The sequence below is a fragment of the Butyrivibrio fibrisolvens genome (assembly GCF_037113525.1).
GTDB classification, from domain to species: Bacteria; Bacillota; Clostridia; order Lachnospirales; family Lachnospiraceae; genus Butyrivibrio; species Butyrivibrio fibrisolvens.
This window is the reverse complement of the sequence record NZ_CP146963.1, coordinates 634,385-692,055: the sequence shown is the minus strand read 5'-3', so window position 1 is coordinate 692,055 and position 57,671 is coordinate 634,385. Positions and strand designations below refer to the sequence as shown.

Here is a 57,671-nt window from a genome sequence, read left to right as displayed (position 1 = left end):
TACAACGCCATATTCTCTTGGATCTCTTACATAGTATCCAAAGATCGTTGCTCCTGAACCAGGAGTATTATGTCTTTCAAATACGTTACGCAGTACCTTTGAAAAGCTCTGACCATAGAAGATATTGTCTCCAAGTACCAGTGCTGCTGAATCATTACCGATAAAGTCAGCGCCGATGATAAATGCATCAGCAAGACCTCTTGGCTGCTCCTGAACTGCATAGTTCATATTGAGACCAAGCTGTGATCCATCGCCAAAGAGTTCCTTAAATGCGGGAAGATCTCTTGGTGTAGAAATGATAAGTATATCTCTGATGCCTGCAAGCATAAGAGTTGATAACGGATAATAGATCATTGGCTTGTCATAAACAGGCATGATCTGCTTTGATACAGCCTTAGTTAAAGGATAAAGACGTGTGCCGGAACCTCCGGCAAGAATAATACCTTTCATTTTCGGTCCTCTCTATTTACAATGATCAGTCAGCAAGCTTCTTGCTGTACATGCCATCATAATATTTCTCATAATCACCTGAAGTGATGTGCTCCATCCACTCCTGATGCTCGAAGTACCACTTGATTGTCTTGCGGATACCTTCTTTGAACATTGTCTCAGGCTCCCAGCCAATCTCAGCCTTGATCTTATCAGGTGCGATAGCATATCTTCTGTCATGACCCTTACGATCTTCAACATATGTGATGAGATCATATGTAAGGTGAGCCTTTCTTGGATCATCCTCTGCAAGCTCTTCTTTTAAGATATCGATGATAGTCTTAACGATCTCGATGTTCTGCTTCTCATTGTGTCCACCGATGTTGTATGTCTCGAAAAGACGGCCCTGTTCCTGAACCATATCGATAGCCTTAGCATGATCTTCAACATAAAGCCAGTCACGAACATTCTTACCATCGCCATAAACAGGAAGTTTCTTTCCTTCAAGCGCATTGTGAATGATAAGTGGAATAAGCTTTTCAGGGAACTGGTAAGGTCCGTAGTTGTTAGAGCAGTTTGTGATATTAGCCGGGAAATGATATGTATCCATATAAGCTTTTACCAGCATATCAGAACTTGCCTTTGATGCTGAATATGGGCTATGAGGAGCATAAGGAGTTGTCTCATAGAAATATCCGCCATCTTCAGGAAGTGAACCATATACTTCGTCTGTTGATACGTGAAGGAACTTCTTTCCTTCCTTGAAAGTTCCATCTTCGTTCTCCCATGCCTTCTTGGCAGCATTAAGCATTGTAGCTGTACCAAGAACGTTAGTCTCAACGAAGATCTCAGGATTTACGATCGAACGGTCAACGTGACTTTCTGCTGCAAAATGTACAACACGGTCGATATCGTTCTCTTCAAAGATCTTAGTAATAGCTTCTCTATCGCAGATGTTAGCCTTTACGAATGTGTAGTTATCGTTGGATTCAAGGTCGCTTAAGTTCTCAAGGTTTCCTGCATATGTAAGTGCATCAACGTTAATGATACGGATAGTATCACCATACTTCTTGAACATATAGTGAATATAGTTTGATCCTATGAATCCGGCTCCGCCTGTTACAAGATAAGTTCTCATTTTAATTAGTTCCTTTCGATTTAGCATCTTTTATTTTAGTTTTATGGGGTCCTAGTAGAATTGCCCCTTATGTCCTTAAAATCCCATATAAGAGATATTCATATCGACTCTTCCTGATATACCGGAAATAGAGCCCTTTGAAGAATACTGCCACATATCATAACGAGTCCTTGAATATGTGGGAGCTGCTGCATACTGAGCAAGCCATATCTTATAGCCTGTAAGAGATGGCGCATCTATATAGCTATTCAGCCAGGTTTTATTTGCATATATACCTGCTGTATATCCTGCACCCTTTATTGTAGCACAAAATGCCTTACAAACGGCAGTCCTAGTTGAAACACTGATTCCGTCTGCTCTTCCGTGAGCTGCTTCTACGTCAAGAAAAACAGGGCAACTTATCTTATATCCCTTAATAAGAGATATTACCATCGAAGCTTCCTCGACAGCTTCTACATCGGATACAGCCTGGGTAAAGAAATATACTCCAACCTTAAGTCCGGCTGCTGTTGCTCCCTGAATATTAGTCCTGAATTTCGGATCTTCAATAAGAGCTCCGGTGGATGATCCTCTATAACCGCATCTGATTATAACATAAGATACTCCAGAATTCTTTACCTGTGACCAATCTATACTACCATTCCATTTCGAAACGTCAATACCCAATACTCCGGCCCCAGTAGATAAGCGGCCATCAGCTCCAAATGAATACTTGGCTCCCTGGATTACCTGATCACCTGTTACATAATTTCCGTTCTTATCATAATAATAGGTATATCCATCGATTGTCTGCCAGCCAGTGTAGCTGTAGAGCTTTCCTTCCTTTTGGATAAAGAATTTTGTAGCCTTATCATAATCAGCTACAGTAGCTTTTCTAAAGCTTCCATTTTCTGATACATATACTACATTTCCGTTCTTATCCTTAAGTTCGCCTGCTCCGTCCTTGACTGTCACTTCACAAGTTGCAGTCACTGAAGCATCTGATTTACTTGTTGCAGTGATCTTTACTAATCCGGCTTTCTTACCTGTAACCTTACCACCATCTACTGTAGCAATGCTTTCATCTGAAGACTTCCAGATAACTGTAGTATCTGTGATTCCTGTAACCTTGGCTGTAAGTGTAAGAACAGATCCTCCTGCAATAATAGTTGCTTTGGTAGAACTAAGTTCGATCTTACCATCGCCCTTTGTTACTGTAACGGTACAGGTTTTCTTGGTTCCATCTTTAAATGTCGCTGTGACAGTCGCCGTTCCCGCTGCTACTGCTGTTACAGTTCCATCAGCCGCAACCTTTGCTATCTTTTCATCTGAGCTCGCCCATGTAACAGTCTTATCTTCAAGGCTTGTTTCTGTAGTAAGCTTTTCAGTAGCACCTGTTTTTAATGAAAGTGTCTCTTTTGATATAGAATATGTATATTCTTTTTTCTCTACTGTTATCTGAGCTGTTAATGACTTTTCACCATTATTAAAATTAGCTGTGATTGTCGCTGTACCAGCACTTACACCGGTTACTGTACCGTTTGAAACTGTTGCAACTGCTGTATTTGAGCTCGTCCAAGCCACAGATATTCCGTCATGACTTGTCTTTGCAGTAAGGGTAGCCGTATCTCCAACCTTTATAGTAGCTGATGTAGGCGTAAGTTCATAAGTATAGGTCTTAGGCTGCTCTGTGGTTCCTCCTGTATTTGAGCCGTTACCACCCGAGTTGTCATTATTTGAACCGCCTTGTCCGGAGGTGTTATCACCGGATGCATTGTTATTCTGTGTGCTTGCATTTCCGCTTCCACTATTTGTAGAAGCTGTTGTTGAAGCTGCCGGGCTTGATGTACTTGCTTCTGAAGGAGAATTGTTATCACCTGATTCTGAATCCGTACCTGTTATGAGCTGAAGTCCATCATCAGTAATTCCCTTTGCAGAATATGGATTAACGATCGTATCTTTTTTTATCTCTTCATATGAGTATTCTCCACTTGACCCAATCTCTGTCTTAGTAGATTCAACCCATTCAACTGTATCTGTATTCTCAGATTCAACTACTGTTTCTTCAACGACAGTATCTTCTGCCGCAACATTAACCTGTGACTCATCCTTGACTTCGTCACTTACATCAACAGGCTTATATTCAATAGTTTCCTTAACTTCTATAGTCTGACTTGTTGTGTTAAAAACATAATCCGAGTACTGATCACCTGAAAGCTCTATGATCGTTACTGTATATTTACCGGCAGGAATATCATAGTGATAGATTATTCCGTCCTTGTCGTCATCTTTCCAGGTAGTTGTAGTTCCGTCAGGCTTTTTGATCGATACTTCAAAAGGAACTCCTGAAATAAGTCTTGCAGTCTCACTGTTCAAAAACTTGATCTTAAGATCCTGCTTAATGGAAGCCATTGAAAGATTGACTTTAACGCCTTTTTCTTCTTCCTCAGAAGTTGCCGCTGTTGCTGCCTCAGATACTGCTTCTGCTGCAGCAAGTCTTGCTGCCTGAGCATCTGCAACGGCTACAAGTCCCGAACTTCCGGGAACTTCCATCTCATTTATCTCACATCCAATGTTACTAAAAGATGATAACTCGTCAGCTTTTGCTTTTGTACGAATGATAAGGCTTCCAAGCGCAACGCTTGTAATGACCACTATAAGTCCGATAACAAGTGATATCTTTTCTAGTGTGCTTGAATTCTTTAAGAAAAGAATTACATTATTATTCTTTTTCTTTCTGCGCCTTGCATTTCTTCTTTGCGTCGGAATAGGCCTTGTACTACGCCCATTTCGTCTGCTCGAACTGCGATGAGACGAATTATTTCCTCTACCAGAGCGCTGCCTTCCAGACGCTTCACTCGTTCTTGCAGAAGATGCCTTTCTTACGCCTTCCTTTTCAGCCTCTTCTCTAAGGTCACTGGCTAAATCTTCATAATCTCCACCATATACAGCCCCATGCTCTGCCTGGCTTCCTACAAAAGATTCTTCTTCAGGTATATCAAGGCCATCTCCATAATATCCTTGTTCACCTGATTCCCAGTTTGAAAGAGGATCTTCTTCCTGAGCTTCTAAATACTCTTCATATTCATCAGCCTCATATTCTTCATAAGGATCCTGCTCGTAATCCTCTTCATATTCGTCACTATAATCTTCGTTACTAGCCTGATCATCCTCTTCAAACTCGTTATCAAAGTCTCTTGAATCATCAGCAATCTCATCATCAAGAAAATCAATAGGAAAATCCGTATTTGAAGCCTTTTCATTTTCTAATGCTACAGCTGCCTTGATAAGGACTGTATCATCAATATTCTGATATGATCCTGATGTTTCTTCTGTGGTATTACATATTTCATTTTCAAGATCGCTGTCGCCATCAGGCAACGTACCATTATACTCCTCAGATTCCGTAAACGCTCCATCTTCGAAGCTTTCTAAATCACCTGTAACAGGCTCATAGTCCTGGTCTTCATAGCCCTGATCTTCGTAGTTCTGATCGTCGTAACCCTGATCTTCATAGGTACGTTCTACATCGCTACGACCTTCATAATTTTCATCCGAAGTATCAGTAACCATGCGACGGTCATTGCGACTACCTCGATTCCTGAATTGTTGTTTTCTATAATTCGGTATACTCTTGGTTCCAAAAATGCTATGATGCTTCTTCATAAGTTAACTCCTTCGCTGCCTTGCACTAAACACTCACTCTTTCCGGTCTCTTCCCCCGGAAAGTCCTAAACCTCTAACACCTAAAATTCAATCATTCTATTTTGCTTATCATCTCATATAAAATACTAAGATTCCCGAAAGCAGGATCACCATACCAAGTATTTTCCTTGCAGTTATCTTTTCACCAAAGAAAAATCTTGAAAGGAACATTACGATAACATACCCGATCGGCTCAAGTATTACAACCTGCATATATTCAAGTCCCGAATAGCATACAACGGATATGAGCATCGAAATTCCAAGCATTCCGTAGCCGCATATTACAAGGACATTTAAATACTGTCTGATAAAAGAGGAATACTCTTTTCCTGAACTCTTTTTTAATAAAACCTGTGAAAATGATGCAATTATCTGTCCGACAACTGCAAGAAGAAGGTAAAAGCTCATCTTTCTTCCTCCTTCTTGTCTTCTTTTTTTACTTCACCAGAAACAGTAGGATCGGTATTAAGTATGATAGTTCCTGCCATTACCATAATAACGCCTATTATTTTATAAACAGTTACGTCTTCATGGAAAAGAACTATACTCCACATAAGTGACCACAAAAGGGTCATTGCCTTATTAGCATAGGCAATTGAAAGCTGGAACTTACCAATAAGCTGCTGCCACAATATTGCATATACTCCAAGTACAACAACTTCAAAGAACAAAAGACCTATGGTCTTTACAGACATAACTCCGTTTTCGTTAAGCGAATTACCTACAAAGCCGCCTATTACTGTATTTATACTGTATATACCAACTGCGAGCTGCAGCAAAAGTATATCTTTTAACGCTACTTTCTTTTTCAAGATCAATCTCCATTCACTGACTGAGGATATATAAGAAGGGCAAAATGGTATGCCACATACTGTCTAGCGCTGACATTAAGATGAATATTATCGTTTAAATACTCATCTGAATCAGCCTCTGTAATAAATCCCATATAATCATCTATAAACGATACATTAAGTGCTTCAGATGCCTGGAAAAGACGTCCATAATAGTCTGTAAGAGTTCCGTTACCGTAGTTAAGGACATCACCAGGCTGCATTGTGCCCGACTCATCAGGCGCAAGGCAATATGTAAAAGTATTGATAACTATTCTTATATGTGGATATGCTTCATGAATCGCCTTAACTCCTGCAGCAAATCCTCCCATATAAGTATATTCATCAAACTCATATCCTTTGGTCATGAGATTGTCTACGTCAGTAGGATTATAAAGAACTCTCTTCTGAACATAGTCATTGCCATCATACATGATGCACAGAGTATCTATGCTATTAAAATCAATACTCTGCAAAGTCTCAACACTCTTCACGTAATCAGTTCCCATGTCAGCTGCCTTATTAGAAAGCTCAGAATAGTCTCCATTCCTAATAGCTTTGGCAACACCTACAAAACTGAAAGTATCTATTTCTGTGCCTGCTCCCATTGGAGCATATGCAACTGTCGTTCCGGGAAAAGACACATTGTACACAGTAGCACCTGTCTGATCAGCGATCATATTTGCAAGACCTGTTTCTTCATCTCTGTCATAGGAAAAGACATCATTACCAAGGCACAGAATTGCATCTGTTCCATCATCTTCGTGTCCTTCAAGGTCTGCATCCAAAGGATAAAGGACATTGTCCTCTGCATTCAGACTGATCTCCGGAACATAATCAGGATCATATTCAACTGTTATTCCGCCAAACTGAAATTTCCATATAACTCCCAGAAACAGTACTACAAAACCAAGAATTACTATAAGCAGGATAACAGGAAGGCTTATCTTCCCTCCATTTGCTTTTACATTACTTCCACGTCTACGTCTTTTTCTGTCCATGTAAAACCTCTTTATTATGCCTGACCACGCCAGGCCTTTTGAAATATCGTCAGTTATCTTTTTCTACCATAGGATCCAGATATATACTGTATCCATCCATCTGGGCCAGAAGCTCAAGTCCAAACTCCTGCGGATCCACATCTGTAGGAATACTCATGTTAAGCACAACATACATGCACTTGGCCTGTCTTGTTGTTTCAAGAAGAGCTTCAACATTATAACTTCCGCCGGGAGCTATATTCATCTGCTCATAAACAGCGTTCCAATAATCCCACTGAGCCTCTACATAATCACGGCCATACGGAAGCATTATATCAGTATTGTACTGTCTTATAAAATATACAAGTTCCGGTGGGCAGGCTGCTCTTACTCTTGCCTCTCCCTCTTCAGGAGCAATCAGATTACAGATATCTATAGCTGCTGTAGGAATATGAAATCTGTTTTCTGCTTTTGTAATATATTGACTTCTATATACAAGGCTAAAACCGCTGCATACAATAACAACAGCTATTGCAACTGCGAGCCCGATCTTTCTTTTCCTGTCAAAGATCCTGCAGAAAGCATAAGCAACATCTACTCCCATAGGAACAAGCCACAGTACGCGATAATAGGTATTGTCTTCCATACCAACCTTCTCATACAAAGCTTCTGTAAAAGGCATAAAAAACATAACAGTAATAAAGAGAGGTGCTACACCCAGAATCATCTTTTTCCAGGTGATCTTCTCTGTGACTGTAATATATATCGCACTGGCTATGAATAGTAGCGGCAGGATACCAGTTCCACAGTATGAGACAAAAGTATCAACCGCTTTTAAAAAATATTGAAGCATATAAAACCTTCCTGATCACAAATACTTTTAAAATAATCTGTCAAAAATCTTTGCTGAAATCCATCACAAAACATCTCATCAAAGACTAAGATACATAAGCAGATAAATAACATTAGGTATGAATGTGAGTGCGGCCATTCCTATAAGTGAAAACTTCCTGTATCTGATCAAAAGAACCAGAGTACATGCACCGATCAGAATTCCGCCAAGCATTACTCCCAAAGATGAAAAGACTCCGGAAGCCATATTTACCAGTATCATAAGAATCCATGGAGCAATCTTATTAATGTTTGAAAGATTCTGCTTGTCCTCTCTTTCCAGATCCTCTCCTATCCACAGGAAAAGCCACAAAAGAAGGGGAATCGCCACATTAGCAAGCATGGACTTGCCCTGCCATGTTCTTGTAAGAAAGAACGTCTCCGCTGTTGAGATCGATGTATGGCCAAACATCTGGAATACTGCAATTATGATCATGAACATAGGAAGCTTATTAGGGTTTCTTCTAAAGAGCATGCGTCCTATCTCAATATAGATAATGTAAGTAAGCGGTATGAGGAATAAAGGAAGAAGTGTATGTGCAAGGATTGTCGCATGCACTCCTGATATCTTCGCTACAAAAGCGATCCACATAGTAATAACCGCAAGACCATGTCTTTTATCAAATGTTGTTGAACCACCTGTATAAGGAAGAATTGTATTCATGGTATCCGTCTGAACTGCAAGAACAGATTCAACTACATAATAGGCATCATCTCCGTCAAAAGAAGCAAAAGTAAATGCCATGATTAGCTGGACAAGAACTAATAGTCCAAATAAAACCCACAATATCTTGCCTTCAAGAGAATAACGTACTCTTCTTCCATATACGTCACCCCTTGGATCCATATAGTCCTCAGCAAGGACATGCTGTTCTCCCGGAAATACCGCTTCAAGTCTGTGCTTTATACCTCTATAGGTAATGGAATTGAGCTCACCTGAAGCAAGGTCTTCCTGCTTCTTCTTACGAATAAGGACAACTCCTATAAAAAGTCCGATCGATGCAAGAAGTATTTCTACTCCAAGGTAAATCCTGCAGCAGATAGCAAAAGCGCTGTACGTAATAAGAAGCATACAGGGTATTGCTACAAGCTCAAATACGGCAAGCGATAAAAGGTATCCTGCAATAAAAGTCACCGCCCATGACCTTCTTCTGTCAGGCAGTATACTTGCAGGTATTATTCCAATTAAAGTCGGCACAAGAAGTAGCCATAATATCAGTATTACAAGTGTATAAATTGTTCCCATTTAATATCCATCACTTTCAAAATATCTTAAATATACGGTATAAACTGCGCTTAAAGAGCTTATAAACATCTGCTAATTCAGATAATCTTCAATCTGCCTGTTCATGCATGAAGGAATATCGCCTTTACCATTCCATACATCAACCCACTCTATGATTCTGTCTATGGCATCACTTATAGTGGTCTTATTCTTCCATAAAAGCCTTGTTCTAATCTTAGATGTATCAAGTTTTAAAAAGCCTGCTTCATGAGGGCCCATATCAGATTCGCTCTTCCACGAAGCACCTTCATGATCCTTGTTCCATTTATTACAGAACATATCCGTGATCTCACCCGTTGTAAGAATATCTCCTTCATCAGGTCCTACATTATAAGATCCTTCAAAAGATATATCATCATACTGCATGGCAGCAAGGAGAAGATACGCATATACAGGTTCCATGACAAACTGATATGGCCTTATGGAATCTTTATTTCTAACTATTATTTCATTTCCTGATAAAACGGCTCTTATACAGTCAGGAATGATCCTGTCTCTGGCAAAGTCGCCTCCGCCTATAACGTTACCGGCTCTCATAGTAGAGATAGTGCACTTCCTTTGACCAGTTCCAAAAAATGAATTCTTGTAAGAATATGTGACCAGTTCGCTACAGGACTTGGAGTTTGAATATGGATCAAAGCCGCAAAGTTCGTCCGTCTCTCTATATCCCCACTCCCATTCGTTGTTCTTATAAACCTTATCTGTTGTAACATTCAAAACAGATCTTACGCTGTCTGTCAGTCTTACACATTCAAGAACATTGACTGTTCCCATAACATTAGTCTCATAGGTCATCACAGGTTGTTCATAAGAAGTCCTTACTATAGGCTGTGCTGCCATATGAATTACGATCTCCGGACAGGCTTTATCAAACGCCTTCTTAAGAGATTCAAAGTCTCTGATATCGCCTGTTATTGAATCGATATGGTCTTTAATATCTGCTATATCAAAAAGAGCAGGATCTGTCGGGGGCTCTAGAGAATACCCTGTAACCTCAGCTCCCATCTGTATAAGCGTCCTGCACATCCAGCTTCCTTTAAAACCGGTGTGCCCAGTGACGAAAACTTTTTTACCTTTATAGAAATCTTTTAATGAAAGTGTGTTTTCTTTCACAAAATTCCTCCATACAGAATAAAGTCTGAAAATCAGATTCCATTATCAGTATCCTTGGGATCAGCTGCTGTATCAAACTGTATTTCCAGTATTCTCAGGATCACCTTTATCTACATCAAAGCCAATCCTCTTTTCTTCGACTACAACAGGTCTGTGAATAACTCTGGTATTGATGTTGAGAATATATTCTCCCATCAGTCCTATGAAAAAAAGCTCTATCGACATGAAAAAGAACAGTCCGACGATAAGCGGGGCCTGACCTGCATCAAATCCGTACCAGTTGGTAAGCTTAAGCACAAGATATACAAGTGCAACTACAAACGACATTAAAGAACAGATAAATCCAACTATTGTAGCAACGCGAAGTCCGACTTTTGTATAGGATGTAATGCTTAGCATCGCTGCATCGTACAAGGTATAGAAGTTATTGTGAGTCTTACCCGCACGTCTTTTAGGCTGCTCATATTCTATAAGCTTAAGGTTAAAGCCTGCTCCGTACTCGGCAACTATTCCCCTTATAAAAGGAACAGGATCATTAAGCTTTCTAAGAAGCTGTATGAAAGTCCTGTCATAAAGTCCAAAACCTGTAAAATGCTCTATCATATGAACCTGTGACATTCCCTTTATAAGCTTGTAGTAGATACTTCTAAGAAAATATATAAATCCGCTCTCTTTGCTTGATGACTTAACACCCGATACTATCCTGTGCCCCTTTTCCCATTCATGAACAAAAACAGGTATAAGCTCTACAGGATCCTGAAAGTCTGCACAAACAGGTATAACGCAGTCGCCATCAAGACTGCACATTCCATGGAATGGTGAATTAAACTGTCCGAAGTTTGTTACGTTAAATATAGCTTTGATCTTTTTATTTCCTGCGCAAAGCTCTTCTATCTTATCCCTTGTTCCGTCAGTTGAAGCATTGTCTATAAAAACGATTTCATAATCATAAGAAGAAAGATCCTTTTTTAAGACATTCTCAATGGCACTGCTTATGGGGCCTACATTTTCATATTCATTAAAACATGGAATAAGTATACTTATCTTTTTCATAGATTCCTTTTGTTTTCAATCGAAAACTACAGTATTAGCAAGTTTTTCTTCCCTTGAAAGAAATGGCGCAAGGTCATCCAGTGAAGGAGATACAAGACTTCCATCCGGAAGCTTTTTGGTTGCAGACTTAGGTTCAAAGAACTGCTCAGATGAACAGAACACTTCACATATGGAAAAAGAATCTTCTCCCAGAGTTTTGGTAATGCTCTCTTCAAGCTCTTCGTTACTGTGACATGAATAATAAGGATAGCCATAAGCAGCTGCGAGCTTTGAAAGATCAGGGAACGATAAGCCCCCGCTCTCAGGCCCTATTCCTACGAAATGCTTATCAAAAAGATTAGTCTGTGTCTGCCTTATAGAATGATAACCATCGTTATTTATAACAAAAATATGTATAGGAAGTTTATTCGTAACTATAGTCTGAAGTTCCTGAAGATTCATCTGAATACTTCCATCACCCGTCACAAGACCAACTTCTTTCCCGCCCAGTGCAATGCTTGCTCCAATTGCAGCAGGAAGGCAATATCCCATAGATGCTATTGCAGAGTTTATGATAAAGCGCTGATCTTTTTTGATATAAAAAGAATGACTTCCTACAACGCAGGCTGAGCCGTTACCAACAACTATAGTGCTTCCTTCAGTAAGCTTTTCTGAAAGCTTTCCAAAAAAGGCATATGCATTAGTCTTTCTTGTATCAGTGAGCTTATCATCTGTAATGACCGGATAGGCTTTTTTCCAGAAACCGCAAAGGCTGTTCCAGTCAGAAGGCCTTGTGCTTTTTCTTATCTCTCCTGCACTTTCTTCAATATCTTCTGAAGATCCTTTGAGCTTAACACTGCAAGACTTATATAAAGGCTTATCTATATGAAGAAGAACCCTCTTCTTATCAGAATCTGAATTAGAATCTGATTTTGAATCTGAATCAGAAATCGCCTTATCTATTTTATAAAGAAAATCCGCTGCATCCGCCCATATAGGCATATCTACATGGATCGTAGGTTTCAAAAGCTCAAAACGGTCAACGTCAACATCTATAACATAAGCATTAGGAGCCCAGGCTTTATAGTTATACCCAACCTGTCTTATAGAAAGTCTGTTGCCAACAGCCAGCACCAGATCAGCATTTTGAACAGCAAAGTTGCCGGCACGGTCACCCATGATTCCGCCTCGGCCTACATATAACGGATTACTATCTTCTATTAGATCAATGGAATTCCATCCGGTCACAACCGGGATTCCAAGCTTTGGAACAAGCCCTTTAAATATCTCATAAGCTCCTGATGTTCTTATGCCGCTTCCTGCATATAAAACAGGTCTTTTTGAACTTTGTATCTTAGAAAGGACGCTTGAAATAGTATCATCAGATACATCTCTTGGAATGTCCTTATCGTCAACGCGCGGATCATAAGCTTCAAGTTTATCAGGATCTATCATCTTAGCCTGAATATCAACAGGAATATCAACCCATACAGGTCCCGGTCTTCCCGTCACAGCAAGATGATATGCTTTTTCCATTATTCTTCTTATATCAGAAGCTCTTGATACCATCTCCGCATATTTTGTCATGTTCTTTGCAGATAATGTTATATCAAACTCCTGATCTCCAAGCGCACGAAGAGGAAGCCCGGTACTTCTGGAAAAAGTATCATATCGGACCTGTCCGCTTATAACAAACATAGGGATCGAATCAAGATACGCTCCGGCTACTCCAGTCATTGCATTGATACCGCCTGGGCCTGTCGTAACGCACACGCAGGCAGGACCTTCATGTATCCTTGCATAACTTTCTGCAGCCATACTGCACGCCTGCTCATGATGATTAAACGTAAGTTTTAGTTCATCATATTTCCCAAGGCTGTCATCCAGGTGCATAGCGCCTCCTCCGACAACCATGAACACCTGATTAATACCATGCTGCACAAGAAACTTTGCAACATAGTCTGAAAGTTTGATAAGTGCCAAAGCCAAATCCTCCCATAGTCCCTCTTATTTTATCAAAAAGAAACCACAATGTCACGAATGGCCGGATAACTCTAGGCAATAAGAAAAAGACCTATACTCAAGCAATACGCTTTAGTATAGATCTTATCTATTGTTACTTAAAATATACTTAAATTACTCTGGCGACAATATACTAAAATTAGATGATCTCGCCTTCTTGGCATTTATTATGCCTGATACTTCTCAAGCTCAGAGAAGTCTGTCATGATGTCAAGAATCTTCTTACGACCAGGTTTGTTGAGCTTAATGTACTGCTTCATTACACGGTTCTCAACGATGCTGTTTCCAAGATCCTGTCCTCTTTCAAGTGGAGTGAAGTCTACAGGGTTAAGGTTAAGTCTGTCGCACATACGAATAACAGTACCATAAGCCATACCCTCGATACCACGGTCAAGCGCTGTTACAAGTGTGCTGTATGGAATTGACATTTCAATAGCGAACTGTCTTACGCTCTTATACTGTGATAAAATTTCTTTCTTTAAAATCTGTGCCTTTGTCATTGGTGTCCACCTCCTGGTATTGGTAATTTTTCCTGATTGATTCTAAACATACCAGTCCAACCTGATATGTGATACGCAATAATTCCGAAATAAAAATCCCGGTTACATTTACATCAGCTACAAAGTATAAAACATAAACTGTTTTACGACAACCCCTTTTTGTGTAAAAATTCCGTGAATCTATATAGAATTTTTGTACGTTTTTTTGGTAAAAATTTAAAAATGCCTAATCAGTGTTTATCAGTCCATATCATGGCTTTTGGGCGAAATCTCAAAAGTCTCCATGAATTTTACACACAAATCAGGCATTTTTATATGATTTTTTTTGGTTATTTTTACAGCAACAAACGTTATCTTATAAAACAATCACTTTTATATCATAAAATAGTAATGTATGATCTTGCAGTAATTTTCGCATTTGAAATTATAACACATAAAACCGTTATTGCAAGTACGAAACAAAATAAATTTTAATCTTTTCAAAATTTGTACTTACAGGATAAAAAAAATGCTCTTAAGAGTGATTATTTTGTATAAATTCTCTTAAACTATCCTCAAATGACATACAAGGCTTCCAACCTGTGTCTTCAATCAGCTTATTTCCATCAGGCTGAAGTGAGATAAAAGGCTTTGGATCATCTCCAAATGTTATCTCTGCCATCTTGCCTGATCTTTCAAACACCCACCTGTTAAGCCTCTCTACATACTGTTTCAGGACAAGGCACCTTCCGTCTGTGATGTTATATATCTCTCCATCTCTTCCTTTTTGGGATATAGCAATAAGAGCCCTTGCACAGTCACCGGCGTCCAGATAGTTCCAGCTCTGTCTGCACGAAGAAAGATTCATCTTCATGCCATTTTCTGCCCTGTCTAAAAGATCCGGGATCATTCTTCCATGAGGTTCATACCTTCCTATCAGACTAAAAATCCTCCCCCATACCCATTCCATATGAAATGAGTCCGCCAGATTTCTCGTCATATAGCAAGCTGCAACTTTGCAGGCTCCATATGCAGTCACAGGGCAAGGTGCCATATTTTCATACTGTATCTTCTCTGTAGCCCCATATTCTGCCTGAGACCCGATTCCCACAAAGCGTCTGCATCTTGTCATCGCAGCTGCCTTAACAGCATGAATAGCGCCTTCTACATTGATCTTTTGAGCTTCAAAATCGTTTCTGTCTCCACCCCACATAAGGTGAAAAAAGGAATCGAATCTCCTCTCCTCATCTTCAAGTTCAGGGAATCGCTCAAATATCTCATATGGAAGTCTTTCAAGCTCATCCATTTCAAGCGGGATTATATGAAGATCATCAGAGTCTATTTCTTCCAGCCTTGCATTGTTCGGTGATGCAGGCCTTACCACCGCAAATACCTCAAAGTTATTATCCAAAAGTTCCAAAACAAGATTTGCTCCCGCAAACCCTGCTGCCCCTGTTACTATGACCAGTTTTTTATTATCTTCCATAAGTTTTTCCTTTTCTTAAGCCTTCTCGTCCTCTCTACATTTTCATGTAATGATAGCTTATAATCCCAAAATCCGATATAATGTATATAAAGATAGTTATTTTTTTATCAATTTACTAAAACATCCTTTAAAGGAGAATGTACCATGTCGGAGATATCCGTTTGTATTATATCCAAAAATGAAGAAGAGAATATCGAAAAATGCCTCAGAGCAATTACTCCTCTTCAGAGCGAGATAATCCTGACGGATACCGGAAGCACAGACAATACTGTAGAGATAGCCGGCAAGTATACTAAAAATATATTCCACTTCGACTGGTGTGATGACTTTAGTGCAGCCAGAAATTATTGTGCTGCAAGGGCTTCGAACGACTGGATCTTATTCATTGACTGCGATGAATACCTCGTTCTTGCGGATATTCTACGCCTTAATGCGATCATAAATGAGCATCCGCTCGAAATAGGAATGGTCAACAGAATAAGTCCATATCCCGGAGATGAATCCAATCAGTCCAGACACGACTTTGTTGCAAGGCTTTATAACAGAACTCTCTATTCATACAAAGGCAGAATCCAGGAAACAATTGAGCCCATCAACACAGATCTCGTTCCCATGGATTATGACAGCCCAAAATATTTTGAGATACCTCTCACCTTTTATCATGCCGGATTTGAAACCATCAACAACAGGAGAAAAAAAGCTGAGCGCGACCTCACTCTGCTTCAGGAAACCCTAAGGACAGAAGGTCCCACTCCATATACCTATTATCAGCTTGGTAAATGCTATGTTGCAATGAAGGATCCTGCTCTTGCAGCCCACTATTTTTACAGCGGAATATCGCTTCACCCAAATCCTGTCCACACCTACGTTCACGACATGATAGAGAGCTATGGTTTCTGCCTGTTAGAGCTCAAGCAATATGATAAAGCTCTTTCTCTTGAACAGTATTATGAATTGTTAGAAGGCCGCGCAGACTACGTATATCTCATGGGCCTTATATACATGAATAACGCAAGATACGACGAAGCCATTACCCAGTTCCAGAAGGCCATGACCATCAAAAACTATTCTATCGAAGGTGTAAACACCTATGCACCCAAATACAATATAGGCCTCATATACGAAAGCCTTGGAAAAAGAGATCTGGCACTTGAGTATTACCGTGATTGCGGCGCATACGGTCCTGCACTAAAAAGAATAGCTGCCATAAGCTAGAGTATTACAGTATTAACACTCTTAGGAATACCCTCCTCACAACCTTTTGAAACTATCAGATATCCATCATTTTTCAAAAAGTGAATAAGCTTCATAAAGAGCTCATCTTTGTTCTCGGCATATTTAAGTGCATCATAGATACATATTATGTCAAAAGAATGTTCAGGGAACGGGAGGGTCGTTTCTTCGATATTACCTTTTATGATATCTCCCATATATTTACCAAGGTAGGCTACATCTGCAAAGCTTTCCACACCTGCAACATAGCAGTTGGGGTACCTGTATTTAAGCGCAGACATATTAGTTCCAAATCCACAGCCGATCTCAAGAAATCTAAACCACGGATATACAGGCTTGCCGCTAGCCCTTCCTTCAACTATGTCTGAAACAACCTTCATCAGTTCTTCATATACGCCTTCATACTTCCAGACATCAAATCCCCATTTATCTTCAAATACTTTTCTATTCATAGCCAAAAGATTCTTCTTGTTCTCTGAAGGCTCACCATCATCGCCGCCCTGATGATATACAAAAGCATTATGACACAGTATCTGCCGAAATCCCGCCTCAGCTATCCTTACGCCAAGATCATCATCCTCAAAATATGCAGGTGTGAATCTCGGATCAAATAACAGCTTTCTTCCGCGCATACTTTTTAGCATATCCTGGACAGACTTGGGAAAATGCTCTTCTTCCTGAGTCGTATGCTCGATAAAAACACAGTTGACAGTCTCTCTTGATATAAGCTCACAAAAGCCTGTAAGCCTTACCTTATCTTCATATGGATTTTCCAAAGGAATATTATGGGCTGCTCCATACTTTATGGCTGCCGCTATTCTGTCAGTTGTTCCAAGAAATACCTCTACGCTTTGCTCTGTAGCATTATTGGAAACAGCTCCTACTGCGCCAACACATGTGTTTTCATAAAGCGCCATTCTCATCCAGAAAAGTGCTCCGGGCGTAAGAACAGCGTCATTGTTTATAAGAAGTACATCATTATCTTCCACACTGGCAATGACACCTATATTGCATCCAACAGAAAAGCCCACATTATCGCCATTTTCAATAAGTCTTATCCCCGTCTGCTGCCTCAGCCACTGCGCTATTCCGTCAGTAGAAGCATTATCAACAACGATTATCTCATCTCCTTCAAGGCACTCATCTTTAATAGCCTTAATGCATTTTTTCATGAGCCATTCATCATTGTATGACAACACGACAAAAGACACATTTCTGACTTTAAAGGAAGGGTTATTTTTACACTTATCAAGCTCTTCCTGTATGGGTGCTGTATCTTCAGGAAGAGTACAAAATCTCATTGCCTGCTCAAAGCAAAGATAGGCCTGATCATTATTGATCCTCTTATAAATAAGGCCAAGCATATAATAAAGTTCGTAATTACGTTGATTTTTGGAAAGACCTTTTCCAATTGCAAGAAATTCACCACGAAAGTCCCCGAGAGCCTCACATACAGTAGCCTCAAGAACATGAAGTTCTTCAGGATTTTCATCGTCGCCTGATATGAGAGCCTGGCTCTGTTCAGATTCTTTGAGCTCCTTGATTTTCTCAGATGCCTTGCGATAATCTCCGCTTTCAACCAGTGATCTGATATTCTCGTACATAAGAATCAACCTCCTCGGCAGGACTCCGAAAAAAATTAACCGCTCTTTATATACCATTATAATTTGAATATTAATTTTATACAAAGGGCTTTATTTTATGCGCCTTTGAAACGTATTTTTCAATTTTTCAGGCCCCCGGAACATACGATAAATCGTTCTTAAAAAATAAAAAATAATAAAATTTTGTCATTTTTAACGAAATTTAGTTGATTAATAATGTTTTTTATGATAGTATCATAGTAAGTAAAAGTATATTTATAGCCAAAATGGCTTGCCCAGCAAGGAAATCGCTAAAGGAAGAGCGAGACGTATCAGCCAGAAGAAAGGATTAAGGCTGAAGATTTTTTATAAATCTACCTTGCATCAATCATGGAAGAAAGGAGGGCATCATATATGGCAAATAATATAATGTCGAATGGCATATATAACCATTTTCTGACATCTTATGCATCGAATGATATCACTAAAGCTGATTCTCATAAAAAAGATGAGCTTAAAGATATCTATAAATCGATTGTCCGTATTAACAAAGATTCCCCTCTTTATCTTCTGAAACAGGATAGTGTTAATGAGGAAACTGCTATTGCGTTCAAGGAAAGTGCGCGCAAATTGCAGGGTGATCTGGCGGCACTTAAAGGTGACGGCGAAAACAGCGACTTTAATACCAAAGTAGCTTTTTCGTCTAATAATGATGCCGTAACAGCAACTTATATCGGTTCTTCAGAAGCAGATCCGCCATCCTTTGATATAACCGTAGAAAGACTTGCCAGATCTCAGGTCAACACAGGTAATTTCCTTCCAAATACCAAGACTACGCTTGAAGAAGGAAGTTATTTCTTCGATGCTAAGATTGGCGAACAGAGTTTTGAATTCCAGTTCTCCATCGGAGCAAATGATACAAACCTTGAACTCCAACAAAGAATTTCAAGGCTTATCAATAAATCAGGTGTAACTTTAGAAGCTGAAGTTATAAGTAATGAAAATGGTGAAAACGCTATAGAAATAAGGGCTTCACAAAAAACTCAGCGCAGCGATCAGTCCAAACAGTTTGATATACGTGATGCTCTAAACAGCCCACGTCATGGAATCGTTCCATATTTTGGCATAGATAAGACAAGCGTTGAGCCTACCACAGCACAGTTTACAATTGGAACAGATTCGCATACTTCCCAGTCCAATCACTTTACTGTAGCATCTGTTTATGAAATAGAATTAAAAGAGCCAACAGGCGAAAATGGACCTATACACATTGGTGTTAAATCAGATAATGACGCCCTTGTTGAGAACGTCAAGAATCTTGTTGCAAGTTATAATAACTTCCTTGATTCCGTATCGCAGTCCAATGATAACGTACAGGCAAGAGCTAAGATGCAGGCATCTATTAAATCCGTAGCTTCGCAGCACAAGTCCGGACTGGAAGAGATAGGAATAAGCCAGCTTGAAAACGGAAATCTTGAGCTTCATGAAGAGGCTCTTAGAAAGCTCCAGCAGACTTCCGATGATCCTTCCAAGCTTATGGTTCCTGTAAAAGAATTTGCAGATAACTTAAAGGGTATCAGTAAAGAAATCATGCTGGATCCTATGAAGTTCACGCAAAGACCTATAGTTAACTACAAGAACCCAGGCCACGAATACGCTAATCCTTATGTGACCAGTGAATATTCGGGAATGATGTTTAATAACTATTGTTAAGTGCATGTGAGGGGTTCCTGAGGATGGCAGCCTAAAAATGATTTTGTTGTCGTGAAAATTATATAAAATTCAAGGCATGATAGCTGGAATGATATATTCTGGGATTCATAAACTCGCTTCGCTCAAACAATGAATCCCAAGCAGAATATATCCTTCCAGCTATCAAGCTCTTGAATTTAATATAATTTTCAAAGACAACAAAATCATTTTTAGACTGCCATCCTTAGGAACCCTTCAAAGTTTTAGCAATATTTAAAATAAATAAAATTCAAGATTGAACTTACATAAAAAAGCCATGTGCATGATCCTTTATACATCAAAAGGATCATGCACATGGCTTTATATGCTTTAAATTCAAGCGTTATTGCGCCTTGACTGCATCAAGAGCTTGTCTTACAACCTGGTCCATGTTGAAATATTTGTACTGACCAAGGCGACCGCCAAATATTACCTGAGTCCAGCTTGCTGCTTTGTTCTGGTATCTTGCAAAAAGAAGATTGTTCCTGTCATCGTTCATAGGGTAGTAAGGCTCATCACCAGGCTTCCATTCTGAAGGATATTCTCTGGTTATTACGGTTCCTCTTCCCTTACCGAATTCAAAGTGTTTGTGCTCGATGATTCTTGTATAAGGAACTTCTCTTTCTGTGTAGTTGATGACTGCATTACCCTGGTAATTATCAACTTCAGGAAGGGTCTCTGTTTCAAATCTTAAAGATCTGTACTCGAGATTTCCAAGTTCATAATCGAAGAACTCGTCGATCATTCCTGTATATACGATCTTATCGAATGTGTCTCCGTTATTAGCAGTGATCTGTCTTCCAGGTCTTTGTTTTTTCATATCAACAAATTCAAAGAAGTCGGTACCAAGCTGAACTGTAATATTATCATGAGCCTGAATTCCGCAGATCTGTCCGCCCATATCGTCGCGCATACCAAGGAGTCTTTCACACATTGCTGTGTATCCGCCTACAGGAATTCCCTGATATGGATCATTAAAGTAATTATTATCATATATAAATCTGAAAGGAAGACGCTTAATGATGAAAGCAGGAAGCTCATCGCAGCTTCTGCCCCACTGCTTTTCTGTATATCCTTTTACAAGCTTTTCAAAAACATCTTTTCCCGCAAGAGAAAGGCCCTGCTCTTCAAGGTTATCAGCCTCAAAATTCTGGATATCATAGTCAGTCGGTTCGGACACGCCGCGCTTTTTTAATATCTCTATGATAGCTTCACGGCTCTGCTGTCCGATGATCTTCTGAGCCTCATCAGGAGTTCTGATTCCCCACATCTTGGAAAAAGTATTCATGTTAAAAGGAAGGTTATAAAGTTCATCCTTATAAACAGCCATTGGAGAATTCACATAATTATTGAAATGAGCAAACTTCTGAACGTACTGCCATACCTCTTCATCAGATGTATGGAAAATGTGAGCGCCATAATCATGGACCTGAATACCCATTTTCTCACTGGTATGAACATTACCGGCAATAGTATCCCTTTTGTCGATCACAAGACATTTCTTACCTGTCTTTGCAGCTTCATGAGCAAATACGCAGCCATAAAGACCTGCACCTACAACAAGATAATCGTAATTCATAATATTCTCCCCTGGAAAAATAAATTCTGCTGAAGGAAGCCTTTCGTAATACCGCCTTACAAAATAGCTATTTTAGCTACCATGATCCGGTCAGCGAAAAAATTACGAAATTTTCCCACAACAGAATTTATGATATCAGACTTTGTATTTTTTTTAAAGAAGATAATAATCAACAAATTTTCAATTTCTTAAAGCTCTCAAAACGCAGCAAAAATGCGCTTTATCCCTTAAGATAAACTTCCGGAACATTGGTGATAATGTCAGTTACGCCAAATTCAGAATACTTGCCCATATCCTTTTCTTTTAATAATCTTCCGTCATTGAAGAAAGGTTCTTCCATATTCCAGGCACGAACCGGCGCATCAGCTAGCTTCTCTTCTCCCTTGGCATTAAGGCCTCCTATCCATGGGTGAAGCGCATCGGCACTAGCATAAATAGCTCCCTGAATGCAGCCTTCCATAGTACCTGACAGCATACCTGTTTTTGCAGATGGCATAAGCTCTTTTATCAGCTTAATAGAATCTGCAAGGAAAGAAGAATACACGATATATTTTTCAAGACCGTATTCGCGTACAATATCGATCACCTTCTGCTCTATACCGGGATATCTTATAACGCTTGTCTTAAGCTCAATATTGATAAGAAGCCCGTTTTCTTCACAATAAGGCTTAAGAAGCTCCAACATCTGTTTAAGAGTCGGAATAGTAGTAGTCTCTCCGCCAACTGATTGGATATGGAGTTTTTGAAGCTCAGCAAGGGTATAGTCCTGAACATTTCTCGTTCCATCAGTAACCCTGCCTGTATGCTCGTCGTGGAACACAACAACTTCCCCATCCTTAGAAAGCTGAACATCCGTCTCGATTCCCGTGATTCCCGGGATCTTAGCTGCTGCTTCAAAAGCTTCAAGTGTATTCTCCGGATAAGCCATACTGCAACCTCTGTGAGCCCATATCTTGACGTCTTTGCGCTCACCCTGTGCATGTCTTTGACTTACAAACTTCTCAATCACAGCTGTAGCTGCAAGGCTTTCTCTTGTCGTTAGAAGGGTAAAAGAATCAGAACATACGACCTGTTTTTTTACCTCTTCATAATTGTTCTCAGACATATGATCAGTCAGATGGTTTCTTCCGATTGCTGCAACCCTTCTTCTGAACTCAGCAAGATCATAGGTAAAACCATTGCCGTCACATTCGTTATAAATAGTGGCATTATTCTTATCATCATAGGATTTGATAGTAAATTTACGCATAAGATACCACGGTGATTTAACATATATGCATCCCATGGATCCCGTGATAGTAAGGGCATCATCACTCATAACAGCAGTTGCCGTCTTAACTGTGGCCTGAGCATGATCATACTTAAGTGTCACTTTAGTATATGTATCGATTCCATTTAATCCATATACAGCATTTATATAAGCATCCCTGTATTCTGTTCCCAGAATTCTAAGAACAGGTGAAAGGACAAAGTTTCCGAAGGTTTCAAAGCTTCCTCCTTCAGGGAAGGTATGTTCTCTTTCATTAGTCGGGATAAGTCTGGAAAAAGAAACTTCGATATCCATAACGCTTCCGATCACGCCACTTTTCAGTATTTCTATAAGCTTTGCAAATCCGGGCGTATAAAGGCTTCCTGTTGTTTCCATAAGGACAAGGCCTTTGTCGGCAGCCATATCATACAGCTCCTCGGCAGTCTTTTTTGACATAGAAATAGGAGCCTGACAAAGGATGTGCTTTCCTTCATCAAGCATTTTTCTGACAAGCTCTTCTCTGCAGCTATTCTCGGCAGAAATATATACAATATCGCAGCTTCCTGCTACGACATCCATATCAAATGTTGAAGTTCCTACATGAAATCTTTTGGCGAAAGCCTGAGCATCATCTATACGAGTATCATATATGCATGTCAGATCATATTCCCTGCTCTTTGATACAATTTCTGCCATAATCTCGGCAGTGCTACCCGTTCCCATTATTCCAATCTGCATAAAAGCCCTCCATTCAGGTCAAATCCCAGTAAGAATAATTAGCCTTTTCATAACCCTATACCTATTATATGACATTTTGGCATTCCATGCCAAAAGCCAAATAAATCTGTATGCCCCACTGCAGCAAACAGGCCTGACACAAAAGTGTCAGGCCCATATACCAATTAAAAATTTAGATATTTATAAATCTATGATTCATAAACGCAACAGAACCACGTTAAATTCTATCAAACAAACTCAATCCAAAATGCAGGATCAGAGAAGTTTTCTTCTACCCAGCCTTCGTAATCGGAGGCTTCTTCACCATCAACGGTAAATTCACCATCATGGTACTCGGCAAAAGTCTCTTCTGCGTATTCATCCTTAGTAAGTGTCATTTTTCTATAGTAACTGTCTGCTACTCCGCCACTTCCTCTATAGGTCCCATTATTCTGAAGATCTTCAAAACATCTTACTGTTGTCATTACACCATAGAAGTCTCCGTCTATATACGAAAGGATCAGATATACACCTGCCGGCGTTCCAAGATCAAGGATAAGCTCTTTGCCATTCTGGCCATCAAGATCTATATAGGTAGCTCTCTTTATTTCCGGTGCTCCATTCTCAGAGATTGATTCGCAGAACTCTTCAAATGTGGTCTCCTCATGTGAATACAAGTCAATAAAAGTTCCCTCTCCATCAATTATTGAACTATATCTGTATCTGGCATTAATAATCTCATCCCTCTCATATGCATGACAAGATATCTCATCTGTAAGGCCTATCTCTTCCATTCTTTCTTTCAACATGGACTCAAGTTCTGCATAAGATACTATTTCTATTCCCGCCTCTTCTACAGCCGTTTTATAAGGATTATCATCCGGATAATCCTCAGCATATATAAGAGGGAAATAATCATTATACATAGTATAAACAGTAAATGAATCTTTATAATCTTCATCAAAAGAGTAGCGCTCAAAATAAACACTATCCCAGTCACCTTCTGATGTGTCTATAATTCTATTATTTGTATTTTCCTGATAATTAGTATAATCGCTGGCTTCAAGATAATACTCGCAGGCATAATAAAAATGCCAATTAACATCTTTATCCAAATATCCTGCACTTTCACTTCCAATTCCGTTATATGCAGGTCCTGAAGTCTCAACATATCCATATTTAGTAAGTGATGTCTGATCAAAAGAATTACTTTCAGTATAGAATTTGACCAATATCTTTCCTTCAGATTCTGTGAGAATCAGTATATTATAATACTCAACTGTATCGTCATATCTGTCATTCTCTCCTCCGGGAAGATGAATTGTTAATTCAAGTTCGCTGGAGCCGTCCATACCACAGTCTATATAATCTGACTTAACTTCAGGATCACCATCATTACCTTGATCGCATCTTGTTATTTCTTCAGCTGTTTCTACGATCTCATCAAGTGTATACTCTTTGCCTTCTTCAAATCCACATGCAATATCGGTTCCGACAATATAGTAATAAGTCTCATCAAAAACCGCTTTTTCTTCGTTATTTAAAAACTCATCATATTTGGAAGTATCTGTAAGTTCCTGATCTTCACTTACATCACTTGAACTAGAAGACTCACTTTCTTCATCATCACTGTCTTTTTCAGAAACTTCTTCATCAGAACTGTTTTCTGAAGAAACGCTTTCAGTTGTACTTTCTTCTTCGCTTTCCTTTTCTTCAAAATCTTCACTTGCAGATTCTTTTGAATCATCCGTTTCGCTTTGCTCTGCTGCCCCAAAGTCTAAAGAAACATTGCCACATCCCTGACCCAAAACCGAAAGCATAAGTATGCTTAAAGCCAATCTTTTTTTCATTATCTTTCCTCGCTAATTAAAATATTATTACCCACAATTATTATAAGGATTCTAATCATTATTACTCCAAAGTCTGACGAATTGCATTAATTAACCGACGAATTGCATCCTATACTACCAATAAATCCATTAATCTTATCTATAATAGTTGCAAAAAGAAAAGCAGAGATATCTTTTAAGTATTTTCTAAGATATCTCTGCTTCCTTATGTAACAGATTAATTGTTATGCATCAGCCAAATATGTTGGTGTAAGCGACGGGGGACCGTCGAGCGCGTTGACCATGATCTAGTCATCAAATGAGGCTATGGTGCAATCTGGATTAATCCTCCAACAGCTCCATCGCTTCCTGTACATAGCGCATAGCGTTTTCTTTGAAGTGAGCCTTTTGCTCATCAGAAACTTTCTTTACTACTTTGGCAGGCATTCCCAGAACAAGGCTGTCATCCGGAATGACCGTATTTTCTGTAACCAGTGCGCCAGCTCCTATGATACAGTTTTTTCCAATATGGCATCCATTCATGATAGTTGCATGCATACCGATAAGAGTATAGTCATCAACAAACGATCCGTGAACTATAGCGCTATGGCCCACAGTAACGTATTTACCAATAGTTACAGGAAGCCCTTTTTCTTCATGAACAACCGCATTGTCCTGAATATTTGAGCCCTCGCCTATTGTGATCGAATCCCTGTCACCTCTGATAGTTGCATGGTTCCATACGCTGCACATAGGGCCTATCGTCACATCTCCGCATACGTCAGCAGACTTCGCTATATATGCTTTTTTATCTATTACGGGTTCTCTCATGATCGACCTCCCATATATATCTATATCTGTTTTTATATACAAATAGTAAATTATGTCACTGAAAAAAAGCTGCTGCACCAGGCAACAGCTTCTGTACTATTTTTATTATATAAGCTTGTTGAGTTCGTCAAGGTTAGCGCCTGCAGTCTCAGTAGCTTTCTTATTCTCAGCCTGAATCTGTGCATATACTTCCTGACGATAGATCGGAATTTCTTTTGGAGCTGCAATTCCAAGTTTAACCTGATCTCCACGAATTTCGAGAACAGTTATTTCTATATTGTTGTTTACAATGATAGCTTCGTTCTTTTTTCTGGATAATGCTAACATAAGACGTCCCTCCGTGACTTCTGACTTTTTCTTGATGCAAAATACTTCCCATACCCGCTTTATCTTAACACGTTGAAGGGCAAATGTGCAACGATTTTTTGTAACAAAAAACCAGAAAAAAAATCAGAAAATCTTCATTTTAAGCCTTTTTCTCGTTAGCTTCCTTCATCTTCTTGAGAATATCATAAACAGGATATTTTATCTGATATTTATCATCATCAAGAATAACCTGACATCCCTTACGAGTATCTGCATTAATGATAAAAGGTCCTTTGAGATTAACTGTCATCTTTGTAAGATCATGAGGAACAGTTATTGTCACAAGAACGAGCATATTTTCATCTGTAATAGGTTTTACTTCCTCGAGTACATCATCTTCTACTTCTGGATTATAGTCTTCCTGAACATGAAGCGGATCCATTACAGGCATCGCAAATGCTGGCTCATCAAGCGACTGAAGCCATTGAATATTATGACTGTCCTTATCTTTGTCGTACATTAGTGCAAAGCGTGTCAGATCCGGAAAACCAATAATTCCCTTTGGAAATACAAGTATCTTGTCATCACTGATTTCAGTTTCACCAAAAATTTTAGTTGTAAGTTTCATGATTTCCTCCACTTTCATATCACGCTGATTATGAATTATTTGTTCAGACCATAATGTTCTATTTTATCTCTGTAGGAACATATGATTTTAATCACTAAAAACTTGCATATACTAATTCAAAACCTATTTCGGTTTTTTTTGCACTATTCATAACCCCTTTTAAAAAACATTTTAATTATTCATTAAATATAGTTCATAAGTGATTCTTTCATGATCTTACTTGTTGCCATTAGTGATGCCTGATATATAAGCTCTGCTGTAGAAAGATTAGTTGCTGTCTCTGCCATATCAATATCTTCATTGTCACTCTGAAGAGTCTTAAAAGTAGTAAGCTGATTCTGAAGTCTTGACTGAACCATTGAAAGTCTGCTTGATCTTGTACCATTTTCTGTAACCGCTACATTTGCTTTATCAAGCGCTTCCTGCATGCTTGTTATCTTTTTTCCAAACATGTCTTTAAGCTCTTCTTTCATGTAATCATAGGATTTCTGAGCTGCAGCTATCTCTTTTTTGATATTTGCGATCGCATTATCATCAGTAGTTGCTGCCAGGTTACTGTTCATGGTATTCATCATTGTTTTGATGTCTTTCATTCTGCTGACAAGTCTCTTAAGATCTTCAACATCGCGTCTTACGCTTGTTGTGAACACTTCATTAGCAGTAGTATTAACCTCTATAGTCTGACCATATCCAACATCATACTCCATGATATGGCTGGAATTTCCGCCGTTATAAACAACAGTTACACCATCATCTATATTGGTGCACTTCATAAGGTTCTCAGGTCTTGTATCACCTGCAAGCCACGAAGATTTATCATACATTACGTTAATATTGTTGGCATTGGTTATATCTGTAAGTGATTCAAGTTTTTCCTTAAGCTTTGCAGAAAGAAGTATCTCTCCTGTATATGAGTTGATGCAGAAGCACTCGTTCTCAGTATCTTTGGAAAGAGCTACATATATATCATCAATAATATCTTCTGTTGTAGTAGAATCTATAACCTTCGGAAGACTTGGCGCATTAAGAACGCCGGGCTTTATCACAGTCTCAACATATGAGCTGTGTACACTTCCGTTTGAAGAAAGGTTAACTACATTTACGTTTTCACCTGATTCGATAAGTGAACTTTCATTGTTGATCTGATAAGTTCCATCTGTATTAACCGTCATTGAATACGCATTTCCGGCAAGATCAAATACATCCACTTCATATGGAGCATCTGACGCACCTGTAAGCGGAACCTGGATCGTTGTCTGTTCACCATTAACTGTAAAATCAAAGGTTGAAAGTGCTGTATCAGAAACTGTCGCTGTAATATCGTACGCCTTAACTTTACCATTATGATCAACTGTGAAAAGACTTGTACCGGATGCAGAGTTCACAGCCTTTATTGTGTATCCGCCATCTTCTTCAGAAGTTATTGAATAAGTTGTTGTCGAGCCATTAGACTCTGTAATGGTTGATGACTGAAGTGTACTTACCTGTGCTTCTCTAGGGCTTCCAGATGCATCTGTATACTTAATGATAAGGTCTGTTCCGTTTACATCAACGCTTATATCAGTGGCTGTTGCAACACCATTTTGATTAAGTGTCATTGAAAATGGTCCGAACATGGAGTTTTCACCCGTGATCGTATATCCATAATCATCATTTATCCTGGCTGAATATGTTGTAACCGAACCATCCGCTTCTGTTACAGTAACTTTATTATCATCATTTGTATTATTATCGGTATTTGTAGAGATATTAACCTTACGGGTAATGCCATCTCCATCTTTATAAGTCAGGTATACAGTATCTTCAGTTTTTGATGTTGATAAAATAGATGTTGCAGGAACAGTCATGGTAGAACGATATCTTACAGAAACATTTCCAACATCCGGATCGACATTATCATAAGAAAGGCGTATGCGGCCCACATTACAGGATGCCATATCACTTTCTGCCGGGAAAGTACTGTCACTTGCAGTAAGTGTATATGCACCTATTACTCTCTGAGAAGTATCTACATCTTCTGCATTAAATTCATCATGAAGCTTTATATATTGTGTACTCTCATCATCTTTAAAAGTAAGCGACTGCTGGGTTCTGTAACCTGTGAAAATATATCTTCCGGCATAGTCTTCATTACCTGTAGAATAGTACTCATCGGAAAGAGCACTCATTTCAGTAAGTATCGTATCAATATCATCAAGTGTTTCGTACTGGTTAACACCCTTATTGCACTGCTGTATCAAGGCAGTAAGTACATCAGTGATAGTTGAAAGTGAATCCTCTGTTACATTAAGCCAGCTTTCTGCATCTTTAGCATTCTTTTCGTAATACTGACTCAGCTCTGTAACATTGCTTCGAAGGCGAAGAGCTCTTATAGCAATAACAGGATCATCAGATGGTCTTGTAAGCTTTTTGCCTGTAGCGATCTGAGTATTTAGACCGTCTTCAGTCACCTTGTTATTATTGATATTGTAGATTGAGTTATTATGCATTATCTTGTTAGTAATTCGCATATAAAACCTCCATATGCCTTCCGAGCTCCTTGGACGTCAATTTCGAAGAAATTGACGTCTAGCGATTAAAGCTTGCTTTAATCGCCTTAAACTCCGGTATTTAGAATGAGCTGGTCGTACATCTCCGTCAATGTCTGTACTACTTTAGAACTAAGTGTATATGCATTCTGGAACTTAACCAGATTTGCTGCTTCTTCGTCTTCATCAACTCCTGCTACCGAAAGTCTCTGGTTATCGATCGTATTCCTTAGTGCTTCATAAGTTTTTTCCATAGTAGATGCATTACTTGTATTAAGCGCTGCATCTGCAAGGATCTTATCAAGGAACTCTCCTGAAGTTGCTCCTCTGAATACCTCTTTGGAATTGAACATATCTCCAAGCTTATCGATATTGCCGAATTCATCATCACCTTCAGTAGTATCTGCTTTAGTTGCAAGAAGGTTGGAATTGTGCACCATTGCTGAGTACACTGCGAAGTTATCTGCTGTCAGGTAGTAGTATCCATAGTTGGTAGTTGTCAGTTCTTCGAAGGTATACTGGGCAGGTGAAGTATTACTCGATACAGTTCTGTCACCTGTAAGCATGTAACATCCGTCTTCGCCTGTAGATGTATAACCTGTTGTTGTAATATTATTTACTTCTCTTGCGAAGTTCCTTATCCACTCGTTCATCTGGGACTGATAGTAAGGAATCCCCTGATAATCTATTGATTTACCGACATTTACCGTATCATAGCTTCTTGACTGAAGTCTGGAAAAATCTACTGCTCTTCCGGTTTCATCATCTGTATCATCAAGTGTGAATGTATAGGTACTATCGCCATCATAGGTCCAACCTGTATATTCGTAAGTTCTTGCACCAATCTGGATAACGCCTTCTGCAGGAAGTGAGCACTGTGCCATATCCTTAAGATAATCGTTAGTTACTGTAACTGACATTGTATGAGTCAAAGGATTCCAGGCACCGCTGGTACCATTGAAGAACTTCTGATTATTACCGTCTCTCATCTGAATAAGGCCATATAACTTACCGCCCATATTGGCATTATCAAGATCGAAATTGCTTATATACTTACCGCTGCCTTCTTCAAAATTGCTTCTTACTACTTTGATATCATATAGACCTGTAATATCTGTCTGGTTTATAAATTCATCATCATCTCTTGCTATACATGCCAGCTTATTGTAACTGTATGTATCAACAAGACACGTTCCACCTGCAATCCAAACTTCAAATCTCGTTGCACCTGTATCTCTTTCAGGATCATTTTCATCAATGACATCAGTTTCTTTTACCTTGACCGATACATACTCAGAAAGGTGATCGATAAGAAGATCTCGCGTATCCCTAAGATCATTAGCTGTCGTTCCAGTCATCTCGATGATGTTGATCTGTTCGTTCAAGCTTGCAACTTCTTCTGCTATGGAATTGATCGCATCACATGTTGTCTTGATCTCCTGATTAAGGTCATTTTGCAGGTTCTGAAGATTTATCGACATTGTGTTGAAGTAATCAGTAATAGCTGTCATTGATGCTACATATGTAGCCTTGGTAGTTGTGGTTCCTGCTGCAGTCATTACTGACTGGAGATTAGCCTGCATTCTTGAGAAAAGAGTTGAAAATCCGGTTTCACCGTTATCGTTATAATACTGTTCAATGATGCTCTGATAATAATTCTTCTGAGAATACTCACCATAAAGCTTTTCATTATCACGATATCTCTGGTCATAGAATTCATCTCTGACTCTTTCTATAGCCACAGTATCAACACCTGCTCCGGCACACCCATAAGTAGTAAATACGCGAAGAGCATCTGCTGCTTCCTGCTGAACCTTCTGTCTGGAATATCCATCTGTGTTGCAGTTCGATATGTTATTTGCTGTTGTGTTCATAGCTGCATTAGCGGCTCTTAAACCTGATGCTGCTATATTAAGTCCGAAAAATTGTGATGGCATACCTTTGGTCCTTTCTTAACTTCTGACCAGTTTTTCCAAAGTTAAGATCTTATAAAGATCTCAAACTCATCTACCCAGAGATGTAATTATATGTTCAAGCATTTCGTTTACTACATTGATGAAACGGCTTGATGCGTTATAGGCATTTTGAAACTCGATCATAAACTCAAGCTCTTCATCACTTGATACACCAACTATCTGTTCTCTTGCTGCAGATATCGTGTTGACTGTGATCGTCTGGTTTTCTGAAAGTGCTTTGTTAATGCTTCCTGTGTTGGCAACCTGAGCTACAAGTGCATCATAGTATTCCATAAGATCTATTCTTGTTGCCACATTAGGATTGAGTGTATACCTTGCATCTGTAAATACTTCCTTTAACGCTGTGGCTGCAGCTGTATCTTCTTCTCCTTCAATAGTTACGAATGTATTTATTGTCGGAGTCTGCAGGAGCTTTTCATTAACTTCAGTATTTACTATCGTAAGACCTGTAATGTTATTACCTGCTGTATGATCAGAATCTATATCATAGATAAGAGCATCATCATCATCTATCATGTTGAACATTACATAATCTGCCGGATTTGCTGTTGCTCTTCCATCCTTGAGGTTCTGCAGCGTGGCTGGATTACTTGCTGCATTTTCATATACCTCATTGATGGCTGAAACTATGTTATGAAACATCTGATCAAATTCAGCTTCTATGTTCATGATCACCGACTGTGCTATATTCTTGTTGTAATATACTCCAGTCTCATCATCTGTTATGTCATGATAGGTTGCGTTGTGGTCACCCCTTGCAAGGAGTGTGGATCTAAGTTCTCCTACATCAGTGTTAAGCTGAGTAGATACTGTTTTGGTGAGGTCGTAAACATGAGCTCCGCTTATGTCAAGAACGGTATTCCCTTCTTCATCTTCATATCTTTTTGCTGCATATTCCCAGTAAACTGTGTAGTAATTACATGGGCTTTCTTCAATGTCACATCCAAGGTGATGAACATTATCTGAAAGAACGAACTGAGTTCCTTCAAAGTTAACGAGGACATTTCCAAAAATATCTTCTTCATAAGTGATATTTCCAAGCTCTCCAAGTCTGTCCAAAAGAGAATTTCTGGTATCTCGAAGGTCGTTGGCTTTCTCTACATAGCCTGATTCTATAGCTACGATCTTCTGATTCAGTTCTCGTATTCCATCGCCTATGTCGTTTATTTCATCTACAAGTGTCTTAACCTGCTTGTTGAGATTTTCCTGGTATTCTACGAATCCCTTGTATACCGCTTTGGCACTCTCAACGAATTCTGCACATCTGTTTACGAATGCTGCCTGATTAACTGCACTTGTCGGATCCTTTGCAACTTCCTGAACCTGGGTCCAAAGATTTGTAAGGTTATCCGCAAATTCTGCGCCGTTCATTTCCTGAAGAAGATCTTCTACCTGTTCAAGAGTTTCATATGATATGTCATAAAATTCGCTTCTGCCGCTTTCAAGTCTGTAGGAAGCATCGAGGAATACGCTCCTGACCTGCTTACAGTTAACATATGCAACACCAAGACCTGTCTGCTTGTGGGATATCGCAGGTTTGATATCTATGAGCTGATATTTTCTGTCACCCAGCGATACCTGCTGACGTGTATATCCTTCTGTACCAATATTGGCCAGGTTATGCGCCGTTGTATTCAGAGCATTTTGTGAAGTTTGAAGGCCGGATACACCGACATACAGGTTTGCCATTAACATAGGTCTTTTCTCCGTAAAAAAATCTTCTTAATAGTTCAAGGTGTCTAATGAAAACTATCATTCGTTAAATCGAGTAGGCTGACTCCTACTTGATTTCGCACACGAACATTCCGCACTTAGTTCTCCATGTTCTTACGACCGGCAAATGAATTTGTATGCAAGCATCCATTCGTTTGCCGGTCTTGTGCACCAAAAAAGCAGACACACCGAAGTGTTGTCTGCTTTTGTGAACTACCGAGTGAAACGTCCGGCGATGATCCCACTAGGGTGGTGATCACTGCCTGGCATCGAATCTGCCCGAGTTCGTTCCTATAAGGGAACCAGCGGTTCCTGCTGTTTTATTATAATTAGCCGTCTCAGGAGCACTGCCTGCCTGTTGCAGGATGTTCATTTCGAACTGAACCATTTCAAGAGAACCTTCAAGTAATTCTTGATTCTGGCTGTTAACAATCCTGACGTGTTGTGAAATACTCTTAAGCTTGTCTCTAACCTGCGCCAGTTGTCTTTGCTCCGATGGCCGCTTATCCAGCATGCGAACCAATTCGGTCAGTTTCAATGTCTTGACATCCTTGTTCAATACATTAGCAATATCCGTCATAACTTCAATCCTGCGCTTTTCCAGCTTCTGGATCTTGCCAACGGCAATTTGCTCCTCATCCGTGATTTGCGAAAGTTTCTCAAGATCGCCGGCTGCTATGACCGGTGTCTTCTTACTCGATAATCCCAAAAGCTCGTCATATTCAATACATTCCTGATTCAAAACCTCTATCAGATCTTCCATCAGACTCGCCATTGGGTTATCTCCTTACGCTTTATAATCTTTTATGCAAATTCTGCAAGCATTTTGTCAGCAAACTTATCTGCGCTGACATCGTATGTGCCGTTCTGTACCTTCTCTTTGAGAGGAGCAATTACATCCTCTCTAACATCGGGTGCATTCTTCACTGCCTGCTTAGCAACCTGGATATCTTTACCTAATGAAGAAATCTGGACATTATCTGTCTTTGTTGCCTTCTCGGTCTTTCCAGTATGCTGTACCTTGGGTTTGTTATAAACCTGTTGTATCTGGTTGTAAGCTTCAATACGCATTGCTTTCTCCTTTCCGGGGAGTTCTTTTGGACCTCAAATTTTGTGCCGGGCTTTGCGCCTGGCCGGTAGCTCGCTGACCTCCTTGTCTCCAACGCGAACCCTACTTCTATTTCTACTACATTTATCGGTCGAACCCCAATTAACTTTAGACTGTGAGGATATTATTTTAGTGCTTTTACGCAAGTTTGTTACATTTGAACATTTCCGCGCTGGATTACGGACCTTGTATACTGCACTTTTAATATCCCCGGTTTCCTCCCTATCACAAATTCTAGGGAAACATTACATTTTAATGCTGTTTCCTTATCTCATTTTCTTATAGGCTATACGTTGCCGATCTACTGTCGGCTATCCTCCTTTCCCCTTAGCACTGCAGATCGTCCTCCGTTTTCTTTTCCGATCATGCAGTACGTTCTCTTTCTTTGAACTGACGCTTCTTTTCATAAAGCTCTATATCAGCACGGCGAAGGAGCTTTTTGATGGATCTGTTATTCTGCTCGTTGCGCACCCAGCCGATCGATATACTAAGGTTGTAAGGCTTTTTAAGCCTGTGATTCTCAACTGCCAGAGTCATGTGAATATAATCACACAGATGATCAACATCGAGATCCGATTCTGTTTCCATTACTACGATAAACTCGTCACCACCGTATCTTGCGATAAAAGGTCTTCCCGGAATTCCGCCGCAGGCTTTCTTAAGGCAGGATGCAACTGCGATAAGTGCCTGATCTCCTTCTACGTGGCCATAGGTATCATTGATGGACTTAAATCTGTTCATGTCCATCATAAGAAGGCAGATCCTTCCTCGCATTGGTGTTGAAAGCTTGTACCAAAGATAGCCTGTAAGCTCATTTCTGTTATTCAGTCTAGTAAGAGGATCAAGAGATATAAGCTCATTCTGATTATCAATGTACAAAGCCATCAGGTATAAAAGTACAAGAGCAATGGTAATAATCTGAGTCTTATCAACAAAAGCAACTGCTACAAGAAAAAACGAAGGCATAATACAGATCGCATCTTCTATTGTCTTTTTCAGCATCCTGTTTCTGTGACGAATCTCTATATCCAGGTAAAAATACGCATATACAGCCATGTAGGAAACTGCGATCACGAGTGTTACCAGATATATACCATAAAAGATCCTGTTCATCACAGAGCCTTCATTATCAGTAAAACTAAGAACCAAATAGCGTATAAGGTCTGCTGTAAGAAGAGACAGGCATAAAGCGAGTACCTTAACGTATTTTCTGGCTTTTCTTTTGTTAGAGTGATTTCGTTTGATATTATACAGAATCATTGCAGACAGTCCTATTCCAAAAAGATGGAATACGACATAACAAAAACTCACTTCCATACCGGTTTTCTCCCTTCCCGCCGGCAGAATCTCCCTGATTCCTACCCCCGGCTTAGTGCCGACTGCAATTTACCCCTTACAGTCGTTCCTTAAAAACCCCTATACAGAAATGTTATCGGATGATTTTGCAAATACTTAACCCCTTTTTTGTAAATTTTTTATTTTTTTTAAAAAAGTTTTTTCTTACCAGAATACCTATTATTCATTTGAAACAGATTCGCCGGGAACAGGCATTTTGTTCCAGGTATTTCTAAAGTTCTTTTGCCTGAATTTATGAGGTGTTAAGCCTGTGATCTTTTGAAACACCTGAATGAAGTGGCTTTGAGATGAATATGACAGATAATTAGCTATGTCAATTATCTTAAGGTCTGAGTACTGAAGCATGTTTTTAGCCTGTTCTATCTTAAGTTCATTGATATACTCACTTACATGAATTCCCATTTCCTTTTTAAAAAGTCTGGATAAATAGCTTGTTGAGATATCAAGATGCTCTGCCAGCTCTTCGATAGTGATCCTATAGTGGATGTGGCTGTATATATAATCTATGCAAAGGACGATAGGTTTAGACAATATCTGCTGCTTCCTGATCTCCTTCATCTGACTGCAGATATCAATACACATCTCATCATGGATCCTATTCAGCTCTTCGATACCCATTGTTTCGTCAGCTTTTAGGATATAAAAATCACTAAGAGAATATGCCTTCTCCTGTGTCATTCCGTTATGGACACAGTACCTGACTATCATTGCTGCAGTAACAACAAAATGATATTTCATATTTCGAAGGGGATCTCTTGAAAGCTTTCCAACTCCGTTCATATCTACAAACATTTTCTTCTTGCAGTTTTCCTTAACAGCTTCAAGATTCCCTGTTGCTATAGCGTCGTAGAAGTCAAACTCAGGCTCCAGGCCTCTGTGACGTGTAGCCATCTCCTGATTTACAAACTCTGCCGCAAGCCATTCACGGTTTAGATCAATAGAACCCATAAAATTCCCCCAAATAATTCATAGTTCATTATTTTGACATTTTAACAAAGAAAATGATATTAGGAAAGATTTGCCTATGTTATTTTTTGACTGTAGCAAACAGGTGGCCACACAAAAGCCACAAGTATTTATTGAAATTTTAGGGAGGTTAACACATGAAAAGAAGGATTGTTCTTACTTTAGCAACAGTAGTTTCACTTTCAGCTTTGGCTGGATGCGGGGGAAGCGGATCCGCGCAGGCAGGTGGCAGCGGTTCAGCAGATGGCAAAGAAACTATCAAAATGATCACTTGGTCTAACTCAGGAACAGTTGATGCTCTTAACGAACTTAACAAAAAGTTTGAAGAGGAAACAGGCATCGCTGTAGAACTTACAGAAGTACCATCAACAGATTATGAATCACTTCTCAACACAAGACTTGCAGCAAATGATGTAGACATTTTCTGCTATACAACTGATTCAAGAGCATTTGCCCAGCCTGTAGTAGATTGGGCTCCTGCAGAACCTCTTACCTGGGAATCCATTATCACAGGTGGTAACGCACTTGATCTTTCAGGCTATGACTGGATAAACAACTGGAGCACAGGTGCTGAAGCTTGCAAATATGGAGATGGCATCTACGGTATCGCTACAGGTATGACTCTTATGAACGGTATCTTCTATAACAAGACCCTGTTCGAAGAAAACGGCTGGACAGAACCCAAAACATGGGATGAGTTCATTACACTTTGTGAAAATATCAAAGCTGCTGGTATTGCTCCTCTTACAGTAGGTGGCGGAGATACATGGCCTGTACAGATGAGTGCCAACGCTATCGTAGACTCTGTAGAAGAAGGCGGCGACGAAGCTCTTGCAGAGGGGCTTTGGACCGGTACACGTACTTATACAGATGAAAAATCTCTTAAAGTTTATAACCGTGAGCTTCAGTTCCTTTCATATATGGAAGAGGGATTCATGGGCGTAGCTTATTCTGATGTTCCTGCCCGTTTTGTAGCAGGTAAGGCAGCAATGCTCTATGACGGATCATGGAATGCAGCAGAAATTGAGAAGGTTGATCCTAACTTTGAATATGGATACTTCGCTTTACCAGGTGATACAACAAACAACTTCACAGGAAAATATGACCTTACTTTCGGAATCAATGCTAAGTCAGAAAAGACAGAAGCTGCTGCCAAGTGGCTTGAGTTCTTCTCAAATCCTGAGAACTATACAATCTATGTAAACACAAATGGCTTCGTACCTACAATGGCAGGAATCCAGACAGATAATAAGTTCCTCAGCATCCTTGGTGACAGAGTAAATGATGCTCAGCGTACATACGAGTGCTACAACAGAGTACCTACAAACGTTGGTGCATACGGATCCTACGACCCAACTAACTTAAAGATCACCGGTGGTGAATTTGAAGATGTATCTGAACTTGCAGCTGCTGCCCAGAAAGACTGGGATGATGCAATGTCTTCAGCAAAGGGCCAGTAATAAGCTAGAAACGTATTTCTCTAATGGGTCCATGTAAATGGGCCCATTAATATGCAAAGAGGATTATCTAATGAACGCAAAGAATAAACAGATCATGATAAAAAAAGCTGTATTCAATCCCCTGATGATATGGCTTGGAATAGCACCGGGACTTCTTATCTTCATCCTGTTCCGCCTTGTTCCAAGTATTGGCACAGTTATTTTTTCTCTCACCGATATCAGACAGACTCCCGGAAATGCTGTGCATTTCGTTGGTCTTGAAAACTACATGGATATCATGACTCTTAACATGAGAGATTTTGGTAATGCCCTAATAAGAACAGGAATCTTCACAGGGCTTGTTACTATAGTTCAGACTGCACTTGCCTTGTTTATTGCAGTAATACTCAATATGAAAAGTATCAAGGGTAAAACATTCTACAGAACAGTAGTATTTCTCCCTGTTATCCTTGGCGTAACTGTCTGCGGACTTGCTTTCAAACTCTTTTTCTCAGTTGATGGTCCAGCTGCATGGTTTCTACACCTCTTTGGACAGAGCTCGACCTTTTTTGGCGACAGAAATGTAGCCTTATATCTGGTTATCTTCTGCCAGATCTGGTTCAATGTCGGTTCAGAAATGATAATCTTTCTTGCCGGACTTCAGAATGTAGCTCCTGAGCTTATTGAAGCTGCAAGAATTGACGGAGCAAGCGACTGGAAAGTTTTCTGGCACGTTTCAATTCCACAGATAGTATCAGTTGTTGCCGTAAATCTTATGATGTGCCTTATCGGATCCCTTTCTGCATACCAGATCATCCTTGTTACGACCAAGGGTAATGAATGGACTAAGACTCTATCCATGATGATCTTTGGTATAGCATTTAATGTCGGCGATGCAGGTAAGAGTAATGCCGGAAGACAAGGCTATGCATCTGCGCTTCAGGTTATGCTGTTTTTGATCATTCTAGTGGTAACACTTATAACCCAGAAGATTCAGAACAAAGTTGAGGAAAAGGAGGGAATCAGATAATGTTAAACTCAAAAGAAAGCAAGGCAAAACTCTTTTTGGGTTACCTTTGCATTCTGCTTATTTTATTCCTTTTCCTGTATCCTTTATCTTTTGTTCTTGCAACATCACTTAAGACACAGGTAGCTTTTTTACAAAACTCCATTTCATTTTCCTTTATTCCAACATTTGATAACTATATCAATGCCTGGAACAAAGCAGCACTTGGTAAGTATATACTGAACAGTATTTTATATACCTCTGTCGGAACATTTCTCTCACTGCTTTTTTCAATGCTTATGTCATTTCCTATAGCAAGAGATTATATAAAGCATGCAAATTTCCTTTATTTTGTCATGATGTCAGCAATGTTCCTTCCAAACGGACTGATACCACTTTTCCAGATGTTCCTTAATATGAACCTGTACAACACCCGCCTTGCTTATATTATTTCAATACTTAATATTGGCGGATTTGCAACAATGTTCCTTACTTCATACATAAGAGGAATTCCAAAAGATCTTGATGAAGCCGCCAATATAGACGGCTGCGGATATTTCAGATTCTTCTTTACAGTAGTAATCCCGCTTTCAAAACCAGCCATTTCATCATTGGGAATCCTTACAGCGATCCCGATATGGAATGATATTACAAACTCAATCATCTTTTTATCAGATGATAATAAGTTCCCTATCTCCAAAGGACTGTATTCATTCTCAGGTCTTTATAATATAAACTATCCTGAGCTTATGGCAGCTTTGGTCATAGTATCGATCCCGCTGATAATACCTTACGCTATATGTCAGAAGTACATCGTCGGCGGCCTCGTGGCTGGTTCAGTAAAAATGTAAAAAGTAAACTTAAGGAGTGACATGAAAAAATTGACCGGATACCAAAAGGGTATCAATCTTGGTGGCTGGCTCTCTCAGTGTCCCAGCTATGAAAAAGAACATTTTGACACCTTTATCGTAGAAGAAGATATTAAGACTATCTCAGGCTGGGGTATGGATCACGTAAGACTCCCTATCGACTATGATGTTATTGAAACAGAGGATGGACAGCCAATCGAAGAAGGACTTAAGCATGTAGATGACCTTATTTCCTGGTGCAGAAAGTACGGGCTTAACATTGTCCTGGATCTTCACAAATCTAAAGGTTATATGTTTGATAAGCACGCTGTCCCAAATCCAGATCTTTTTTTCACAGATGAAAGTCTACAGAAAAGATTTTATGAAACCTGGGATCGTCTTATAGACAGATTTGGAAAGCACAAGGATATCATGATCTATGAACTTCTTAATGAGATCGTTAATCCTGACTATGCTTTTACATGGAACAAAATCGCACTTACTGCTGTCACAAGGATCAGGGAAAAGATAAGTGATGCCACCATCATGATAGGCGGTGTAAGACACAATGATGTTAAGAGTATTCCTCTTCTTCCACCTCCATATGATGAAAACATCGTCTATACTTTCCACTGCTATGATCCACTTTGCTTTACTCATCAGAAAGCCAGCTGGGTCGAAAATATTGACTTCGAACTTGCTTATCCGGATTCAATTGAAGTTTACCAGGAAAAGAGCAGACTTATAAACCAGGAACAGGGCGGAAACATCTTCACTACAAAGCTTGAAACAATAGGACCTGACTACTTCAGGGAGATTTTCAAAGAAGCCATAGTTTTTTCCAAAAAGAATGATGTAGCCCTCTACTGCGGAGAGTTTGGAGTTATAGATAAAGCCCCTATCGAAGATTCAGTAAGGTGGCTTGAAGATTTTAATACAGTACTTTGTGAGAACCATATCGGAAGATCATACTGGTCATATAAGAAAATGGATTTCGGTATAACTGATGAGCACTATAGCTCTAAATTACAGGAAATGATCAGTATCCTCACAAGAATTTAATTGCCTCTAAAGAATCCCTCTAATAAAAGAAAAGGCCTGCCGCGTCAGATTAGCACTCTGATAGCGGCAGACCTTTTTTATGCATTTACTTTAAAATTTGAAATCATTGAGCCTTATCCATTTCAATAGGATCGCCCTGTGTCATTTCAAGATCAACACCAGTTGCATTTGGAAGCTCATCTTCGAACTTGTAATCCTTGCCAGGAAGAACTGCATTAAGAAGGATACCTACAAGTGAGCCTGTTGCAAGACCTGAAAGTGAAACACCGCCAAATGGAAGAGGAAGTGATCCAACTGCTGAGTAGCTGATACCGATAGTAAGAACCATGATCATAGCTGCAACAAGTACGTTACGGCTCTTTGAGAAGTCTACATGTGTCTCAACAAGGTTTCTGATACCAACTGCAGAGATCATTCCGTAAAGTACGAGTGAGATACCACCGATTGTGCCGCTTGGCATTGTCTCGATAATAGCTGCAAACTTAGGGCAGAAGCTCATAAGTACTGCAAATCCTGCTGCAATTCTGATTACAAGCGGATCATAAACCTTAGTAAGTGTAAGAACGCCTGTATTCTCACCATAAGTTGTATTTGCAGGAGCACCAAAGAGTGATGCAAGTGCTGTAGCAAGACCGTCACCGATAAGTGTTCTGTGAAGTCCCGGATCTTTAATATAGTTACGACCTGTAGTAGAAGAAATAGCTGAGATATCACCGATGTGCTCCATCATTGTAGCAAAAGCGATCGGAACAATTGTGATCACAGCTGTGATAAGTACACCTGAATCAAATCCTTTTGTGAAAAGAGAAAATACGGTATTTTCGAAGTGAATCGGGAATCCGATCCATGGAGCGCTTGCAACCTGTGAATAGTCGATCATTTCAACTCCAAGTGCATCCATTATAGCTGATACGAAGTATGAACCAAGAACTCCAAGAAGAATAGGAACGATCCTTATAAGACCTCTTCCCCAGATATTGCAGCAGATTACGATGATAATAGCTGTAATAGCAGGAATCCAGTTCCAGTTATCTGCACAGTTGTTAATAGCAGAAGGAGCAAGATTAAGACCAATAGCGATAATAATAGGACCAGTAACTACAGGTGGGAAGAATTTCATAACTCTTCCTGCGCCAAATGTCTTAAACAAGAAAGCAAGAACCAGGTATAAAAGACCTGAAACAGCTACACCAAAGCATGCATATGGCAAAAGCTCTTTATTTGAAGCGCCGCCATCAAGTAGAGGTGCTACTGCGGCATAACCACCGAGAAATGCAAATGATGAACCAAGGAAAGCAGGAACCTTACGTCCTGTAATAAGATGGAAAAGAAGTGTACCAAGACCTGCAAAAAGAAGTGTTGTTGATACGTCAAGACCAGTAATGATGGGAACAAGAACTGTTGCTCCAAACATCGCGAACATGTGCTGAACTCCAAGAACCAGCATTCGTCCTGTTCCAAGACTGCGTGCATCGTAAATCGGTTCATCGAAGGCTTTGGAATTTTTACCCATATTTTTCCTCCCTACAGAAAATGAAAATTTGACTAACTGTTCAAAACCCAAATATATTATAACGAACATTTCGATAATTTCAACTTAAAATTTATCATGAAAATACATACATTTTTAAGCTCAAAATACAGCTTTTTTCTGAAATGAATTGTTTGATATTTTATTGCATAAAAACTCCCGCAGATCTATGACAACATATCATAATCCGCGGGAGTAACACTATTTTATATCCTGCTTATGAATACGCCAGATCTACATGCTGGATAAGTCCTGCTTTTCCATCTTCGTGAAGAAATACTCCAGATGATCTGAATGCACCGTTAACGTTACCTGATAACATATCTTGTGAGTATGACATAAACTCGGTGGAGACCTCTCCAAGATATATAGCACCGACATCTGCTTCCTTTAATGTAAGAAGCTCATCCCTTCCCTGATCATCTTTGATCCAGACTTTAAGAGCTGCCCATGTATTAACATCATTTTCATCTATCCAGCCATTACCATCTTCGTCGTACTCTCTAAGTTCTCCAAAGCCGTCTCCTGTCGCTGTTCCAAAAAGCTCACTTCCATCACCTATAACGCCGTCATTATTTTTGTCCATGGCAAGAAATCCAGAGCCTTGTGATAGCATCTTCACATTATCTTTATCTCCGTCAAAATCAAGATCAAAGTAGAATGACTGATCTGATATCTCTGTAATGTCTCCTCCAACATTAATTACCAGGGGATCCATTAAAAAACCTTGCATAGCTCCAATATTAAGTTCTGAATACTGAAGTAATTCTCTGGACATGCCAAAGCTTACATTAAAGTCAATGATCCTGCCATCTTCAGTAACTGCTCTACCCTGTGAACTAAACTGTGTAGACTCAGCTTCAAAGCTTGTAAGGGAATACATATTTGAGTTCCTATATAGAGCTGTATTGCCGTCAGATATGGCATTTAACTGACTCGCAATATTTTTGGAAAAAGATTCCCAACCCTTCCCTCCAAGATTCTGAGCAAGCTGGAGGATGATTCTCAAAAGATGTACATGTATCATGTCAATGGAGCTTAATCCCTGACTATCATTCTTAGTTTCAGGTTCTGCCACCTCAATCTCATGATAGTTCTCCGGCTTCGTATAAAGCCCTGATGACTCAAATCCAAGGAGCTCTAAGTCCTTATCTGACCTTGCAAAGGTGTCCCTATATGTTTCTTTCGTCTCCTCCTTTTGAGTTGTTGATAAAGAAGACGAAAGCCCAAAGGGTTTAAAGGTCTCCTGAGCCCGACTGGCAACATACTCATGGCTGCTGCTCATCTCAATGTTACTTGCTGCAATTCTCATGTTACGCCTCATGTCTTTCCGGAAGCGCGCCTTTACTGAACATAACACATGTATAGAAAAGCATGGATACATTTCTATGAACATTTTTTGGCATAAAAGTAGCGCCTCCACCAAAAAATTTAAGTTACAATCTTCCGTGAAAGACGCTATCCTTAGCTTCTGGAACTCCGTCCCGTCAAAGATACCCGTTGATGTCCAAAAACAACAAATCGAATACTGTAACAATAGTCCGTCGTTACAATTCTTATATCGGAATCGCATTTCTTAAATATAACACTATAAAAAAGAAAACTTCCAAAACGATTCGCCTTGGAAGTTTTCTTTGTCACAAACATATTTTATTTGATCAAGAATCATAATTGATCCTCTTAAACTCAAATCTCGCCGCGAAGAATCTTCTCTGCGTTCTCTACTCTCTCTTTAGTAGGAGCCGCAGTTCCTTCAAGAGAATAGTTAATACCAAGTTCTTTCCACTTGAATACGCCAAGATTATGATAAGGAAGTACTTCAATCTTTTCTACATTATTCAGAGTCTCGATGAAGGCTCTTGTATCCTTAAGTGCCTTGTCATCATCAGTGATGCCGGGAACCAGTACGTGTCTGATCCAGATTGGCTTATTTATATCAGAAAGATATCTCATACCATCTAAGATATTGGCATTATCCTGTGCTGTAAGGCTCTTATGAGCTTCTGGATCAATATGCTTTATATCTACAAGGAGAAGATCTGTCACCTTCATAAGCTCTTCGAACTTTGAGAAAAAAGGCTCCTGTCTTGTAAATGGCTGAAGAGCTGTATCAATACAGGTATTGATTCCTCTCTTCTTAGCTTTAGTAAAGAGTTCAAGAAGGAAGTCAATCTGAAGAAGTGCCTCACCACCACTTACAGTAATGCCGCCATCAGTTCCCCAATAGGTTTTGTAACGCTCAGCTTTATCTAAAAGCTCATCAGCGTCAAGGAACTGAGTGTTATCACGTTTTTCTGCCCATGTATCAACATTGTGACAGTATCTGCATCTCATATTACATCCCTGAAGGAAAATAATATATCTGATTCCGGGACCATCTACTGATCCAAATGTTTCAATTGAATGTACTGCGCCTTTCATAAAATCTCCATTCTACACTTATGTGCTCTGCAAAAAACTGGCCTATCCTTCAAAAAAGGACTGCAAAAGAATAATTCCTCCCTTTGCAGTCCTTTTAATATAAGCTTTACGCTCTTAATATGTCAATTCAAAACGACAAATTAGAGTGATTCGTGGCATGTACGTGCGATAACGTCAAGCTGCTGCTCCTTAGTAAGGTTGATGAACTTAACAGCATAACCTGATACACGAATTGTGAAGTTAGCGTACTCAGGCTTTTCAGGATGCTCCATAGCGTCGATGAGCTTATCCTTACCGAATACGTTAACGTTGAGGTGGTGAGCACCCTGCTCGAAGTATCCATCAAGAACACCAACAAGCTTGTTAGCTCTTTCCTCATCATCATGTCCAAGAGAAGCAGGGTTCATTGTCTGAGTATTTGAAATACCGTCAAGTGACCACTCATAAGGAACCTTTGCAACTGAGTTAAGAGATGCAAGAAGTCCGTTCTGCTCAGCACCGTAAGATGGTGATGCTCCAGGAGCGAATGATGTGTAAGCTGCTCTTCCGTCAGGTGTAGCACCTGTTGCCTTACCATAAACAACGTTAGATGTGATAGTAAGGATAGAAGTTGTAGGCTCAGAATCACGATATGTGTGGTGCTTTCTGATCTTTGTCATGAATGACTTAAGAAGATCTACACCGATCTGGTCTGCTCTGTCATCATCGTTACCATACTTAGGGAAGTCGCCTTCTACCTTGTAGTCGATAACAAGACCGTTCTCATCACGGATTGTCTTAACCTTAGCATACTTGATAGCTGAAAGTGAATCGATAACGTGTGAGAAACCAGCAATACCTGTAGCAAATGTACGACGTACATCTGTATCGATAAGAGCCATCTCAGCTGCTTCATAGTAGTACTTATCGTGCATGTACTGGATGAGGTTAAGGATATTTACATAAAGACCTGCAAGCCAGTCAAGCATCTTGTCATATTTAGCCATAACTTCGTCGAAGTCAAGGTACTCAGATGTGATAGGTGCATAAGCAGGACCTACCTGCATGTGCTTACCGTTCTTATCTGTGAACTTCTCATCAACACCGCCGTTGATAGCGTACAGAAGAGCCTTAGCAAGGTTAGCACGAGCTCCGAAGAACTGCATTTCCTTACCTGTCTGTGTAGCTGATACGCAGCAGCAGATTGAGTAATCATCGCCCCAGATTGGACGCATAACATCATCGTTCTCGTACTGGATAGAAGATGTTACAACTGAAATGTGAGCTGCATACTTCTTGAATGTCTCAGGAAGTCTCTTAGAGTAAAGAACTGTAAGGTTCGGCTCTGGAGCAGGTCCCATGTTCTCAAGAGTATGAAGGAAACGATAGTCATTCTTTGTAACCATGTGACGTCCGTCTCCGCCAAGTCCACCAACCTCAAGAGTAGCCCATACTGGGTCACCTGAGAAGAGGTTGTTGTATGAAGGAATACGAGCGAACTTAACCATACGAAGCTTCATTGTGAAGTGATCGATAAGTTCCTGTGCCTGTTCCTCTGTAAGTGTTCCCTCTTCGATATCACGGTTGATATAGATATCAAGGAATGTAGATACACGGCCAACTGACATAGCAGCACCGTTCTGTGTCTTGATAGCAGCAAGGTAGCCGAAGTATAACCACTGAACAGCTTCCTTAGCGTTCTTAGCAGGCTGTGAAATATCATAGCCATAGCTCTCAGCCATAGCCTTCATGCCCTTAAGTGCACGAATCTGCTCTGAGATCTCTTCTCTCTGACGAATGATGTGATCAAGCATTGTGCCATCGCCGCAGTTGTTATAATCTTCCTGCTTCTTAGCGATGAGGTGATCAACACCGTAAAGAGCAACTCTTCTGTAGTCGCCTACGATACGTCCACGACCATATGTATCAGGAAGACCTGTTACGATGTGGCTGTGACGAGCAAGTCTCATCTCAGGTGTGTAAGCATCAAATACTGCCTGGTTGTGAGTCTTGTGATACTCTGTAAAGATTTTGTGGAATTTAGGATTAACTTCGAAACCATATGTTGAAGCTGCTTCCTCTGCCATCTTGATTCCACCGAATGGCATGAATGCTCTCTTAAGAGGCTTGTCTGTCTGAAGACCTACGATCTGCTCGAGATCCTTAGTCTGCTCATCGATGTAGCCAGGGCCATAAGCTGTAAGACCAGAAACTACTTCTGTCTCACACTCAAGAACGCCACCGTTCTCACGTTCTTTCTTCTGAAGCTCCTGAAGCTTGCCCCATAATGTATCTGTAGCCTGAGTCGGTCCTGCAAGGAAAGACTCGTCGCCATCATACTGGGTGTAGTTGTTCTGGATGAAGTCACGTACATTGATATCTCCAATCCAGTGTGTTCCTTTGAAACTTCTCCATTCTTCTCGCATAAAGGTACTCCTTCTAGTGCCGTCATGCATGGATAACTCCATGCGCTGAATTATTTGTTATATTTTTAACCAACGCTGTGATTTTACATGATTGATATTTGTATGTCAATCAAGAACATAGACAACATTTCATTGTTTTTATCTTATTTTCTGCTGTTTTGCACAAATATTTTTATGTATTTGAACAAAAGCCACTATTTATATACTTTTGTCACTGACTTTTACCAACGTTTTTTCTATTTTTTCGTCTAATTTTTATGAAATATTGTGAACTATTACTTCGAGTTTTTTAATCTTGTTCAACCAGTTTCTATATGTTTTTGTATAAAAATAAAAAATAGTTAATCGTACATTATTAGTGCATAATGCACCGATTAACTATTTTTTTGCGATAACATACATTCGCTTATACGTTATGTTTATTCAATTTTTAAAATTTTTGTCAGTTAACATTTATCATCACATACTCAGATCTCACTCCGGTTTTAAAATCCAGAGCCCAGTCAGATATTCCGGAAGTAACTATGAAATCTGTACTGTTTATCCTCTTATATCCGTACGTCTGATCATTCACTCCAAGGATTTCGCCCAAATACTTTATAAGAAGAAGCTGACCTCCGTGCGTATGTCCTGAGACCACAAGATCCGCCGTACTCATGCATTCATTTTCATAGTCTGTAGGCTCATGATCTATTACGATAATATATTTGCTTTCATCTGCATCTTTTAAAAGCTCTAATATATCTTCTCTTTGCGACGTTGCGTAATCTTTTCTTCCTGCAATGCAGAGATTATCTATATTTACGATCTCATCTTCAAGTACATATACATTATTCTTAATAAGCTCATCCTCTAATTCCTGAGCGCTAAAATCTCTTCCATTAAAAGTATGCTTATCATGGTTGCCATAAACAAAATAGACTCCGTATCTCAGGTCAAGATTTCCAAGCGCTTCGCACGCTCTAACCATATCTTTTTTATTAGAATCATTATCAACAAAATCGCCTGCAATAATTAAAAGATCAGGACCGGCTGCTTCTATTTTGGAAAGTTCCCTTGCAAATCCTTCACCGTCAAAGGTAGTTCCAAGGTGAGAGTCAGCTATAAGAGCTATGTGAATGCCACTTACTTCTTTATCACTTTTAAGATCATAATCAGTCCTTGTAACAACATGGCACAAATAATAGGCACATGACAGATGTATTATGGAAACAGCTATCGCGATCCATCCCTGCAAATAAATATCAGACTTTCGCCCGGATACCTTTTGAATGATATAAACAATTATCCCTGACAGAATAAAGAATAAAAGGACATATAGCAAAATTGCCATAGCATTTACAAGACCAAGCAAAAACGTTGATCCTGTAAAGAAAAGTGCAATGATCAAAGCAGAAAGAAGTTTTCTTTGCCACTTTTTCTGCATCTTACTTATAAATCCAAATCTGCTTATAGCATTTATCAGATATATAATACCTATTACGCATACAAGGATAGTTATTCCGAAAATCAAAAGCCACATGGGCATATCTCCCAAGCCATCTCAGGCAAATATCACCTTATTATTCCTGGTCATCTGTCTTAACTTCATCTTTTTCCTGATCATCCATCTTATTATCAGCCTTTTCAGGATCATCCGACTTATCATCAGTTTTCTCCTGAACGTCTGACTTATTATCAGCAGCTTTTTTCTCGTCACCTGGCTTGACATCTGCTTTAGAATCATGCTTATCTTCATCTACAGGCGCCTTGTCGAACAGATCCTCATTTGTTATCTTCATCATATCTTCAGGCTTAAGATCTTCGATTCCTGCTATTCTTGAAGCCTGATTAGTAATGATCTCTTCAAACAGATTTCTTATCTCACGGGCATTTGCAAAGTTTCCGTTTGATGCAAGCTTTCTCTGTGTTATAAGCTCTTTGACATGCTGCTTGGTCTCATCCTCTATAACATAGTCATATTTCTTGCAGTTCATATCAAATATTTCCATGAGCTCATCAATCGTATAATCAGGGAACTCGATATATTTATTAAAACGGCTCTTAAGACCCGGATTAGAGTTAATAAATTTCTCCATAGGCTCTGTATAGCCTGCAACTATGACAACAAGATCATCTCTGTGGTCTTCCATTGCCTTAAGGATAGTATCTATTGCCTCCTGGCCAAATGCATCATCCTTCTGGGACAGAGCATATGCCTCATCTATAAAAAGAACTCCGCCCATAGCCTTCTTGATAAGCTCCTGAGTCTTGATAGCAGTCTGACCTACATATCCTGCAACAAGTCCAGAACGGTCTGTCTCAACAAGCTGCCCCTTGGACAATACACCAATATTCTTATAAAGCTTTGAAATAATACGAGCAACTGTAGTCTTACCTGTACCAGGATTACCTGTGAAAACAAGATGAAGAGAAACCGGCACAGACTTAAGTCCTGCATCTTTTCTAGTCTTCTGTATCTTAACGAAGTTAGTAAGTTCCTTAACATCTCCCTTGATAGTATCAAGGCCTACAAGCTTATCAAGAGTCTCCATCGGATCTTCTTCAGGCTCCTTCGGCTCAGCATTTTCTTCATTATCTGCCGTTTTAGTAGCCGGTCTGACCCCATTAGCAGTTGCCTCATTTACCTTTGTATTAAACTCATTAAGAGCATTCTTAGCATCTTCAAGCGGATCTACGTCGCTTCCTCCCTGCACATTAGCTGAAGGTCTATTACCTGTAGAATTCCCTGTCACCGGCACTCCGCCAAAAGGACTGTTACCCGTAGCCCCACTACCATTAGACGTACTACCACTTCCAAAGAAGTCCCCATACAATCCCCCAAGCATATTTCTCTGCGTATTCTGAAGCTGATTCAGAACATCATCCAGTTTCTCTCTGTCCCTCTTATCCATTTCCCAAATTCCTCTTTCATACAAATGATATATATTACAAATTTCTTTTAACTTTTTATGCTAACATCTGAAAACCACCATTCATCTTCACACAAAATTCGCAATAAATGCTGATCTATATTTCAATGCTGCAAAAACAAATACTTAATTGATAATACCATATTTAAGTTCATGCCGCGATATCCCAGGGCCTATGACTGGTAAAATCATAAGCCGATTTTTAAGGTTTGAAAATGAAACATTTTCAAACTCCGAATTGGTGTCACAAGCTCCACCAATATCGAACCATTAGTCACTCCCATGAGGTCGTGACATAAGGTTAAAAATATAGGGCTTTCTTAGTGTCTTAGGAGATGTAGTACTGCGTGTTCACGAAATCGGATAAGACACTTAGAAAGCCCTATATTTTTTTCACATGAGGCTTATGATTTTACCAGCCATAGGCCCGGCCCATCTCGCCTCACCCCTGCTTAACTTTGAACTTATCGATAAGGTCATTAAGCATATTGGACTCCTCTGACAGCTGCTGAGATACTGCGCTTGATTCCTCAGCTGTAGCGGAATTACTAGTTACAACATTAGATATCTGTTCGATACCATCTGTGATCTGTTCCATGCTAACAACCTGATCCTTTGCCATATTTCCAGATGTTGTCATCATCTCAGAAACCTGATTTACAGATTCTACAACCATTTCAAGTGCGGCCTTTGTTTCATCAACAACTTCATTACCATTAGAAATCTCATCCATGGTATCACTTATAAGCTGATGTGTATTCTTGGCAGCTTCAGATGACTGGTTGGCAAGCTGGCTTATCTCGCCGGCAACGACTGCAAATCCCTTACCTGCATCACCCGCACGTGCTGCTTCGATCGAAGCATTAAGTGCAAGGAGCTGTGTCTGCTTAGCAATAGCTTCTATAGAATTGGTAACAAGCTCAATTTCTTTAGAAGCTTCTGTTATCCTGGTCATAGCATCTGTAACAAGATGCATCTTACGTGCTGATGTATCAACATCCTCCTTAACCTTCTGAGCCATCTCATTGGACTGCTTGGCGGCATCTGCAACATTTCTGGTCTGTTCAGTAACAGTCGAGACTGAAGCTGTAAGCTGCTGGATCGCAGCTGCCTGGTCTGTAGCACCTTCAGCAAGAGCACTCGCTCCTTCAGACATATTCTGAGCACCTGAAGATACCTGTGATGATGATTCTCTTACTTGTGAAAGAGTTGTTGACAATCTGTCAGAAATATCATCAAGTGCATCCATGATCGCTTTATAATCACCAATATAAAGCTCAGGATGTTCTGTACCTTTTGTGAAGTCTCCCGATGCCATCCTATCAAGCGATTCACTGATATCCTTAACTATTGAAGCAGTATATCTTGTCGATTTTCTCAGATCATGAGCAAGTATGCCAAGTTCATCTTCCGCTCTGTAATCGATCTTAATATCAAGTTTACCATTAGACATATCACTAGCAGCATTTCTGACTTCAGTAACAGGTTCAACAATACTATTTGCAAGATTATGCCCTGAATTAACAATATAGATTACTGTTGTAAGAATTATAAGAAGAGACATCGCTGCTGCTACACCTGTTATTACCAGAGTTCGTGTAAAAACAGCCTGACCATGTTCTGCAATTTCTTGTGCAACAACCTTAAGATCCGAAGCAACATCGTTGATAGATGGATAAAGGGTTCCATCAAAATATTCAAAGATATCTTCGTTAGTAGAAGAACCGTCAGAGAACATATTCTCCAGAGTTTTACCATTGGACTCTACAACAGCAAGATGCTCATAAAACTGGCTTATCATTGCATCGTTATCATATACATTGGATAAGCTTTCTTTATATCCATTAAAATCATCGAATGCTTCTGATATCTTCTCAAGCTCAGAAGCTCTTACTTCCTCTGTGGTCGCCGACAAGGCCCATAGAAAGTGCTTGGAAAGTGCCTGTATATCAATTCGAATCTCACCCTGAATATTATCTGCTTTGAGGTCTCTTGAATAAATCGAGTAAACTCCCCAAAGAGAAGAGATCGCTGTAACTACCATAAATGTAATTACCAAAGCAAATCTCACACCTGCACTTCTAAAAATTCCCGATACTTTTTTGGATACAGACTGATTCTTAAGCTTACCCTTATCAGCTGTAACAATACTTTTGAAATTCATAGTAAACCTCCAACGTTATATACTAAACGCTTGAAAAACAAAGAAAAATGTAGAGCTAAAGAATCCATACACAATCTTTATCGGCTTTTACAAACATTTCTTAATATCTAAGGAAATACTTAATTATTTTAATGAATTATCCGATACAATATATGGCTGAGTTTTTTTTCAAAATCATTATCACGCTCACAGGGATGAGCAAAAAGGAGTATGTATGCTGAAAAAAATGAGTCTTAGAATGAAAATGCTTCTCGGTATTCTTCCAATCGTTTCCATTGCTCTCATACTAATAACATATATAAGCGTAACGAAATTCTCTGAAGCATTTCAGTCACTAACAACCGATAAGGCATTTCAGACACTGGAAGCTAATTCAAATTCCGTTAATGTCACCTTGGAAACCCTTCGCTGCACGGCAGAAGTTCTTTCCAATAACGTTGGAACTAGCTATTCATATACAGATCTTGATAGTTATGAAAAAATCTTTTCCGACGTTATTGCAGGTAATGATGTTATCTCAGGTGCAGGAATCTGGTTTGCTAGAGGCGTATACCAAAATCAGGAATATGCGGGACCTTATTGGTACAGGGATGGAAGCACGATAGTATATACCGATGAATATTCTAATGCAGACTATGATTATTTTTCTCAGGAATATTATACCAATGCTGTCAGCATGACATCCTTAGATGCTACCATAACAGATCCATACTATGATGAAACCAGCGGAACTATTATGGCAACATGTTCAGCTCCTATATTTAATAATGCGGGTGAATGTATTGGTTGTATTACAGTAGACACTATCCTCAGTTCCATTCAGGATATGGTATCTACTATGTCCCTTGGGGAAACATCTGATCCTATCCTCCTTAGCTCAACAGGAACATATCTGTATGATATCGACACATCAAAAGCATCTTCTTCTCTTAATATAGCTGATGATCCTACAATGGCAGTTGTTGCCGGCCCGGTATTTTCAGGCGATAGGGGTGTTGGTGGATTTGAGACAGATAAGGGTCAATATATATACTTCTACGATACTATACCGGAAGTAGAGTGGAAACTTATCCTCACGCTTGCACAGACAGAGCTTGATGCAACCAAGATAGAAATACGTAACCTTCTCATGACTATCTGTGCAGTATCAGTAGTAGTATGTGCGCTTGTTATCCTTCTTCTGGTTAACTCAATTGCCAAGAGTGTTGGAAACGTTAAAACATTTGCAGGTAAGCTGGCAAATGGTGACTTCACAATTGATAAGATGCGTATTAAGAGCGGAGACGAACTCGGCCAGATGTCAGATTCCCTCAACTTGATGTATGAAAATAATAAAGGTGTCATCACTCAGGTATCAAACGAATCTGAAAAAATTGATGAAGCAAGCTCAACCCTTGAAAGCATGGCATCACAGCTCACTAACGAATTCCAGACAATTCAGTCCAACATGACCGGTGTTAATGATGCAATGATGAGCGCATCAGCAGCTACTGAACAGGTTAATGCTTCTGTAGAAGAAGTTAACGCATCTGTTCAGCTCCTTTCCAGTCAGGCTGATGAGTCCAAGGCTCTTGCTGAAGATATTAAGAAGAGAGCTAAGGATATTGAAGATAGTTCAAAGGTAGCATATGACAACGCGATCCAGATTGCTCAGGAACGTGAATCAGATATAGAATCCGCAAACTCTCAGGCAGATGTAGTTCAGCAGATCGGATCCCTTGCAGATTCCATCGCAGAAATTGCAGATCAGATCAATCTCCTTTCACTTAACGCTTCTATCGAAGCTGCCCGTGCAGGAGAACATGGTAAGGGATTTGCAGTTGTTGCAACAGAGATCAACAAGCTAGCTGGCGATACAGGAGCTGCTGTTGGTCAGATTCAGGAAACAGTTAACGGTGTTCAGGATGCATTCTCCAACCTGTTGGGCGCTACAAATGAGCTTCTGACTTTCCTCAAGGATACTGTAACACCAGACTATGATAAATTTGTAAATGTAGCTCAGCAATATGGCCAGGATGCTGAATCCTTCGGTCAGACATCCACCTCCATTGCTGAAATGGTCGGAACCATCCATGGTGCTATGGGCGAAGTAAGCTCTGCTATCCAGAACATCACAGAATCTACTCAGGATACAGCTACAAGATCATCTGAGATAACTGATACAGTTAATACCGTTTCAGATGTTGTTGGAAATGTTTCAGATATGTCCAGTAAGCAGTCTGTAATTGCCAAGAACCTGGCTGGTGTTGTAGCTAAGTTCAAACTTCACTGATAAGATTAAACATGTGCCACCGGGCACACTAAAAAGACCTTCAGCTTACCGCTGAAGGTCTTTTCTTATTGATCTCATATATAGGTATTTGCGCAATTTTTATTTTTTAATCAATCAATAAGGTCTTTGATATCAATGTTCTCGCCATCGATACCTGCAAATGCTCCGCTCTTAACTTCGCCTGCTTCAGGATGAGCGATAAGCCATTTGTTACGAGCAAAGAGGAGTCTGTCCTCAGGGCAGTCGCCGTTTGGCTTAGCATTGCCAACGTTAGTCATCTGAGGAAGAGCTACAAGAACCTTGAAGCCCTTATCCTTGTGTGCCTGGCAAGGAGCGTAGTGAAGTGATGTTGCATATACTTCTACAAGTACTCCTGCAGGAACCTTGAATGCCATAGTCTTAGATGAATCGATGTGGAAGTTCTCATCGATATCAGACTCAAGAGCAAGAAGAAGGATGAAATCCTCTGTTCCAAGGTTGAACTCGCTGCTTCTGTGATACTCGAAGCAGTTAAGCTTTGTATTGTGACCGTTGCACCATCCAAACTGCGTGGGCATACCGCCAAAAAGTGTGTCAGCAAGAACCTTAGCCTGTGGAAGTGACTGAAGTTCAGGCTCTTCTGCTACATAGTCAGGAGCATTCTCAGGACATGGAGTCTTCTCTGTAAGAGTTTTGAGGATCTGATCTACCTCTACTCCGTTTACGATTCTGCCGTATTTTGCAAATTCTTTGTCTGTTACGCTGTAAATCTTCATACAATACCTCCATCTACCCCCAATATCTGGGTGTTACCAAAAATATATTTCTATGCTCATATTTAGACATACATTTTGGGACATGATCTTTAGATCATGTCCAGAGTTTGAAATACTGAGGTATTTCAAACTCACCCTTTCATCTCTGTGAAAAGGCCCTTAAGTGCCGGATAAAGCTTTCTGTATGTCTGATATCTCTCTTCGTAAAGAGCTGCAAGTTCAGGTTCAGGCTTTGTAGAACCTGTAACTTTGATAAGCTTCTTAACAGCTTCATCTACGCTTGCGTACTCACCGCATCCAACAGCTGCAAGGATAGCTCCGCCGTATCCAGGGCCCTGCTCTGTTTCAGGAATTGTGAGTTCAATGTTCATAACGTTAGCAAAGATCTTTCTCCAAAGAGGGCTCTTAGCTCCGCCGCCGCAGATCATGCTCTTCTCTACCTTGATGCCCATAGCCTTAGCAGCTTCAAGAGAATCTCTCATACCAAATGCAACGCCTTCAAGAACTGCCTGTGTCATATCAGCTCGGCTAGAATCCATTGTCATACCAAGGAAGCAGCTTCTTGCATATGGATCATTGTGAGGAGCACGCTCACCCATAAGGTAAGGAAGGTAATATACGTGGTTGTGGCCAAGCTTATCATCAGAGATAGGAGCCTGCTCGCCAGCGAAGTCCTCTGTCTTAAGGATTTCTTCCATCCACCACTTGTTGCATGATGCAGCAGAAAGCATACATCCCATAAGATGGAACTTGCCATCTGCATGGTCGAATGCGTGAAGTGAGTTTCCATCATCTACGCTGAACTTGTCAGATGAGATGAAGATTGTACCTGATGTACCAAGAGAGATGTTACAAGCACCTGCTCCAACAGTAGCTGTACCGATAGCAGCTGCTGCGTTATCGCCTGCGCCTGCGCATACCTTAACATTCTCAGAAAGTCCGAGCTCATCAGCAACATCTTTTTTCAGAGTACCAACTACTTCATAGCTTTCGAAAAGCTTTGGCATCTGCTCTTCTATAATGCTGCAGATATCAAGCATTTCCTTGCTCCACTTCTTGTTCTTAACATCAAGAAGAAGCATACCTGACGCATCAGAATAATCTGTGCAGTGAACGCCTGTAAGTACATAATTGATATAGTCCTTAGGAAGCATGATCTTAGCGATCTTATCAAAGAGCTCAGGCTCATTATTCTTCATCCAAAGGATCTTAGGTGCTGTGAATCCTGCAAATGCAATATTTCCTGTATACTCAGTGAGCTTATCTTTACCAATTTCATTGTTGAGATAATCTGTCTCGCCCTGAGTTCTTCCATCGTTCCAAAGAATTGCAGGTCTAAGTACATTGTCATCCTTATCAAGAACAACAAGACCGTGCATCTGTCCGCCTGCACCGATACCTGCAACCTGGCTCTTATCAGCGTCTTTTACAAGTTCCTTGATGCCTTCTTTTACAGCACTTACCCAGTCCTGTGGTCTCTGCTCAGACCAGCCCGGATGTGGGAAAAGAAGTTCATATTCTTTTGAAACTATGTTTTTGATTTCTCCCTTTTCGTCCATCAGCAGAAGTTTTACTGCGGATGTACCTAAATCGACTCCAATGTAAAGCATTTTTTCCTCCACTTTTAATAAAACTGTGTTTTCATTTGTTAATAAAAGCATCAAGAGGTGACTGATCAAGAGTATCTTCTCCTGCCAGAATTTCTTTCAGCTTAGTTGCCATTAACATATTGCCGCCCTTTGTATTGCTTTCAATATTGAGTGGCATGATCGGCTCATGAAGTGACTTTCTAAGAAGAAGCCATCCATCGCCATGCTCTTTGTCAGCATTAACTCTGACGCCCTCATAGTTCTCCTCGGGAAGTGACCAGCCTTCTACACTGCCAGCTGCTTCTTCGAGCATCTTAAGGATACGGTCTCCATTAGCCTGAAGATCTCCACCCTCTATCTTATCCTGAAGAACAGGGAATCTGATCTCGTCGCTTTCGCAAGGCTCGCCAAGATCTGAGATCATCTCTTCAAGCTTTTTGCCCTTACCCATTTCGATAAGGAGCTTAACCATAAGGTATGCGCCATCATCAAGGAAGTAGTTCTCTTTGAATGCACCGTGACCACTTGTCTCGATTGCAAGCTGAGAATCGGTTCCTTCATTGTT

Annotated in this window: 44 protein-coding genes (2 of these 44 running past the window's edge); 7 read left to right on the top strand and 37 right to left on the bottom strand. The window is 39.9% G+C overall.

The window, feature by feature from the left end; genetic code table 11:
- The 13 genes from rfbA to WAA20_RS02670 form a co-directional block, all read right to left on the bottom strand.
- A protein-coding gene (gene rfbA / locus WAA20_RS02730; RefSeq protein ID WP_073388592.1) for a glucose-1-phosphate thymidylyltransferase RfbA crosses the window boundary here: on the bottom strand, positions 1–450 show its 5' portion. The gene continues 432 nt to the left of window position 1, outside the view; 450 of the gene's 882 nt are visible here — the first part of the coding sequence; it begins with the start codon at positions 448–450; its stop codon lies off the left edge, out of view.
- A 25-nt stretch (positions 451–475) separates the two neighbouring features.
- Positions 476–1,567: a dTDP-glucose 4,6-dehydratase gene (rfbB, locus tag WAA20_RS02725; RefSeq protein ID WP_073388593.1), complete on the bottom strand. Its 1,092-nt coding sequence runs from the start codon at positions 1,565–1,567 to the stop codon at positions 476–478.
- A gap of 75 nt (positions 1,568–1,642) precedes the next feature.
- Complete coding sequence (locus tag WAA20_RS02720; RefSeq protein ID WP_081373878.1) at positions 1,643–5,212, bottom strand: GH25 family lysozyme; 3,570 nt, start codon at positions 5,210–5,212, stop codon at positions 1,643–1,645.
- Positions 5,213–5,320: 108 nt separating this feature from the next.
- Complete coding sequence (locus WAA20_RS02715; RefSeq protein WP_073388597.1) at positions 5,321–5,659, bottom strand: multidrug ABC transporter; 339 nt, start codon at positions 5,657–5,659, stop codon at positions 5,321–5,323.
- Positions 5,656–6,063 carry a hypothetical protein gene (locus tag WAA20_RS02710; protein WP_073388598.1) on the bottom strand — a complete coding sequence of 136 codons (408 nt, stop codon included), beginning with the start codon at positions 6,061–6,063 and terminating at the stop codon, positions 5,656–5,658. The genes WAA20_RS02715 and WAA20_RS02710 overlap by 4 nt, the downstream gene beginning before the upstream one ends.
- Positions 6,064–6,065: 2 nt before the next feature.
- Positions 6,066–7,082 carry a hypothetical protein gene (locus WAA20_RS02705; RefSeq protein ID WP_073388600.1) on the bottom strand — a complete coding sequence of 339 codons (1,017 nt, stop codon included), beginning with the start codon at positions 7,080–7,082 and terminating at the stop codon, positions 6,066–6,068.
- 49 nt (positions 7,083–7,131) lie between these two features.
- On the bottom strand, positions 7,132–7,914 hold the full coding sequence (locus WAA20_RS02700; RefSeq protein WP_073388601.1) for a hypothetical protein: 783 nt from the start codon (positions 7,912–7,914) through the stop codon (positions 7,132–7,134).
- Positions 7,915–7,992: 78 nt separating this feature from the next.
- Positions 7,993–9,198: a DUF6077 domain-containing protein gene (locus WAA20_RS02695; RefSeq protein WP_139263786.1), complete on the bottom strand. Its 1,206-nt coding sequence runs from the start codon at positions 9,196–9,198 to the stop codon at positions 7,993–7,995.
- Between the two features lie 72 nt (positions 9,199–9,270).
- Positions 9,271–10,350 carry a CDP-glucose 4,6-dehydratase gene (gene rfbG / locus WAA20_RS02690; RefSeq protein WP_073388604.1) on the bottom strand — a complete coding sequence of 360 codons (1,080 nt, stop codon included), beginning with the start codon at positions 10,348–10,350 and terminating at the stop codon, positions 9,271–9,273.
- A gap of 72 nt (positions 10,351–10,422) precedes the next feature.
- Entirely contained in the window at positions 10,423–11,403 is a 981-nt protein-coding gene (locus WAA20_RS02685) for a glycosyltransferase family 2 protein (RefSeq protein WP_073388606.1), read from the bottom strand.
- 15 nt (positions 11,404–11,418) lie between these two features.
- On the bottom strand, positions 11,419–13,365 hold the full coding sequence (locus WAA20_RS02680; protein ID WP_242951192.1) for a thiamine pyrophosphate-binding protein: 1,947 nt from the start codon (positions 13,363–13,365) through the stop codon (positions 11,419–11,421).
- A 206-nt stretch (positions 13,366–13,571) separates the two neighbouring features.
- Positions 13,572–13,904, bottom strand: a complete 333-nt coding sequence (locus WAA20_RS02675) for a transcriptional regulator (protein ID WP_073388607.1) — start codon at positions 13,902–13,904, stop codon at positions 13,572–13,574.
- Between the two features lie 514 nt (positions 13,905–14,418).
- A complete protein-coding gene (locus WAA20_RS02670) occupies positions 14,419–15,369 on the bottom strand; it encodes an NAD(P)-dependent oxidoreductase (RefSeq protein ID WP_073388609.1) in 951 nt (316 codons plus the stop codon).
- Between the two features lie 144 nt (positions 15,370–15,513).
- Between WAA20_RS02670 and WAA20_RS02665 the strand changes: the two genes are divergently transcribed.
- Entirely contained in the window at positions 15,514–16,584 is a 1,071-nt protein-coding gene (locus tag WAA20_RS02665) for a glycosyltransferase (protein ID WP_073388610.1), read from the top strand.
- Here WAA20_RS02665 and WAA20_RS02660 read toward each other — a convergent pair.
- The gene (locus WAA20_RS02660) at positions 16,581–18,206 is read right to left on the bottom strand and encodes a glycosyltransferase (RefSeq protein ID WP_073388612.1); all 1,626 of its coding nucleotides are present in this window, start codon (positions 18,204–18,206) and stop codon (positions 16,581–16,583) included. The two genes, WAA20_RS02665 and WAA20_RS02660, sit on opposite strands and share 4 nt — an antisense overlap.
- A gap of 393 nt (positions 18,207–18,599) precedes the next feature.
- Between WAA20_RS02660 and fliD the strand changes: the two genes are divergently transcribed.
- Positions 18,600–19,898 (top strand): flagellar filament capping protein FliD, encoded by a 1,299-nt coding sequence (fliD, locus tag WAA20_RS02655; protein ID WP_073388613.1) that lies wholly within the window; start codon positions 18,600–18,602, stop codon positions 19,896–19,898.
- Positions 19,899–20,259: 361 nt separating this feature from the next.
- Here fliD and glf read toward each other — a convergent pair whose 3' ends face one another.
- From glf to WAA20_RS02590, 13 genes are all read right to left on the bottom strand, one after another.
- Positions 20,260–21,495, bottom strand: coding sequence for a UDP-galactopyranose mutase (gene glf / locus WAA20_RS02650; RefSeq protein WP_073388615.1), 1,236 nt, complete (start codon positions 21,493–21,495; stop codon positions 20,260–20,262).
- 220 nt (positions 21,496–21,715) lie between these two features.
- Positions 21,716–23,482 carry a glycerophosphodiester phosphodiesterase family protein gene (locus tag WAA20_RS02645; RefSeq protein ID WP_081373881.1) on the bottom strand — a complete coding sequence of 589 codons (1,767 nt, stop codon included), beginning with the start codon at positions 23,480–23,482 and terminating at the stop codon, positions 21,716–21,718.
- A 227-nt stretch (positions 23,483–23,709) separates the two neighbouring features.
- The gene (locus WAA20_RS02640) at positions 23,710–25,311 is read right to left on the bottom strand and encodes a hypothetical protein (RefSeq protein ID WP_073388616.1); all 1,602 of its coding nucleotides are present in this window, start codon (positions 25,309–25,311) and stop codon (positions 23,710–23,712) included.
- Between the two features lie 321 nt (positions 25,312–25,632).
- A complete protein-coding gene (locus tag WAA20_RS02635; RefSeq protein WP_073388617.1) occupies positions 25,633–26,121 on the bottom strand; it encodes a gamma carbonic anhydrase family protein in 489 nt (162 codons plus the stop codon).
- Positions 26,122–26,226: 105 nt separating this feature from the next.
- A complete protein-coding gene (gene csrA, locus WAA20_RS02630) occupies positions 26,227–26,448 on the bottom strand; it encodes a carbon storage regulator CsrA (RefSeq protein WP_073388619.1) in 222 nt (73 codons plus the stop codon).
- A 139-nt stretch (positions 26,449–26,587) separates the two neighbouring features.
- Positions 26,588–27,055 carry a flagellar assembly protein FliW gene (locus WAA20_RS02625; RefSeq protein ID WP_073388621.1) on the bottom strand — a complete coding sequence of 156 codons (468 nt, stop codon included), beginning with the start codon at positions 27,053–27,055 and terminating at the stop codon, positions 26,588–26,590.
- Positions 27,056–27,237: 182 nt separating this feature from the next.
- Positions 27,238–29,565: a flagellin gene (locus WAA20_RS02620; RefSeq protein ID WP_073388623.1), complete on the bottom strand. Its 2,328-nt coding sequence runs from the start codon at positions 29,563–29,565 to the stop codon at positions 27,238–27,240.
- Between the two features lie 86 nt (positions 29,566–29,651).
- Positions 29,652–31,520 (bottom strand): flagellar hook-associated protein FlgK, encoded by a 1,869-nt coding sequence (gene flgK, locus WAA20_RS02615; protein ID WP_073388624.1) that lies wholly within the window; start codon positions 31,518–31,520, stop codon positions 29,652–29,654.
- A 66-nt stretch (positions 31,521–31,586) separates the two neighbouring features.
- Positions 31,587–33,248, bottom strand: a complete 1,662-nt coding sequence (gene flgK, locus WAA20_RS02610) for a flagellar hook-associated protein FlgK (RefSeq protein ID WP_338802143.1) — start codon at positions 33,246–33,248, stop codon at positions 31,587–31,589.
- 280 nt (positions 33,249–33,528) lie between these two features.
- On the bottom strand, positions 33,529–34,047 hold the full coding sequence (locus WAA20_RS02605) for a flagellar protein FlgN (protein ID WP_242951193.1): 519 nt from the start codon (positions 34,045–34,047) through the stop codon (positions 33,529–33,531).
- Between the two features lie 29 nt (positions 34,048–34,076).
- Positions 34,077–34,343, bottom strand: a complete 267-nt coding sequence (gene flgM / locus WAA20_RS02600) for a flagellar biosynthesis anti-sigma factor FlgM (RefSeq protein WP_073388627.1) — start codon at positions 34,341–34,343, stop codon at positions 34,077–34,079.
- Between the two features lie 400 nt (positions 34,344–34,743).
- Positions 34,744–35,697 carry a GGDEF domain-containing protein gene (locus tag WAA20_RS02595; protein ID WP_081373882.1) on the bottom strand — a complete coding sequence of 318 codons (954 nt, stop codon included), beginning with the start codon at positions 35,695–35,697 and terminating at the stop codon, positions 34,744–34,746.
- A gap of 198 nt (positions 35,698–35,895) precedes the next feature.
- A complete protein-coding gene (locus WAA20_RS02590) occupies positions 35,896–36,684 on the bottom strand; it encodes a helix-turn-helix domain-containing protein (protein WP_242951194.1) in 789 nt (262 codons plus the stop codon).
- 155 nt (positions 36,685–36,839) lie between these two features.
- Between WAA20_RS02590 and WAA20_RS02585 the strand changes: the two genes are divergently transcribed.
- From WAA20_RS02585 to WAA20_RS02570, 4 genes are all read left to right on the top strand, one after another.
- Positions 36,840–38,162, top strand: a complete 1,323-nt coding sequence (locus WAA20_RS02585; protein WP_073388629.1) for an extracellular solute-binding protein — start codon at positions 36,840–36,842, stop codon at positions 38,160–38,162.
- 70 nt (positions 38,163–38,232) lie between these two features.
- Entirely contained in the window at positions 38,233–39,171 is a 939-nt protein-coding gene (locus tag WAA20_RS02580; RefSeq protein ID WP_167562735.1) for a sugar ABC transporter permease, read from the top strand.
- On the top strand, positions 39,171–39,998 hold the full coding sequence (locus tag WAA20_RS02575; protein ID WP_073388631.1) for a carbohydrate ABC transporter permease: 828 nt from the start codon (positions 39,171–39,173) through the stop codon (positions 39,996–39,998). Before WAA20_RS02580 ends, WAA20_RS02575 begins: the two co-directional genes overlap by 1 nt.
- Before the next feature lie 21 nt (positions 39,999–40,019).
- A complete protein-coding gene (locus tag WAA20_RS02570; protein WP_073388633.1) occupies positions 40,020–41,057 on the top strand; it encodes a cellulase family glycosylhydrolase in 1,038 nt (345 codons plus the stop codon).
- Between the two features lie 103 nt (positions 41,058–41,160).
- On the opposite strand, the gene WAA20_RS02565 is transcribed toward WAA20_RS02570, so the two are convergent.
- The 7 genes from WAA20_RS02565 to WAA20_RS02535 all read right to left on the bottom strand — a co-directional run bounded on the left by WAA20_RS02565 (position 41,161) and on the right by WAA20_RS02535 (position 52,490).
- Positions 41,161–42,570 (bottom strand): uracil-xanthine permease family protein, encoded by a 1,410-nt coding sequence (locus tag WAA20_RS02565; protein ID WP_073388635.1) that lies wholly within the window; start codon positions 42,568–42,570, stop codon positions 41,161–41,163.
- A gap of 235 nt (positions 42,571–42,805) precedes the next feature.
- Positions 42,806–43,900, bottom strand: a complete 1,095-nt coding sequence (locus WAA20_RS02560; RefSeq protein WP_073388636.1) for a hypothetical protein — start codon at positions 43,898–43,900, stop codon at positions 42,806–42,808.
- A gap of 374 nt (positions 43,901–44,274) precedes the next feature.
- Positions 44,275–45,009, bottom strand: a complete 735-nt coding sequence (pflA, locus tag WAA20_RS02555; protein WP_073388638.1) for a pyruvate formate-lyase-activating protein — start codon at positions 45,007–45,009, stop codon at positions 44,275–44,277.
- A gap of 140 nt (positions 45,010–45,149) precedes the next feature.
- Positions 45,150–47,414, bottom strand: a complete 2,265-nt coding sequence (gene pflB / locus WAA20_RS02550) for a formate C-acetyltransferase (RefSeq protein ID WP_073388639.1) — start codon at positions 47,412–47,414, stop codon at positions 45,150–45,152.
- 442 nt (positions 47,415–47,856) lie between these two features.
- A complete protein-coding gene (locus WAA20_RS02545) occupies positions 47,857–48,936 on the bottom strand; it encodes a metallophosphoesterase (protein ID WP_242951195.1) in 1,080 nt (359 codons plus the stop codon).
- 40 nt (positions 48,937–48,976) lie between these two features.
- Entirely contained in the window at positions 48,977–50,308 is a 1,332-nt protein-coding gene (locus WAA20_RS02540) for an AAA family ATPase (RefSeq protein ID WP_073388642.1), read from the bottom strand.
- 460 nt (positions 50,309–50,768) lie between these two features.
- Positions 50,769–52,490 carry a methyl-accepting chemotaxis protein gene (locus tag WAA20_RS02535; RefSeq protein ID WP_073388644.1) on the bottom strand — a complete coding sequence of 574 codons (1,722 nt, stop codon included), beginning with the start codon at positions 52,488–52,490 and terminating at the stop codon, positions 50,769–50,771.
- Positions 52,491–52,704: 214 nt separating this feature from the next.
- Here WAA20_RS02535 and WAA20_RS02530 point away from each other — a divergent pair, with 214 nt between their 5' ends.
- Positions 52,705–54,762 carry a methyl-accepting chemotaxis protein gene (locus tag WAA20_RS02530; RefSeq protein ID WP_073388646.1) on the top strand — a complete coding sequence of 686 codons (2,058 nt, stop codon included), beginning with the start codon at positions 52,705–52,707 and terminating at the stop codon, positions 54,760–54,762.
- 110 nt (positions 54,763–54,872) lie between these two features.
- On the opposite strand, the gene WAA20_RS02525 is transcribed toward WAA20_RS02530, so the two are convergent.
- The 3 genes from WAA20_RS02525 to WAA20_RS02515 all read right to left on the bottom strand — a co-directional run.
- Positions 54,873–55,517 carry a DUF4867 family protein gene (locus WAA20_RS02525; RefSeq protein ID WP_073388647.1) on the bottom strand — a complete coding sequence of 215 codons (645 nt, stop codon included), beginning with the start codon at positions 55,515–55,517 and terminating at the stop codon, positions 54,873–54,875.
- A 131-nt stretch (positions 55,518–55,648) separates the two neighbouring features.
- Positions 55,649–57,127 (bottom strand): xylulokinase, encoded by a 1,479-nt coding sequence (xylB, locus tag WAA20_RS02520; RefSeq protein ID WP_073388649.1) that lies wholly within the window; start codon positions 57,125–57,127, stop codon positions 55,649–55,651.
- A gap of 31 nt (positions 57,128–57,158) precedes the next feature.
- On the bottom strand, positions 57,159–57,671 hold the final stretch of the coding sequence (locus WAA20_RS02515; RefSeq protein ID WP_073388650.1) for a phosphomannomutase/phosphoglucomutase. The gene runs 1,017 nt beyond the window's last position; the window shows 513 of its 1,530 coding nt (coding positions 1,018–1,530); its start codon lies off the right edge, out of view; the stop codon is at positions 57,159–57,161.

Excerpts from the sequence above, each read along its gene's own strand:
- rfbB (WP_073388593.1), bottom strand. The coding sequence starts at position 1,567 with ATGAGAACTTATCTTGTAACAGGCGGAGCCGGATTCATAGGATCAAAC.
- WAA20_RS02720 (WP_081373878.1), bottom strand. The coding sequence starts at position 5,212 with ATGAAGAAGCATCATAGCATTTTTGGAACCAAGAGTATACCGAATTAT.
- WAA20_RS02715 (WP_073388597.1), bottom strand. The coding sequence starts at position 5,659 with ATGAGCTTTTACCTTCTTCTTGCAGTTGTCGGACAGATAATTGCATCA.
- WAA20_RS02705 (WP_073388600.1), bottom strand. The coding sequence starts at position 7,082 with ATGGACAGAAAAAGACGTAGACGTGGAAGTAATGTAAAAGCAAATGGA.
- WAA20_RS02700 (WP_073388601.1), bottom strand. The coding sequence starts at position 7,914 with ATGCTTCAATATTTTTTAAAAGCGGTTGATACTTTTGTCTCATACTGT.
- WAA20_RS02695 (WP_139263786.1), bottom strand. The coding sequence starts at position 9,198 with ATGGGAACAATTTATACACTTGTAATACTGATATTATGGCTACTTCTT.
- WAA20_RS02685 (WP_073388606.1), bottom strand. The coding sequence starts at position 11,403 with ATGAAAAAGATAAGTATACTTATTCCATGTTTTAATGAATATGAAAAT.
- WAA20_RS02675 (WP_073388607.1), bottom strand. The coding sequence starts at position 13,904 with ATGACAAAGGCACAGATTTTAAAGAAAGAAATTTTATCACAGTATAAG.
- WAA20_RS02670 (WP_073388609.1), bottom strand. The coding sequence starts at position 15,369 with ATGGAAGATAATAAAAAACTGGTCATAGTAACAGGGGCAGCAGGGTTT.
- WAA20_RS02665 (WP_073388610.1), top strand. The coding sequence starts at position 15,514 with ATGTCGGAGATATCCGTTTGTATTATATCCAAAAATGAAGAAGAGAAT.
- WAA20_RS02660 (WP_073388612.1), bottom strand. The coding sequence starts at position 18,206 with ATGTACGAGAATATCAGATCACTGGTTGAAAGCGGAGATTATCGCAAG.
- fliD (WP_073388613.1), top strand. The coding sequence starts at position 18,600 with ATGGCAAATAATATAATGTCGAATGGCATATATAACCATTTTCTGACA.
- glf (WP_073388615.1), bottom strand. The coding sequence starts at position 21,495 with ATGAATTACGATTATCTTGTTGTAGGTGCAGGTCTTTATGGCTGCGTA.
- WAA20_RS02645 (WP_081373881.1), bottom strand. The coding sequence starts at position 23,482 with ATGCAGATTGGAATAATGGGAACGGGTAGCACTGCCGAGATTATGGCA.
- WAA20_RS02640 (WP_073388616.1), bottom strand. The coding sequence starts at position 25,311 with ATGAAAAAAAGATTGGCTTTAAGCATACTTATGCTTTCGGTTTTGGGT.
- WAA20_RS02635 (WP_073388617.1), bottom strand. The coding sequence starts at position 26,121 with ATGAGAGAACCCGTAATAGATAAAAAAGCATATATAGCGAAGTCTGCT.
- csrA (WP_073388619.1), bottom strand. The coding sequence starts at position 26,448 with ATGTTAGCATTATCCAGAAAAAAGAACGAAGCTATCATTGTAAACAAC.
- WAA20_RS02625 (WP_073388621.1), bottom strand. The coding sequence starts at position 27,055 with ATGAAACTTACAACTAAAATTTTTGGTGAAACTGAAATCAGTGATGAC.
- WAA20_RS02620 (WP_073388623.1), bottom strand. The coding sequence starts at position 29,565 with ATGCGAATTACTAACAAGATAATGCATAATAACTCAATCTACAATATC.
- flgK (WP_073388624.1), bottom strand. The coding sequence starts at position 31,520 with ATGCCATCACAATTTTTCGGACTTAATATAGCAGCATCAGGTTTAAGA.
- flgK (WP_338802143.1), bottom strand. The coding sequence starts at position 33,248 with ATGGCAAACCTGTATGTCGGTGTATCCGGCCTTCAAACTTCACAAAAT.
- WAA20_RS02605 (WP_242951193.1), bottom strand. The coding sequence starts at position 34,047 with ATGGCGAGTCTGATGGAAGATCTGATAGAGGTTTTGAATCAGGAATGT.
- flgM (WP_073388627.1), bottom strand. The coding sequence starts at position 34,343 with ATGCGTATTGAAGCTTACAACCAGATACAACAGGTTTATAACAAACCC.
- WAA20_RS02595 (WP_081373882.1), bottom strand. The coding sequence starts at position 35,697 with ATGGAAGTGAGTTTTTGTTATGTCGTATTCCATCTTTTTGGAATAGGA.
- WAA20_RS02590 (WP_242951194.1), bottom strand. The coding sequence starts at position 36,684 with ATGGGTTCTATTGATCTAAACCGTGAATGGCTTGCGGCAGAGTTTGTA.
- WAA20_RS02585 (WP_073388629.1), top strand. The coding sequence starts at position 36,840 with ATGAAAAGAAGGATTGTTCTTACTTTAGCAACAGTAGTTTCACTTTCA.
- WAA20_RS02580 (WP_167562735.1), top strand. The coding sequence starts at position 38,233 with ATGAACGCAAAGAATAAACAGATCATGATAAAAAAAGCTGTATTCAAT.
- WAA20_RS02575 (WP_073388631.1), top strand. The coding sequence starts at position 39,171 with ATGTTAAACTCAAAAGAAAGCAAGGCAAAACTCTTTTTGGGTTACCTT.
- WAA20_RS02570 (WP_073388633.1), top strand. The coding sequence starts at position 40,020 with ATGAAAAAATTGACCGGATACCAAAAGGGTATCAATCTTGGTGGCTGG.
- WAA20_RS02565 (WP_073388635.1), bottom strand. The coding sequence starts at position 42,570 with ATGGGTAAAAATTCCAAAGCCTTCGATGAACCGATTTACGATGCACGC.
- WAA20_RS02560 (WP_073388636.1), bottom strand. The coding sequence starts at position 43,900 with ATGAGAATTGCAGCAAGTAACATTGAGATGAGCAGCAGCCATGAGTAT.
- pflA (WP_073388638.1), bottom strand. The coding sequence starts at position 45,009 with ATGAAAGGCGCAGTACATTCAATTGAAACATTTGGATCAGTAGATGGT.
- pflB (WP_073388639.1), bottom strand. The coding sequence starts at position 47,414 with ATGCGAGAAGAATGGAGAAGTTTCAAAGGAACACACTGGATTGGAGAT.
- WAA20_RS02545 (WP_242951195.1), bottom strand. The coding sequence starts at position 48,936 with ATGTGGCTTTTGATTTTCGGAATAACTATCCTTGTATGCGTAATAGGT.
- WAA20_RS02540 (WP_073388642.1), bottom strand. The coding sequence starts at position 50,308 with ATGGATAAGAGGGACAGAGAGAAACTGGATGATGTTCTGAATCAGCTT.
- WAA20_RS02535 (WP_073388644.1), bottom strand. The coding sequence starts at position 52,490 with ATGAATTTCAAAAGTATTGTTACAGCTGATAAGGGTAAGCTTAAGAAT.
- WAA20_RS02530 (WP_073388646.1), top strand. The coding sequence starts at position 52,705 with ATGCTGAAAAAAATGAGTCTTAGAATGAAAATGCTTCTCGGTATTCTT.
- WAA20_RS02525 (WP_073388647.1), bottom strand. The coding sequence starts at position 55,517 with ATGAAGATTTACAGCGTAACAGACAAAGAATTTGCAAAATACGGCAGA.
- xylB (WP_073388649.1), bottom strand. The coding sequence starts at position 57,127 with ATGCTTTACATTGGAGTCGATTTAGGTACATCCGCAGTAAAACTTCTG.